This window comes from Stenotrophomonas sp. NPDC077421 (assembly GCF_049545505.1).
Classification (GTDB): Bacteria; Pseudomonadota; Gammaproteobacteria; order Xanthomonadales; family Xanthomonadaceae; genus Stenotrophomonas; species Stenotrophomonas nematodicola.
Window position 1 is genome coordinate 1 of record NZ_JBMWDP010000014.1, and the last position, 56,989, is coordinate 56,989.

At 68.4% G+C, this 56,989-nt stretch carries 48 protein-coding genes and 1 pseudogene; 29 read left to right on the plus strand and 20 right to left on the minus strand.

Going from position 1 to position 56,989, the window contains the following annotated elements:
- Positions 1–182 precede the first annotated feature (182 nt).
- Positions 183–656 (plus strand): hypothetical protein, encoded by a 474-nt coding sequence (locus ACPEH1_RS09465; RefSeq protein ID WP_229296449.1) that lies wholly within the window; start codon positions 183–185, stop codon positions 654–656.
- Between the two features lie 4 nt (positions 657–660).
- Here the strand turns inward: ACPEH1_RS09465 and ACPEH1_RS09470 are convergent, their stop codons facing one another.
- Positions 661–1,455: a cytochrome C assembly family protein gene (locus ACPEH1_RS09470; RefSeq protein WP_017355334.1), complete on the minus strand. Its 795-nt coding sequence runs from the start codon at positions 1,453–1,455 to the stop codon at positions 661–663.
- A 131-nt stretch (positions 1,456–1,586) separates the two neighbouring features.
- Here ACPEH1_RS09470 and ffh point away from each other — a divergent pair, with 131 nt between their 5' ends.
- The 8 genes from ffh (at position 1,587) to rplS (ending at position 7,757) form a co-directional block, all read left to right on the plus strand.
- A complete protein-coding gene (ffh, locus tag ACPEH1_RS09475) occupies positions 1,587–2,966 on the plus strand; it encodes a signal recognition particle protein (protein ID WP_017355335.1) in 1,380 nt (459 codons plus the stop codon).
- Between the two features lie 151 nt (positions 2,967–3,117).
- Positions 3,118–3,552, plus strand: coding sequence for a hypothetical protein (locus ACPEH1_RS09480; protein ID WP_037590943.1), 435 nt, complete (start codon positions 3,118–3,120; stop codon positions 3,550–3,552).
- 75 nt (positions 3,553–3,627) lie between these two features.
- Complete coding sequence (locus tag ACPEH1_RS09485; protein WP_166472756.1) at positions 3,628–4,704, plus strand: NAD(P)H-dependent flavin oxidoreductase; 1,077 nt, start codon at positions 3,628–3,630, stop codon at positions 4,702–4,704.
- Positions 4,701–5,489, plus strand: coding sequence for an aminotransferase class IV family protein (locus ACPEH1_RS09490; protein WP_017356069.1), 789 nt, complete (start codon positions 4,701–4,703; stop codon positions 5,487–5,489). The genes ACPEH1_RS09485 and ACPEH1_RS09490 overlap by 4 nt, the downstream gene beginning before the upstream one ends.
- A gap of 124 nt (positions 5,490–5,613) precedes the next feature.
- The gene (gene rpsP / locus ACPEH1_RS09495; RefSeq protein WP_017356068.1) at positions 5,614–5,874 is read left to right on the plus strand and encodes a 30S ribosomal protein S16; all 261 of its coding nucleotides are present in this window, start codon (positions 5,614–5,616) and stop codon (positions 5,872–5,874) included.
- A gap of 42 nt (positions 5,875–5,916) precedes the next feature.
- Entirely contained in the window at positions 5,917–6,429 is a 513-nt protein-coding gene (gene rimM / locus ACPEH1_RS09500; RefSeq protein WP_017356067.1) for a ribosome maturation factor RimM, read from the plus strand.
- 5 nt (positions 6,430–6,434) lie between these two features.
- Entirely contained in the window at positions 6,435–7,193 is a 759-nt protein-coding gene (gene trmD, locus ACPEH1_RS09505) for a tRNA (guanosine(37)-N1)-methyltransferase TrmD (protein ID WP_017356066.1), read from the plus strand.
- Between the two features lie 156 nt (positions 7,194–7,349).
- Positions 7,350–7,757 carry a 50S ribosomal protein L19 gene (gene rplS / locus ACPEH1_RS09510; protein ID WP_017356065.1) on the plus strand — a complete coding sequence of 136 codons (408 nt, stop codon included), beginning with the start codon at positions 7,350–7,352 and terminating at the stop codon, positions 7,755–7,757.
- 85 nt (positions 7,758–7,842) lie between these two features.
- On the opposite strand, the gene ACPEH1_RS09515 is transcribed toward rplS, so the two are convergent.
- Positions 7,843–9,303, minus strand: a complete 1,461-nt coding sequence (locus tag ACPEH1_RS09515) for an MATE family efflux transporter (protein WP_262071871.1) — start codon at positions 9,301–9,303, stop codon at positions 7,843–7,845.
- Positions 9,304–9,442: 139 nt separating this feature from the next.
- On the opposite strand from ACPEH1_RS09515, the gene ACPEH1_RS09520 reads away from it, so the two are divergent.
- A complete protein-coding gene (locus tag ACPEH1_RS09520) occupies positions 9,443–9,670 on the plus strand; it encodes a hypothetical protein (protein ID WP_229296448.1) in 228 nt (75 codons plus the stop codon).
- Complete coding sequence (locus tag ACPEH1_RS09525) at positions 9,663–10,067, plus strand: RNA-binding S4 domain-containing protein (protein WP_017356062.1); 405 nt, start codon at positions 9,663–9,665, stop codon at positions 10,065–10,067. The genes ACPEH1_RS09520 and ACPEH1_RS09525 overlap by 8 nt, the downstream gene beginning before the upstream one ends.
- A 34-nt stretch (positions 10,068–10,101) precedes the next feature.
- Here ACPEH1_RS09525 and katG read toward each other — a convergent pair whose 3' ends face one another.
- The 3 genes from katG to mutS form a co-directional block, all read right to left on the minus strand.
- Positions 10,102–12,330, minus strand: a complete 2,229-nt coding sequence (gene katG / locus ACPEH1_RS09530) for a catalase/peroxidase HPI (protein ID WP_017356061.1) — start codon at positions 12,328–12,330, stop codon at positions 10,102–10,104.
- Positions 12,331–12,551: 221 nt separating this feature from the next.
- A complete protein-coding gene (locus tag ACPEH1_RS09535) occupies positions 12,552–13,160 on the minus strand; it encodes a DUF937 domain-containing protein (RefSeq protein WP_313241666.1) in 609 nt (202 codons plus the stop codon).
- A gap of 139 nt (positions 13,161–13,299) precedes the next feature.
- Positions 13,300–15,855, minus strand: coding sequence for a DNA mismatch repair protein MutS (mutS, locus tag ACPEH1_RS09540; RefSeq protein WP_037591212.1), 2,556 nt, complete (start codon positions 15,853–15,855; stop codon positions 13,300–13,302).
- Between the two features lie 400 nt (positions 15,856–16,255).
- On the opposite strand from mutS, the pseudogene ACPEH1_RS09545 reads away from it, so the two are divergent.
- A pseudogene (locus ACPEH1_RS09545) lies at positions 16,256–16,904 on the plus strand (transposase); the annotation flags it as partial.
- A gap of 89 nt (positions 16,905–16,993) precedes the next feature.
- A complete protein-coding gene (locus ACPEH1_RS09550) occupies positions 16,994–17,512 on the plus strand; it encodes a hypothetical protein (protein WP_017356057.1) in 519 nt (172 codons plus the stop codon).
- Between the two features lie 214 nt (positions 17,513–17,726).
- Here the strand turns inward: ACPEH1_RS09550 and ACPEH1_RS09555 are convergent, their stop codons facing one another.
- Genes ACPEH1_RS09555 through ACPEH1_RS09570 form a run of 4 tightly spaced genes read right to left on the minus strand, consistent with a single transcriptional unit; the run spans position 17,727 to position 22,393 of the window.
- Entirely contained in the window at positions 17,727–18,845 is a 1,119-nt protein-coding gene (locus ACPEH1_RS09555) for an ABC transporter permease (protein WP_312710514.1), read from the minus strand.
- A complete protein-coding gene (locus ACPEH1_RS09560; RefSeq protein ID WP_017356055.1) occupies positions 18,842–20,023 on the minus strand; it encodes an ABC transporter permease in 1,182 nt (393 codons plus the stop codon). The genes ACPEH1_RS09555 and ACPEH1_RS09560 overlap by 4 nt, the downstream gene beginning before the upstream one ends.
- Positions 20,020–21,036 (minus strand): HlyD family secretion protein, encoded by a 1,017-nt coding sequence (locus ACPEH1_RS09565; RefSeq protein ID WP_017356054.1) that lies wholly within the window; start codon positions 21,034–21,036, stop codon positions 20,020–20,022. Before ACPEH1_RS09565 ends, ACPEH1_RS09560 begins: the two co-directional genes overlap by 4 nt.
- Entirely contained in the window at positions 21,029–22,393 is a 1,365-nt protein-coding gene (locus tag ACPEH1_RS09570) for a TolC family protein (RefSeq protein WP_136004427.1), read from the minus strand. Before ACPEH1_RS09570 ends, ACPEH1_RS09565 begins: the two co-directional genes overlap by 8 nt.
- Before the next feature lie 195 nt (positions 22,394–22,588).
- Here ACPEH1_RS09570 and ACPEH1_RS09575 point away from each other — a divergent pair, with 195 nt between their 5' ends.
- From ACPEH1_RS09575 to ACPEH1_RS09585, 3 genes are all read left to right on the plus strand, one after another.
- Positions 22,589–24,574: an oleate hydratase gene (locus ACPEH1_RS09575; protein WP_423715698.1), complete on the plus strand. Its 1,986-nt coding sequence runs from the start codon at positions 22,589–22,591 to the stop codon at positions 24,572–24,574.
- Positions 24,575–24,730: 156 nt separating this feature from the next.
- Positions 24,731–25,096 (plus strand): glycine zipper 2TM domain-containing protein, encoded by a 366-nt coding sequence (locus ACPEH1_RS09580; RefSeq protein WP_423715699.1) that lies wholly within the window; start codon positions 24,731–24,733, stop codon positions 25,094–25,096.
- Positions 25,097–25,213: 117 nt separating this feature from the next.
- Positions 25,214–26,602, plus strand: coding sequence for a hypothetical protein (locus tag ACPEH1_RS09585; RefSeq protein ID WP_313241669.1), 1,389 nt, complete (start codon positions 25,214–25,216; stop codon positions 26,600–26,602).
- A 13-nt stretch (positions 26,603–26,615) separates the two neighbouring features.
- Here the strand turns inward: ACPEH1_RS09585 and fabR are convergent, their stop codons facing one another.
- Positions 26,616–27,278: an HTH-type transcriptional repressor FabR gene (gene fabR, locus ACPEH1_RS09590; protein WP_017356049.1), complete on the minus strand. Its 663-nt coding sequence runs from the start codon at positions 27,276–27,278 to the stop codon at positions 26,616–26,618.
- 92 nt (positions 27,279–27,370) lie between these two features.
- On the opposite strand from fabR, the gene ACPEH1_RS09595 reads away from it, so the two are divergent.
- Entirely contained in the window at positions 27,371–28,447 is a 1,077-nt protein-coding gene (locus tag ACPEH1_RS09595; protein ID WP_423715700.1) for a ferredoxin reductase, read from the plus strand.
- 2 nt (positions 28,448–28,449) lie between these two features.
- Complete coding sequence (locus tag ACPEH1_RS09600) at positions 28,450–29,583, plus strand: fatty acid desaturase family protein (RefSeq protein ID WP_136004368.1); 1,134 nt, start codon at positions 28,450–28,452, stop codon at positions 29,581–29,583.
- Positions 29,584–29,596: 13 nt separating this feature from the next.
- Here ACPEH1_RS09600 and ACPEH1_RS09605 read toward each other — a convergent pair whose 3' ends face one another.
- From ACPEH1_RS09605 to ACPEH1_RS09620, 4 genes are all read right to left on the minus strand, one after another.
- Positions 29,597–31,762 (minus strand): TonB-dependent receptor plug domain-containing protein, encoded by a 2,166-nt coding sequence (locus ACPEH1_RS09605; protein WP_423715701.1) that lies wholly within the window; start codon positions 31,760–31,762, stop codon positions 29,597–29,599.
- Positions 31,763–31,882: 120 nt separating this feature from the next.
- Complete coding sequence (locus tag ACPEH1_RS09610; protein ID WP_423715702.1) at positions 31,883–33,364, minus strand: M56 family metallopeptidase; 1,482 nt, start codon at positions 33,362–33,364, stop codon at positions 31,883–31,885.
- Complete coding sequence (locus ACPEH1_RS09615) at positions 33,361–33,747, minus strand: BlaI/MecI/CopY family transcriptional regulator (RefSeq protein WP_017356044.1); 387 nt, start codon at positions 33,745–33,747, stop codon at positions 33,361–33,363. The genes ACPEH1_RS09610 and ACPEH1_RS09615 overlap by 4 nt, the downstream gene beginning before the upstream one ends.
- A 77-nt stretch (positions 33,748–33,824) precedes the next feature.
- The gene (locus ACPEH1_RS09620) at positions 33,825–34,958 is read right to left on the minus strand and encodes a metallophosphoesterase (protein ID WP_423715703.1); all 1,134 of its coding nucleotides are present in this window, start codon (positions 34,956–34,958) and stop codon (positions 33,825–33,827) included.
- Positions 34,959–35,222: 264 nt separating this feature from the next.
- Here ACPEH1_RS09620 and ACPEH1_RS09625 point away from each other — a divergent pair, with 264 nt between their 5' ends.
- The 4 genes from ACPEH1_RS09625 to ACPEH1_RS09640 all read left to right on the plus strand — a co-directional run bounded on the left by ACPEH1_RS09625 (position 35,223) and on the right by ACPEH1_RS09640 (position 40,680).
- Positions 35,223–36,290 carry a helix-turn-helix transcriptional regulator gene (locus tag ACPEH1_RS09625; protein WP_082316387.1) on the plus strand — a complete coding sequence of 356 codons (1,068 nt, stop codon included), beginning with the start codon at positions 35,223–35,225 and terminating at the stop codon, positions 36,288–36,290.
- A 78-nt stretch (positions 36,291–36,368) separates the two neighbouring features.
- Entirely contained in the window at positions 36,369–38,567 is a 2,199-nt protein-coding gene (locus ACPEH1_RS09630; protein ID WP_423715704.1) for a hypothetical protein, read from the plus strand.
- Positions 38,567–40,276, plus strand: a complete 1,710-nt coding sequence (locus tag ACPEH1_RS09635; RefSeq protein WP_423715705.1) for a LeoA/HP0731 family dynamin-like GTPase — start codon at positions 38,567–38,569, stop codon at positions 40,274–40,276. Before ACPEH1_RS09630 ends, ACPEH1_RS09635 begins: the two co-directional genes overlap by 1 nt.
- Before the next feature lie 209 nt (positions 40,277–40,485).
- On the plus strand, positions 40,486–40,680 hold the full coding sequence (locus ACPEH1_RS09640; RefSeq protein WP_423715706.1) for a hypothetical protein: 195 nt from the start codon (positions 40,486–40,488) through the stop codon (positions 40,678–40,680).
- Positions 40,681–40,687: 7 nt separating this feature from the next.
- Here ACPEH1_RS09640 and ACPEH1_RS09645 read toward each other — a convergent pair whose 3' ends face one another.
- Positions 40,688–42,112: a GGDEF domain-containing protein gene (locus tag ACPEH1_RS09645; RefSeq protein WP_313241675.1), complete on the minus strand. Its 1,425-nt coding sequence runs from the start codon at positions 42,110–42,112 to the stop codon at positions 40,688–40,690.
- A 148-nt stretch (positions 42,113–42,260) separates the two neighbouring features.
- Here ACPEH1_RS09645 and ACPEH1_RS09650 point away from each other — a divergent pair, with 148 nt between their 5' ends.
- The 3 genes from ACPEH1_RS09650 (at position 42,261) to ACPEH1_RS09660 (ending at position 46,479) form a co-directional block, all read left to right on the plus strand.
- Positions 42,261–43,304, plus strand: a complete 1,044-nt coding sequence (locus tag ACPEH1_RS09650) for a cation diffusion facilitator family transporter (protein ID WP_423715707.1) — start codon at positions 42,261–42,263, stop codon at positions 43,302–43,304.
- Between the two features lie 78 nt (positions 43,305–43,382).
- Complete coding sequence (gpmA, locus tag ACPEH1_RS09655; protein ID WP_017356036.1) at positions 43,383–44,132, plus strand: 2,3-diphosphoglycerate-dependent phosphoglycerate mutase; 750 nt, start codon at positions 43,383–43,385, stop codon at positions 44,130–44,132.
- A gap of 241 nt (positions 44,133–44,373) precedes the next feature.
- On the plus strand, positions 44,374–46,479 hold the full coding sequence (locus tag ACPEH1_RS09660; protein ID WP_423715708.1) for a M13 family metallopeptidase: 2,106 nt from the start codon (positions 44,374–44,376) through the stop codon (positions 46,477–46,479).
- Positions 46,480–46,547: 68 nt separating this feature from the next.
- Here the strand turns inward: ACPEH1_RS09660 and ACPEH1_RS09665 are convergent, their stop codons facing one another.
- The 5 genes from ACPEH1_RS09665 to ACPEH1_RS09685 form a co-directional block, all read right to left on the minus strand.
- Positions 46,548–47,153 carry an HD-GYP domain-containing protein gene (locus tag ACPEH1_RS09665; RefSeq protein ID WP_037591213.1) on the minus strand — a complete coding sequence of 202 codons (606 nt, stop codon included), beginning with the start codon at positions 47,151–47,153 and terminating at the stop codon, positions 46,548–46,550.
- Between the two features lie 50 nt (positions 47,154–47,203).
- Positions 47,204–47,716: a hypothetical protein gene (locus tag ACPEH1_RS09670; RefSeq protein ID WP_017356033.1), complete on the minus strand. Its 513-nt coding sequence runs from the start codon at positions 47,714–47,716 to the stop codon at positions 47,204–47,206.
- 77 nt (positions 47,717–47,793) lie between these two features.
- Positions 47,794–51,261 carry a transcription-repair coupling factor gene (mfd, locus tag ACPEH1_RS09675; protein ID WP_166472770.1) on the minus strand — a complete coding sequence of 1,156 codons (3,468 nt, stop codon included), beginning with the start codon at positions 51,259–51,261 and terminating at the stop codon, positions 47,794–47,796.
- Positions 51,262–51,334: 73 nt separating this feature from the next.
- On the minus strand, positions 51,335–51,880 hold the full coding sequence (locus tag ACPEH1_RS09680; RefSeq protein ID WP_017356031.1) for a GNAT family N-acetyltransferase: 546 nt from the start codon (positions 51,878–51,880) through the stop codon (positions 51,335–51,337).
- Between the two features lie 95 nt (positions 51,881–51,975).
- Entirely contained in the window at positions 51,976–52,833 is an 858-nt protein-coding gene (locus ACPEH1_RS09685; protein WP_136004345.1) for a 23S rRNA (adenine(2030)-N(6))-methyltransferase RlmJ, read from the minus strand.
- Positions 52,834–52,878: 45 nt separating this feature from the next.
- Here ACPEH1_RS09685 and creB point away from each other — a divergent pair, with 45 nt between their 5' ends.
- From creB to ACPEH1_RS09705, 4 genes are all read left to right on the plus strand, one after another.
- Positions 52,879–53,574 (plus strand): two-component system response regulator CreB, encoded by a 696-nt coding sequence (creB, locus tag ACPEH1_RS09690; RefSeq protein ID WP_153164452.1) that lies wholly within the window; start codon positions 52,879–52,881, stop codon positions 53,572–53,574.
- A 2-nt stretch (positions 53,575–53,576) separates the two neighbouring features.
- The gene (gene creC, locus ACPEH1_RS09695) at positions 53,577–55,037 is read left to right on the plus strand and encodes a two-component system sensor histidine kinase CreC (RefSeq protein ID WP_136004341.1); all 1,461 of its coding nucleotides are present in this window, start codon (positions 53,577–53,579) and stop codon (positions 55,035–55,037) included.
- Between the two features lie 92 nt (positions 55,038–55,129).
- Positions 55,130–56,449: a cell envelope integrity protein CreD gene (creD, locus tag ACPEH1_RS09700; RefSeq protein WP_313241679.1), complete on the plus strand. Its 1,320-nt coding sequence runs from the start codon at positions 55,130–55,132 to the stop codon at positions 56,447–56,449.
- Between the two features lie 14 nt (positions 56,450–56,463).
- Complete coding sequence (locus ACPEH1_RS09705; protein ID WP_312711267.1) at positions 56,464–56,901, plus strand: hypothetical protein; 438 nt, start codon at positions 56,464–56,466, stop codon at positions 56,899–56,901.
- The last annotated feature ends 88 nt before the right edge of the window (positions 56,902–56,989 follow it).

Sequence of the window (56,989 nt, forward strand, 5' to 3'; positions counted from 1 at the left end):
GGGGGGGGGGGGGGGGTTAGTGGGGGGGGGGGGGGCCGGCGCCGGGGGGGGGGGGGCCGGGGGGGGGGGGGGGCGGGCCCCCCCCCCCCCCCGGGGGGGGGGGGGGGGGGGGTGGGGGGGGGGGGGGGGGGGGGGCCCCCCCCCCGCCCCCCCCGGCCCATCGACAGGGAAGGAGACGAGGTATGCGGATGCCACAGTGGACGCGGGTGTGTGGTGGCCTGGCAGTGGCGCTGCTCTGCGCGCCGACAGCGCAGGCCGGGCAGGCGTGCGACGACCCGGTGGTGGTGGCGCGCCGGTTCCAGCAGGCCAGCATGGACGGCCTGCTGGCGACGCCGGCGGAGGTGCTGACGCCCGCGCTGGGCAGGTTGTTCGCCGAGGAGCGCGACTGCCAGGAGCGCGAGCAGGGCATCTGCCATCTGGACAGCGATCCGTGGCTGGACGGCCAGGATGGCGAGATCGACGCGCCGTTCGCGTTCGCGCGCGTGGCGGGCAGCGCCGCCGACGTCGCCACGGTGGAGGTGCGTTATGCGGTATGGGGTGAGCCGTACCGCGTCCTGCTGTCGCTACGCCAGCGCGGCGATGGGTGCTGGGGCGTGGACGACATGACCACCCAGCGCGGCAGCCGCCTGCGCGATCAACTGACCGAACCGCTGTAGGCGACTAGCGCGCGTGGCCGAACACCAGTTCGATCACGAACTGGCTGCCGAAGAACGCCAGCAGCAGCAGGCCCATCGCGGTCAGGGTCCAGTGCACGGCCTTGGCGCCGCGCCAGCCATAGCGGCGGCGGCCGATCAGCAGCGTGCCGAACACGATCCACGACAGGATGCTGAGCACGGTCTTGTGCACCAGCTTCTGCGCCAGCAGATCGTCGACGAACAGCACGCCGGTGACCAGGGTCAGGGTGAGCAGGGCGAATCCGACGGTGATCACCCGGAACAGCAGCGCTTCCAGGTCGGCCAGCGGCGGCAGCGCACGCAGCCAGGGCCGGAAGTCGCGCCGGCGCAGGGCGCGTTCCTGCAGCCACAGCATGATCGCCAGCAGCGCGGCCACGCTCAGCGTGGCGTAGGCCAGCAGCGCCATCCAGGCATGGGTGGCGAGCTGCCAGCCCAGCGGGCGGCTCGGCTCATGGCCGTAGCCGTGGTAGATGCACAGCACCGCCGCGGCCATCGGGAACACCAGCACGCCCAGTGCGGCCATCCGGCCCCGGGCGGCCACCAGCGAGGTCAGCCAGGCCATGCCCAGCCCGACCAGCGACAGCGCCGCGAAGAAGTGCATGTCCGGTCCGCCGCTGGTGCGCATGGCCACCAGAACGTGGTAACTGCCATGCAGCAGCATCGCCGGCAGGGCCGGCCACAACCAGGCCGGCGAGCGCGGGCCGTCATCGCGGCTCACCGCGCGCACCAGCAGGCCGGTCGCGGTCAGGTAGAGCAGGGTGGCGATGAGAACGATTGTCATCGTGTCAGTTTCGCATACCCCCGGGATGCTGGCGATGCCTGCGGCGACAGGCCGCAGCGGCGATCCGGCGGCCGCAGCGGACCCGCTATACTGTCGGTCTCTTTGTCTTTCGTTCTGAACAGGTTGCCTCCATGTTCGAGTCCCTGACCCAGCGCCTCTCCGGCACCATCGAGCGGCTGCGCGGCCGCGGTCGCCTCACCGAGGAAAACATCCGCGAGGCCACCCGCGAAGTCCGCATCGCCCTGCTCGAGGCCGACGTCGCGCTGCCGGTCGTACAGGCCCTGATCGAGCGCATCAAGGTGCGCGCGGTCGGCCAGGAAGTGCTCAAGTCGCTGACCCCGGGCCAGGCCCTGATCAAGGTGGTGCGCGACGAGCTCACCACGGTGATGGGTTCGGCCGCCTCCGACCTCAACCTCAACGTGCCGGCCCCGGCGATCATCCTGATGGCCGGCCTGCAGGGCGCGGGCAAGACCACCACGGTGGGCAAGCTTGCCAAGCATCTGAAGGAAAAGCGCAAGAAGAAGGTGATGGTGGTGTCGGCCGACGTCTACCGTCCGGCCGCGATCGAGCAGCTCAAGACCCTGGCCGACCAGGTCGGCGTGCTGTTCTTCCCGTCCACCGCCGACCAGAAGCCGGAGGCCATCGTCCGTGCCGCCATCGACGATGCGCGCAAGTCCTTCGTGGACGTGCTGCTGGTCGATACCGCCGGCCGCCTGGCCATCGACGACGCGATGATGGCCGAGATCAAGGCCCTGCACGCAGCGGTCAACCCGGCTGAAACGCTGTTCGTGGTCGATGCCATGACCGGCCAAGACGCGGCCAACACCGCCAAGGCCTTCGGCGAAGCGCTGCCGCTGACCGGCGTGGTGCTGACCAAAACCGATGGCGATGCCCGCGGCGGTGCCGCGCTGAGCGTGCGCTACATCACCGGCAAGCCGATCAAGTTCGTCGGCGTCAGCGAAAAGCCCGACGGCCTGGACGTGTTCCACCCCGATCGTCTGGCCAGCCGCATCCTGGACATGGGCGATGTGCTGTCGCTGGTGGAACAGGTCGAGCAGCAGGTCGACAAGGACAAGGCGGCCAAGCTGGCCGAGAAGGTCGCCAAGGGCAAGAAGTTCGACCTCAACGACATGCGCGACCAGCTCGAGCAGATGCAGAACATGGGCGGCATCGGCGGGCTGATGGACAAGCTGCCGGGCCTGGGCCAGATCCCCGAGCACCTCAAGCAGCAGGTCAGCCAGGGCAAGGAAGTGCCGCGCATGATCGCCATCATCAACTCGATGACCAAGAAGGAACGGCGCAATCCGGGCCTGCTCAACGGCTCGCGCCGCGCCCGCATCGCCCGCGGTTCCGGCCTGACCCCGGCCGACGTCAACAAGCTCATGAAGCAGTTCCAGCAGATGGAAAAGATGATGAGCAAGATGGCCGGCGGCGGCATGAAGGGCATGATGCGCAGCATGAAGGGGATGATGGGCGCGATGGGCGGCCGCGGCGGCCTGCCGTTCCGCTGAGTGCCCTGTGCGCGGCCGGCCTTCGGGCCCCGCGCCGCCTCTGTTTCTACGAAATGGCCGCACGCGTCACCCGCGTGCGCTTTTGCCTCTTGCCAGCGTCTGGGCCGGGGTGCTTGACTAGCCCGCTGTTGGATCACTCAAAGGAATGCCCGTGAACAAGTCGATCGTGGTGGTGGCGCTGGTCCTGGCGCTGACCGCCTGCAAGGACGACACGTCGATGTCGCAGAAGGCAGGCAGTGCGATCAGCGGCACCGCCGCCGATTTCGTCGCCGGCCTGGGGGAGGGCGTGGACAAGCGCATGAGCGTGACGCTGCAGACCGACCCGGGTCTGGCCGCACGCGGCCTGACCGTGACCCAGGGCAAGAGCCGTGGCATGGGCTCCAAGGACGCAGCGGTGTACGTGGTGGCCGACAAGCCGTTCAAGGGCAGGCTGGTGGCGCGCGCGCTGGATGCCGATGGCACCGAGATCGGCCGGGCCGTGGTCGACGAAGAATTCGCCGCCGACGACGCGCGCTATGTCACCTTCACGTTCAACGAAGAAATGGACAGTCAGCTGGTCCGCACCTACGCGGTGTCGGCGCGCTGACTCCTGCCGGCGTGCATGCCGGGCAGGGCGGTGCGGCGTATGCTGACCGGGTCTGACCCTACAGGTGCGCCGCGCGTGAGTCTTTCGCCGATCCTCGAACGCGCCGACAGTTTCTGTCGGCGTTTTGCCTTGCAGGCGCCGATCCTGCTCGCCCCGATGGCCGGCGCCTGCCCGGTGCCGTTGTCGGCGGCGCTGGCCACGGCCGGCAGCATGGGCGCGATGGGCGCGGTGCTGTCCCAGCCGCAGGACATCGTGGCGTGGATGGACGACTTCCGCGCTCGGTCCAGCGGGCCTGCGCAGGTCAACGTCTGGATTCCCGATCCGCTGCCGGCGCGCGATGCGGACGGCGAGGCGGCGACCCGGGCGTTTCTGTCGCAATGGGGCCCGGAGGTGCCGGCCAGTGCCGGTGACGCCAGCCCGGCCGATATCGATGCCCAGTTCGACGCGCTGATCCAGGCGCGGCCGGCGGTTGCCTCCACCATCATGGGGGTGTTCTCCGCCGCCCAGGTGCAGCGGCTGAAGGACGTGGGCATTGCCTGGTTCGCCTGTGCGACGACGCTGGCCGAGGCGCTGGCGGCGCAGGCCGCCGGTGCCGATGCGGTGGTCGCGCAGGGATGTGAAGCCGGTGGCCATCGCGGTGCGTTCGATCCCGCTGCGGCCGAACGCCAGCAGGTGGGACTGTTCGCGCTGCTGCCGCGGCTGGTTGACCACCTGCAGGTGCCGGTGATCGCGGCCGGCGGCATCGCCGATGGCCGGGGCGTTGCCGCCGCGCTGATGCTGGGCGCCAGCGCGGTCCAGGTAGGCACCGCCTTCCTGCGCACGCCCGAATGCGCGCTCGACCCGGCCTGGTCGCAGGCGCTGGCCGCCGCCGAACCGGAAGACACCTGGCCGACGCGCGCCTTCAGCGGCCGCCTCGGCCGGGGTCTGGCCACTGCCTATGTTCGCGCGGCGGCGGCCCCCGGCGCGCCCCCGCCGCGGCCATATCCGGTGCAGCGCGGCCTCACCGCGCCGATGCGCGCGCAGGCCAGCCGGGAGCACCGCCTCGACGCGATGCAGGCCTGGGCCGGGCAGTCGGCGTGGATGGCGCCGGCCCGCCCCGCAGCCGAGGTGCTCACGCAGATGTGGGCGCAGGCCCGGGCGCTGCTGGCATGAAGCTGTACTGCAACGGCCTGTCTGCCAGTGCCGACGACCTGGCCGGCGCACTGACCAATTACGGCCATTTCACCTCGCTGCAGGTACGCGACGGGGCCGTACAGGGGCTGGACCTGCACCTGCAGCGGCTGCAGCAGGGGACGCAGGAACTGTTCGCCAGCACGCTCGATACCGCCCAGGTCCAGGCCTGGATGTGGCACGCGCTGCACGCTGCGGGCGTGCGCGATGCATCGCTGCGGGTGACGGTGTATTCGCACTGCTTCGATTTCCGCCAGCCGCTGCAGGCGGTACCGGTGGACGTGCTGATCGCGGTTGCCGCGCCGGTGACGCTGCCGGCGGCCTCGCGCTGTCTGCGCACGGTGCGCTACCAGCGCGACCTGCCGCACCTCAAGCACGTGGGCACGTTTCCACTGTTCGAGCATCGCCGTGCGGCCCTGCAGGCCGGAGCCGACGATGCACTGTTCGTCGGCGACGGGGGTGTCATCAGCGAGGGCACCACCTGGAACATCGGCCTGTCCGCCGGCGACACCCTGGTGTGGCCGCAGGCGCCGGCGTTGCGCGGCACCCATGAGCGCCTGCTGCAGGCGGGATGGAACGGGGACCAGCAGCGCCGGCCGGTCGAGCTGGCGGCGCTGCCCGGGTTCAGCGGCGCGTTCGCCTGCAACTCGGTCGGGGTCTGGCCGATTTCACGGATCGATGGGCGGGTGCTGCCGGACTCCGAGGCGCTGTGCGCGCGGGCGCGGGCCGTCCTGGCGGCGGTGCCGTGGCAGCCGTTGGGCGGGTAACCGCCGGGTAAAGGGGCTGTTCAGCTTTTCCGGCCGGGGCAGGCTTGGAATGGCCCGGGTGCGCCGCTATAATCGCCGGCTTACCGCGCCATCCTGGCGACTGGGCAATTGAGGAAGCAACATCATGGTCAAGATTCGACTGACCCGCGGCGGCGCCAAGAAGCGTCCGTTCTACCACATCATCGTGACCGACTCGCGCAGCGCCCGTGACGGCCGCAACATCGAGCGCGTCGGCTACTACAACCCGGTGGCCCAGGGTGCGGAATCCCGCATCGTGCTGGACCTGCCGCTGGTCGACAAGTGGGTCGCCAACGGCGCCCAGATGACCGACAAGGTCCGCAACCTGTACAAGGAAGCGACCAAGGCCCAGGCCTCCGCGGCCTGATCCTGAAGGGCCGCGCCTGCCGCGGCCCATCGGTCTATTCAGATGAAAGATACCGAGCGCCGCATCCTGCTGGGCAGGATTGTCGGCGCTTTTGGTGTGCGAGGCGAGATCAAGCTCGAGTCCTGGACCGAGCCGCGTACCGCCATCTTCAACTATCAACCCTGGATCCTGCGGTCGCCCGCCGGCCAGGAACGCACCCTGACCGGGGCGCGCGGACGTCAGTCCGGCAAGCATCTGGTCGCGGTGTTCCCCGATGTCACCGATCGCGATGTGGTCGAGTCGATGTACGGGACCGAAGTCTATGTGCCGCGCAGCGCGCTGCCGCCCCCGAAGGCCGACGAGTATTACTGGGTCGATCTGGAAGGGCTGCAGGTGCGCACCGTCGAGGGCGTCGAGCTGGGCCGGGTCTCGCACCTGTTCTCGACCGGCTCCAACGATGTGGTGGTGGTGCAGGGCGACCGTGAGCGGATGATTCCGTTCGTGCAGCCGGACTTCGTGGTGTCGGTGGATTTCGAGGCCAATCTGGTCATCGTCGACTGGGATCCGGAGTTCTGACGCCGGTGCGTATCGACGTCATCACGTTGTTCCCCGAGTTCATGGCGCAGTCGGCCGCGCTGGGCGTGGTCGGCCGTGCCGCCGAACGCGGCCTGCTCGACCTGCATGGCTGGAATCCGCGCGATTACGCCGAGGGCAACTACCGCCGGGTGGACGACCGTCCGTTCGGCGGCGGCCCCGGCATGGTCATGCTGATCGAGCCGCTGCGCGCCTGCCTGGCGGCCGCCAAGGCGGCCGACCCGGCGCCGGCGCCGGTGATCTATCTGAGCCCGCAGGGCCAGCCGCTGACCCAGGCCAAGGTGCGGGAACTGGCGGCACTGCCGCGCATGATCCTGCTGTGCGGGCGCTATGAAGGCGTGGACGAGCGTTTCCTGGCGGCCGAGGTCACCGAGGAAATCTCGATCGGCGACTACGTGCTGTCCGGCGGCGAGCTGGGCGCGGCGGTGATCGTCGATGCCGTCACCCGGTTGCAGGAGGGTGCCCTCGGCGATGCCGAATCGGCGGCCCAGGACAGTTTCGAAGGCCCGCAGGGGCTGCTGGACTGCCCGCACTACAGTCATCCGGCACAGCATGAATGGGGCACGGTCCCCGATGTGCTGCGCTCGGGCAACCATGCCGCCATCGCCCGCTGGCGCCGCCAGCAGTCGCTGCTGCGGACCTGGTTGCGTCGCCCGGACCTGCTGGACGAAAGCCGGTTGTCCAAGGCCGACCGGCTCCTGCTCGAGCAGGCCCGGCAGGCCCACAGCGGAGATGCCGCCCCCTAGCGTGGCGGCGTTTCCTGGATTAGAATGCGGGATTGCCATCGCCCCTCTTGGGGGCTGGTTGGCGGAATCCCTACAAAAAACGTGCAGCACAGTCCGGTGACTGCATGAGCCCACGTTGTCGAACGACACGACCACCCGAACACTATCGGTGCACCCATGAGCAAGCTGAACAAGACCATTCTTTCGGATTTCGAATCCGCCCAGATTACCCGTGAACTGCCGAAGTTCAGCCAGGGTGACACCGTCGTCGTCAACGTGAAGGTGAAGGAAGGCAACCGTGAGCGCGTGCAGGCTTACGAAGGCGTCGTGATCGGCACCAAGAACGCCGGCCTGAACTCGGCCTTCACCGTCCGCAAGATCTCGCACGGCTACGGCGTCGAGCGCGTCTTCCAGACCCACAGCGCCATCATCGACTCGGTCGAAGTGAAGCGTCGCGGCAAGGTCCGCGCCGGCAAGCTGTACTACCTGCGTGGCCTGGAAGGCAAGGCTGCCCGCATCAAGGAAGATCTGGCTGCCGCTGCGCAGGCCAAGGCTGCCCGCCTGGCTGCGAAGGCCGCCCAGTAATTCCGGCGTGGTGTACCGGCCTCCGGGTCGGTACCTGCCCAACAGACGGCCACCTTCGGGTGGCCGTCTGCGTTTCGCGATCCAGTTACGGGCGGGTGGGGGCGGCCGGGTCCGGATCGGCCACCGGCGACGGCGGCATCGAGGGGACTTCCGACGGGGCGGCCAGCTCCCCGCGATGGGCGGGCAGCATGCGCGCCTTGCGCCAGCCGCCCCAGCGGTAGTAGGCCAGCGACAGCAGCATCGCGAAGAACGAACTGACCGGGAAGCTCCACCACACCGCGTCAGCGCCCAGGTACGGCTGCATGCCCTCGGCGAACGGCACGCGGATGCCCCACAGCGACACCGCCAGGATCAGCAGCGGCGGAATCACCGCACCGGTGGAGCGCACCACGCCGGAGATCACGAAGTTCACGCCGAAGAACAGGAACGACCACACCGCGATGTGGTTGAGGTGGCGGGCCACGTCGAGCGCTTCGCTGCCGCTGGGCAGGAACAGCGCCAGGGTGTAGCGGTCGAGCAGGATCAGCGGCAGGATCAGCGCGCCGGTCAGCAGGAAGTTGTAGAGCACGCCACTGCGCGCGGTGCCGCGCACGCGGCTCCAGTTGCCGGCGCCCACGTTCTGCGCGGCCATCGACGAACAGGCCGCGCCGATCGCCATTGCCGGCATCTGCACGTACGTCCACAACTGCAGCGACGCGCCGTAGGCAGCGGCGGTATCGGTGCCGTAGCCGTTGACGATGCTCACGGTGACGATCATCGACAGGGAGATGAGCACCATCTGCAGGCCCATCGGGATGCCCTTGACCACCAGTGCGCGCAGGATCTCCGGGTCGATCCTGAACAGCGCCATGTCCTTGCGGCCCAACCACAGCACGTGGCGCTTGTTGCGCATGTACAGCAGCAGGCCAAGCAGCGACACGGTCTGGGCGATCAGCGTGGCCCACGCGGCACCGGCGATGCCCAGTGCCGGGAATGGGCCGATGCCGAAGATCAGCAGCGGGTTGAAGCCGATGTCCAGCACCACCGACAGCAGCAGGAAACGGAAGGGCGTGCGCGAGTCGCCGACGCCGCGCAGCGCCGAGCTGAGGAAAGCGAACGCGTACAGCGTGGGCATGGCCAGGAAAATGATGCGCAGATAGGCCTCGGCCAGCGGGAGCGACGTGGCGGGCGTGCCCATCGCGGCCAGCAGGGGGTGCGACAGCCACCAGCCGGCGATGGCGATGACCACCGAGAGCCCGATGAAGAACGTGGCACTGGTGCCCATCACCCGGCGCGCCTGCGGCAGGTCGCGCGCGCCCATCGCCTGGCCGATCAGGATGGTGGCGGCCATGCCGATGCCGAACACCGAGCCGATCAGGAAGAACATGATGCTGTTGGCGTTCGCGGTGGCGGTCAGCGCCGCCTCGCCAAGGAAGCGCCCGACCCAGATCGCGTTCACCGAGCCGTTCAGCGACTGGGCGATGTTGCCGGCCAGGATCGGCAGGGCGAACAGGAACAGGTTGCGCCCGATCGGGCCGGTGGTCAGGTCAAGCGGCGCTTTGGCCATGTGCTCTGGAGATCAGGCTCTGGGAGCGGCACACTAGCACCACGCCCGTCAGCGGGATATCGCCATGCCACACCCGTTTCATCCGCGCCTTCGGACCCTTCCCACCGTGCCTGTATGGGCGCGCTCCTGCACTGCGCTCTTGATTGCCGGTGCACTGGCCGCATGTTCGAGTACGGACCGCCTGGGGGATGCCCAGGTACGGCCGATGGACCGACCCGAGTGCCAGGTTGGCAGCCAGCGCCGCGATCTGGACGCCGGGGTACCGGTACTGATCGGTGGCACCGGTTGCCGTGGCAACCCGGACGCACCGCAACCGCTGAATCGACGACCGGCCAACGCCGTGGAGCTGGGCAAGCAGAATGACTGACGCAACACCCGTGGCCGCCGTGCGGCTGGATGTCTGGTTGTGGGCCGCGCGCTTCTACAGGACCCGCAGCCTGGCCAAGCAGGCGGTGGAGACCGGCAAGGTCGACGTCGCCGGACAACGCCCCAAGTCCTCGCGCGCGGTGCGCGTGGGCGAGCAGCTGCAGATCAGCCGAGGCGATGAAACCTATGAGGTGCAGGTCCGCGGCCTGAGCGACCTGCGTGGGCCGGCGCCGGTGGCGCAGCAGCTGTACGAGGAAAGCGACGCCTCGCGCGCGCGTCGGGCGGAACTGCGTGCGCAGCGTGCCGCCGCAAAGAATGGCTACCAGCCGCCGGAGCACAAGCCGGACAAGCGTGCGCGCCGGTTGATCCGGGCGTTGGGGGATATTGACGCGATCTGAGTGCCGACCCACGGTCGGCACCCAGCGCGTCGCATCAGCTGTGCAGGTCGTAGCGGTCCAGTTCCATCACCCGCACCCAGGCGGCGACGAAGTCCTGCACGAACTTTTTCTCGCCATCGGCGCTGGCATAGACCTCGGCGAGGGCTCGCAGCACCGAGTTGGACCCGAACACCAGATCGGCGCGACTGCCGGTCCAGCGCGCGGCACCGCTGCTTTCGTAGCCGTTGCCGTTGGCCTTCCACTGCGTGCGCATGTCCAGCAGGTTGACGAAGAAGTCGTTGCTCAACGTGCCGGGGCGGTCGGTCAGCACGCCCTGCGTATTGCCGTCCGTGTTGGCGCCCAGCACGCGCAGGCCGCCGACCAGCACGGTCAACTCCGGAGCCGTCAGGGTGAGCAGCTGCGCCTTGTCGATCAGCAGTACCTCGGCCGGCACGCTGTAGCGGCCCTTGAGGTAATTGCGGAAGCCGTCGGCGTACGGCTCGAGCACCGCGAACGATTCAACGTCGGTCTGTTCCTGGCTGGCATCGGTGCGGCCGGGGGTGAATGGCACCTGGATGTCATGGCCGCCGGCCTTGGCCGCCTGTTCGATGCCCACACCGCCGGCCAGCACGATCAGGTCGGCCAGCGATACCTGCCTGCCGCCGCCGTTGCCATTGAAGCCGGTCTGGATCTTCTCCAGCGCGGCCAGCACCTTGGCCAGCTGCTGCGGCTGGTTGACCGCCCAGTCCTTCTGCGGCGCCAGGCGGATGCGCGCACCGTTGGCACCGCCGCGCTTGTCCGAGCCGCGGAAGGTGGAGGCCGACGCCCACGCGGTGGCGACCAGCTCGGACACGCTCAAGCCGCTGGCGGCAATCTGCTGTTTCAGCGTGGCGATGTCGGCCGCGTCGATGCCCGGCTGCGTCGCTGCCGGCACCGGGTCCTGCCAGAGGAATTCCTCGGCCGGCACTTCCGGGCCCAGATAGCGCGAGCGGGGGCCCATGTCGCGATGGGTGAGCTTGAACCACGCACGCGCGAAGGCATCGGCGAAGGCCTGCGGGTCGGCGAGGAAGCGGCGCGAGATCTTTTCGTAGGCCGGATCGACGCGCAGCGACAGGTCGGTGGTGAGCATGCTCGGGCGATGCTTCTTTGACGGATCGTGCGCGTCGGGAATGACCGCCTCGCTGTCCTTGGCCACCCATTGGTGCGCGCCGGCCGGGCTCTTGGTCAGCTCCCACTCGTGCTTGAAGAGCAGCTCGAAGAAGTCGTGGCTCCACTGCGCCGGGGTACGCGTCCAGGTCACTTCCAGCCCGCTGGTGATGGTGTCGCCGCCCTTGCCGCTGCGGAACCTGTTCGCCCAGCCCAGGCCCTGGTGTTCCAGGCCGGCGGCTTCCGGTTCCACGTCCACGTTGTCGGCCGGGCCGGCGCCGTGGGTCTTGCCGAAGCTGTGGCCACCGGCGATCAGCGCCACGGTCTCTTCATCGTTCATCGCCATGCGGCCGAAGGTGTCGCGGATGTCGTAGGCGGCCTTGAGCGGGTCGGGGTTGCCATCCGGGCCCTCCGGATTGACGTAGATCAGGCCCATCTGCACCGCGGCCAGCGGGTTCTCCAGCGTGCGCGAGTGGATGTCGCCATCGGCGTCGTCATCGGACACCAGCACGCCGTGGTCTTCCACCACGCCTTCGGACCCGTGCGCATAGCGGACGTCACCGCCGAGCCAGGTGGTCTCGCGACCCCAGTACACATCCTGGTCCGGTTCCCAGGTATCCGGGCGCCCGCCGGCGAAGCCCAGGGTCTTGAAGCCCATCGATTCCAGCGCGACGTTGCCGGTTAGGATCAGCAGGTCGGCCCAGGAGATCGCCTGGCCGTACTTCTGCTTGATCGGCCACAGCAGGCGCCGCGCCTTGTCCAGGCTGACGTTGTCCGGCCAGCTGTTGAGCGGGGCGAACCGCTGCTGCCCGCGGCCGCCGCCACCGCGCCCGTCGCCGATGCGGTACGTGCCGGCGCTGTGCCAGGCCATGCGGACGAACAGGCCGCCGTAGTGGCCGAAGTCGGCCGGCCACCAGTCCTGCGAATCGGTCATCAGCGCGGCAAGGTCGGCCTTGAGCGCCGCGTAGTCGAGCTGCGCGAACGCCTTGGCGTACTCGAAGCCCTCATCCAGCGGATGGGAGCGGTTGGAATGCTGGTTGAGCAGGTCCACGCGCAGCTGCTTGGGCCACCAGTCGCGGTTGGTGGTGGCGTCGCCGACGAGGGCGTGGTTGAAGGGGCACTTTGCTTCGCTTTTCATGGGCATCTACCTGTGTACCAGCGAATGGGACGCCTCCGCGCCGGGGCGTGGAGGGCGATGTCGGTGGGCGCGCGTTCCCGCAGGAGCCGCGTCGCCGCCAGGCCCTGGCGGCTGCCGGGGCGTGCCGTGACGGCATGCAGACACGGTAAGCACGCACGTTCATTCGGTAAATTCGAATAAATCAACCAAAGCGATAGCTACAGCCTATTTCTATCCCGCACTCAGCGTTTGCCCCCCAGCAGGCCGCCACCCAGCTTGAGCAGGTCGCCGATGCCCAGCTGCCCGTCGCCGTCCTGGTCCAGCACCGAGGTCAGCAGCCCGCCGCTGCTGGCGGCCTGGGCTTCCTGCCCGAGCGCCTGGCCGAGCTGGGCCGGGTTGCCGCCGTTGGCGAAGCGCTGGGCCAGGTAGGCCATCACGATCGGCGCGAGGATGGCCAGCAGCTGGCTGGTCTTGCTGCTGTCCAGGCCGGTAGCCTGGCTCAGGCCCTGGGCGGCCCGGTCGCTGTTGCCGCCGAACACGTGGCCGAGGATGGCTGCGCCATCGGTGGCGCTGCCGCCGCCACCGCCGAGCACGTTGCCGAGCAGACCACCCAGATCGAAACCACCGCTCCCGCCGCCGGCGTGGTCGCGCTGCAGCGCCCCCAGCAGGGCTTCGGCACCCTGCGGTTGCTGGGCATTGCGGCCCATTGCGCCCATCAGCAGCGGCAGTGCCGCACCGATGGCGCTGCTGGCCTGGTCGGAGTCGATGCCCAGTTGCCGGGAGACCTGCTGCAGGCCTTGGCCCTGCTGCAGTTGCTGGAAGAGGGAAGCGGCGAGCGATGCGTTGTTCACGGCGGACTCCGGAGCAGGGATGGGAACCGGCCGAGCATAACGCCGCCTCCACGACGGGAATGCGAAGGCGTCACGCCGAGTGCGCCGGGTGTGGGGGGGCGGACAGCGCCGGCTCCCCGGCCGGCACTGCGGGATGGCCTCAGATCAACGTCTTCAGGCGGTACAGCGCTTCCAGTGCCTGTCTGGGGGTCAGCTCGTCCGGGTCGATGGCCGCCAGCGCATCCTGTGCGGCGGTGTTGGGCGCGTTGAACAGCCCGAACTGCTGCGGTGCATCCAGAGCCTGGGGCGCCACCGTGGCGGCCTGGCTCTCGCCGCCGCGCTGCTCCAGCTCGGCCAGTCGGCGCCGCGCCTGCGCGACGGTCGACTTCGGCAGGCCGGCCAGCGCGGCCACCTGCAGGCCGAAGCTGCGGTTGGCCGGGCCGTCCTTCACCGCGTGCATGAACACCAGTGCATCGCCGTGTTCGACCGCGTCCAGGTGCACGTTGGCGATGCCACTGGCACCACCTTCATGCTGCTCGTCGGCCAGCGCGGTCAGTTCGAAGTAGTGGGTGGCAAACAGTGTGTAACAGCGGTTCTGGTAGGCCAGGTGGCGCGCCACGGCATCGGCCAGCGCCAGGCCGTCGTAGGTCGAGGTGCCACGGCCGATCTCATCCATCAGGACCAGCGAGTGCGCGCTGGCGTGATGCAGGATGTAGCTGGTTTCGGCCATTTCGACCATGAAGGTCGACTGGCCGCGGGCGAGATCGTCGCCCGCGCCGATGCGGGTCAGGATGCGGTCGATCGGGCCGATCACGGCGCGGCTGGCCGGCACGAAGCTGCCGATGTGGGCCAGCAGCACGATCAGCGCGTTCTGGCGCATATAGGTGGATTTACCGCCCATGTTGGGGCCGGTGATCACCAGCATGCGGCGGTCCGGGTGCAGGTCCAGGTCGTTGGGTTCGAAGGGCTGCTCGCGCACCGCCTCGACCACCGGGTGGCGGCCGCGCTCGATGCGCAGGCACGGCGCGGTGTCCAGCTCGGGCCGCGACCAGTCCAGCGCTTGCGCGCGCTCGGCGAAGCCGGCCAGCACGTCCAGCTCGCTCAATGCGGCGGCACACTGCTTGAGCGGTTCCAGCTGGCCGCCCAGCGTATCGAGCAGCTGTTCGTACAGCAGCTTCTCGCGCGACAGCGACCGCTCGCGTGCGGACAGCACCTTGTCCTCGAAGGACTTCAGTTCTTCGGTGATGTAGCGCTCGGCATTGGTCAGGGTCTGGCGGCGGGTGTAGTGCACCGGCGCCTTGTCGCTCTGTCCCTTGCTGATTTCGATGTAGTAGCCATGCACGCGGTTGTAGCCGACCTTGAGCGTGGCGATGCCGCTGCTGGCGCGTTCGCGCTGTTCAAGGTCGATCAGGAACTGGTCGGCGTGGGTGGACAGGCGGCGCAGCTCGTCCAGCTCCGCATCGAACCCTTCGGCGATGACGCCGCCATCGCTGAGCTTGAGCGGCGGCGTCGGTGCGATCGCCGAGGCCAGCAGGTGTGCGCATTCGTCGTGCGAGCCCAGTGCGTCGCGCAGCGCGACCAGACGCGGCGAATCCAGCGGCGCCAGCACCGCGCGCACCTCGGGCAGCAGGCCCAGGCCATCGCGCAGGGTGGAGAAGTCGCGCGGACGCGCCGAGCGCAGCGCCACGCGCGTGAGGATGCGTTCGAGATCGCCCAGCGCCCGGAACGCGTCACGGACATCGCCGTCGGCACCGCGATCGATCAGGGTGGCCACCGCATCGTGGCGCTGTACCAGCACCTCGCGCAGTCGCAGCGGGCGGTGCAGCCAGCGGCGCAGCAGGCGCCCGCCCATCGGCGTGACCGTGGTGTCGAGCACGCCCAGCAGCGTATGGCGGGTGTCGCCATCGACGCGCGTGTCCAGTTCCAGGTGGCGGCGCGTGGCCGCGTTCATCGCGATGGCCTCGCTCGCCGTTTCGGTGGCGATCGCGGTCAGGTGCGGCAGGCGCTGCTTCTGGGTTTCTTCGACATAGCCCAGCAGTGCGCCGGCTGCGGCGGTGGCGCGCGGCTTGTCGTCGATGCCGAAGCCGCTCAGATCATGCAGCTTGAAGAAGGCCAGCAGCTGGCGGCGGCCGCTGTCGGCATCGAACAGCCACGGCGCGCGGCGGCGGATGCCGGTACGGTGGCGCAGGAAGTCGGGCCAGTTTTCTTCGTCGGGCACCAGCAGCTCGGCCGGTTCCAGCCGGGCCAGCTCGGCTTCCAGGGCGTCGTCGGAATCGACCTCGTTGACCAGGAAGCGGCCGCCGGCCAGGTCGGCCCAGGCCAGACCGTAGCCCTGCTTGCCGCGCGACAGCGCCATCAGCAGGGTGTCGCGGCGCTCGTCCAGCAGCGCCTCGTCGGTGACGGTGCCGGGAGTGACGATGCGCACCACCTTGCGCTCGACCAGGCCTTTGGCCAACGCCGGATCGCCGATCTGCTCGCAGATCGCCACCGATTCGCCCAGCGCCACCAGACGCGCCAGATACCCCTCGTACGCGTGCACCGGCACGCCCGCCATCGGGATCGGCGCGCCGCCTGAGCTGCCGCGCTGGGTCAGGGTGATGTCCAGCAGCCGCGCCGCTTTGCGCGCGTCGTCGTAGAACAGCTCGTAGAAGTCGCCCATGCGGAAGAACAGCAGCAGGTCCGGATAGTCGGACTTGGCGGCGAAGAACTGCTTCATGAGCGGGGTGTGCTCTGAAGAGGCCTTGAGGCTGCTGCCCTTTTGTTTTGAATCAATGGCTTGCAATGGAGTCCGTCTCGATGAGTGAGGGCGGGTTGCCGTCAGAAACGGCAAGTAAAGGGGTTTTTCTGTTGTGATGGTGTTGCGACGCCAATCAGGACACCGACGATCATGCCGAAAGTCGTTGCGACGGGCCGCGCGACACGGCGCGAGATCGCCAAGTTTAGTCTGACCTACCTGCAAATGATGGAGCTTTCCGTGTGCCGCAGCCCTGCTTCAGGGGGCAGTGTGCCAAGCTCGTCGAGCGGCTGGCGGATCAGACCGTCGATGGTCCGGCGTTCCCCGAGATTGAGCAGCAAAGCGCTTTGGAGTCCAATTCTCAGCCACAAGGCGATTGGACGTGAAGAAGCGTTCTTCCGAAGCGCAGATCATCGGCTTTCTGCGCGAGGCCCAGGCGGGCATGCCGATCAGGGACGCATGCCGCCAACATGGCTTTCAGTGAGGCCGCCTACTGCCTGTGGCGCAGCAGGGTCGGTGGCATGACCATGCCTGACGCCAAGCGGCTCAAGGACCTGGAGGCGGAGAACACGCGCCTGAAGACGCTGCTGGCCGGGCAGGTTCTCGAGAACGACGTCATCGAGGGGGCGTTGCGGAAAACGGGGTTACGGCCTAGGTATGATCCATCTGAAACTCGGGCAGCAGGAGCTGGTAGTGAACTACAAGCCGGTGGAGCGCCTGTATCAGGAAGCGGGCTTGCAGGTGCGTCGCAGGAAGCGCAGGAAGGTCCCCGTTGGTGCGCGGCAACCTTTGCTGCGTCCCTCGGCCGCCAATCAGGTGTGGTCGATGGATGTTGTGTTCGACCGCACCGCGGAAGGCCGGGCAATCAAGTGACTGACCATCGTAGACGACGCCATCCACGGGGCTGTGGCCATCCAGGTGGAACGGGCCATCCCCGGCCAAGGCGTTGCCAGAGGCTGGACAGACTGGCCGTTCAGCGCGGTTTGCCGCAGGTGATCAGGACAGACAACGGCAAGCCGTTTTACGGCAGGGAAGAGCGCGCCGGACGCCGCTTGGATTGGCTTGACAATGCTAGGATCGGTGCTTTGGTGGTGAGTGACCCATACAAAAAGGAGGGCCTATGGACTTGGTGAAGATTGCGGGGCAAGTCAGTCGCGACGCGGACCAGAGTACAAGCGATTTGTTGAAGAAGAACGTTCAGTTCGCGGAAGGGCAGGCCGAGCTTCGCAAGATTGAGTTGGATCAGCAGGATGAAAAACGCGAACGCAGGAGCCTGCGTAGCGAACTTGAAGCCATTCAGTACGGTCAGGAAAAATCCCGCGAAGTGGATGCGCTGAAAAGTGAGTTGCGCATGCTGAAACATAGCAATGAGGTTTTGCGCGACATTGCGGCGGATGTCATTCTGGACCGTTCCAGCATCCGGAAAGCAATCGAGGCGCTCAAGAGCAAGTGGGTCGAACCCTCGCGCTTTGATGAATTCAACGCCGACTACGTGCGCATGCGCGCAGACGAAAAGCAGAAGATCGAAGGCGACGACGAGCAGCAGGCCAGCGCTTACAGGCTGGTGGATGATGTGCTCAGTGGATGGTCACATCCATCATCAACCCGCCGTCGTCGTCCACCGGGATCAACGCCGTAACGTGCTGACTGTGTTGTTCAGAACAGCCCCCGATTGGGGGCTTTTTTGTTCCTGTCATTGCTTGATTGCCTGCGAGGGGCGGTGTGTACGTTCAACGATGGGAATATGAATCAGCCTGCGGGAACGACCCGTCGCCGCCAGGAGGTCCCGTTCAAGCGCTGTCGGGTGCCGCCAGGCTGTCGAATGGGGCGGGGCGGGGGCGTTCCGGGGGCCGCTACGGGCGCGGTGCGCGCTGTGGGCCGAGCCGCCAGATCGCCAGCCCGCCATACAGCACGGCCAGCCCGACCAGCGTCCACAGCTCGCGGGCGACGTCGGCCACGCTGGCCTCCATCTGGTTCATGCGGACCACCACGTTGATCCCCGATGTGGTGGGCAGCAACTGCGACAGGGCGACCAGTGCGCGTGGCGATGCGATCGCCGGCCACGACAGGTTGGCCAGGAAGAACAATGGGATGGAACACGCGATGACGTATTGGAACGCGCGCTCGCGGGTACGGAAGAAGCTGCCGATGAACATCCCGAAGGCGACGGTCGCGGCGATGAACAGCGCACCGCCCACGAGTACACCGACGGGATTGCCGCCGCGCGGATAGTCCTGCACCCAGGCGGTGAAGCCGACGTAGTAGAGCAGGCCGAGCATGCCGATCAACCAGAACCCCACGGCCATGCCGGACAACGTCGGCAGATCGAAGCGCAGGCGACGGCCCAGGGCCAGGCGGCGGGTACCCAGCAGCACGCCGATGCCCATCAGCAGGGTCTGGTGGACGATCAGTTCGGCCACCCCGGCGACGATGGCGCTGCCGTAGCCCTCGTGGGTGTTGTACAGCGGGCGCTGCACCAGGCGGATCGGCGGCGGCTGCGGTGGGCCCATGAACGCGGCCTGCGCGACGGCAGCGTCGCGCCCGAACGCACCCAGTGCCTCGGCCACGCCGGCCATTACCCAGCTGGCACGGCCCAGGTAGGCACCGTTGCCGATCAGCACCAGATCGCCGCTGCCCCCGCGCAGGATGTCGCGCTCCAACCGGTCCGGGATGAGCAGGATGCCTTCGGCATGGCCAGCCTCCAGCACGCGGCGCGCCTGGTCCAGGCTGGCCGGCTGGCCCACGATGCGCACCGCATTGAGCGCGTCCACGCGGCGCAGCAGTTCGCGGCTGGTGGCGCTCTGGTCCAGGTCGACCACCACGATCGGCAGGTTGCCGGCGACCTGGTGCCGGTACGCGGCCGGATAGAAGAACGAATACAGCACCACCGCACCGATCATCACCACCAGTGCGTAGCGGTCGGTAAGCACCGCGCGCAGGGTCTGGCGCAGGCTGTCCCAGACCCGGCTCATGGCGACGCTCCCTGCGCCGACGCTGCGGGTCGCAGGGCGCGCGCGGTGGCGATCAGCCGCCAGCCGCCGATGCCGCCGGCGACCAGGATCATCAGCGCCAGCGTGGCCAGCGGCCACAGCGATACCGCTCCTGCAGCGCCGACGAACTGCTGTTGGGTCTGCAGCTTCACATAGGCGGTCAGCGGCAGCAGCAGGTTCCAGATGCGGGTGAACAGCGGCGCGTCGATCACCGGGAAGGTGGCGCCGGAGAACGCCAGCGCGGTGCCCAGCGACAGACCCACCACCGACAATGCCGTGCCCATGTCGCGGGTGACGCCGACGAACAGCACCGCATAGGCCGCACAGGCCAGGTAGAACAGCGGCTGTGCCAGCAGCAGGAGCAGCAGGCTGCCGGCCACGCCATCGCCGCGCAGATAGGCCAGGTACAGCACGCCGGCGGCGCCATACACGGCGAACAGCAGGACATACGGCAGCAGCTTGCCGGCCAGCGCTGCCCACGGTGCGTCGCCCAGCCAGGCGGCCAGCGTGCCGTCGCGCACTTCGCGGCCTACGCTGCTGGCCGCCGCCAGCGCGAGCACCAGCGACAGGATCGCCGGGAAAACAAGCGGCAGCAGAAACAGCTCATAGCTGCGGGCCGGGTTGTAGAGGATCTCCGACTGCACCCGGATCGGCGCGGCGCGCAGCTTGCCCGGGCCCACCTGCAGCCCGATCCGCTCCGTCAGCAGGCGCGCGTTCCAGGCCCCGACGGCGTCGGTGATATCGCGGGCGGCCGATTGCCCAGTGGTCAGGTAGCTGGCGTTGTAATACGCCAGGACCGTGCCTTCGCCGCCGCGCAGCGCCTGACGGGTGGCATCGCGCGGCACCAGCACGACGGCGAACACCTCCAGGCGGCGCAGTTGGGTCTGCGCCTGCGCCAACGTGGGCGGCTGGCTGGCCACCGCCACGCCGGGGCTGGCATCGAGCATGCGCGTGAGCAGGCGGCTTTCGGCGCTGTGGTCCAGGTCGACCACGGCAATCGGCACCGCGCGCATCACCGACGCGGAGAACAGCCAGGCCATTGCCAGCAGCATCAGCAGCGGCAGCACGGTGACCAGCGCCAGGTCGGCGCGATCGGCGCGCAGGTGCCGCAGTTCGCGTTGCAGCGAGGCGGAGAATCCCGCCCGCAGCGGCGGCTTCATCCCTGTGGCCACGCGAACAGCACGCTCATGCCCGGGCGGAAACCCTCGATGCGGTCCACCGCGCGCACCCGGATCTCGAAGCTGCGCACGTCGTAGCCGGAAGACTGGCGCGTGCTGCGCCAGGTGGCGTAGTCACCGGCCGGATTGATGAAGTAGACCTCGAAGTCGGCATCGCGGCCGAGCGCGGGAATGCTGCCACGCAGAGGGCTGCCGATCTTCAGTCCCTGCATCTGCGATTCGCGCAGGTTGATCGACACCCACATGCGGTCGATGTCCACCAGCGTGAACACCGGATACCCGGCGGGGACCAGTTCGCCGATGTCGGCCATGCGTTTATTGATCTCGCCGGCCACTGGTGCACGGCCGTTGACCTCATCGCGCGCGGCATCGACTTCGGCCACCGCGCCCCGGGCCTGGCGCACCTGGCCCTGCGCGGCGCGCTTGTCCTGTTCGCGTGCGCCGGCCAGCGCCTGGTCGTACTGGGCGCGTGCGGCATTGGCCAGTTCGCGCGAGCTGCGCGACTGGGCCAGCGCCTCATCCCGTTTCTGACGGCTCATCACGCCTTCGTTGAACAGGTTCTGCACGCGCCGGTAGGTCGCATCGGCCAGGGTGGCGCCGGCCTCGGCGCGTTTCCAGTTGGCCTGGGCAGCGCGGATGTCCTCGCTGCGCGCACCGGCATCGGCTTTGTCGGCGACGGCCCGGGCGGCGTCCAGTGCGCCGTGCGCCTGTTCCTCCTTGGCCGACACTTCGGGACTGTCGAGCACGAACAGGACCTGGCCCGCCGCGACCCGATCCCCCTCGCGGACGTTCAGCTCGGCCAGCCGTGCAGTGATCTTGGCGGCCACGTTCAGCGTATCGGCGTCGGCCATGCCCTGCAGCTGGTCGGCCGGTGTGCGCCATGCCAGCCACAGGCCCAGCAGTACCACCAGCGCAAGCGCCACCAGTATCACCACGCCGGCACGGCGCTTGTTCGGGGGCGGGGCGTCGGCCGGCGCCTGCAATGTGTCATTCATGGTCGATCACCTCGTCCGCACGGCGTCGGAATTCGTCATAGCGGTCCATCTGTCCACTGATCTCCAGCAGCTGCGCCAGCGCCACGTCGTACTGATAGGCGGCCTGCGCGCGTTCCACGCGGGCGCCACCCAGACCGAGCCGGGCGTCGATGACATCCAGCGAGGTGGCCTGGCCTTCGCGATAGGCCAGTTCCTGCAGGCGCAGGTTCTCGCGCGACTGTTCGATGCTGCTGTCGAGCAGCGCGTACTGGTGGCGCGCGGTCTCCAGCTCGTTCCAGGCCTTGCGTACCCCCAGCGCCACCTGGTTTTCGGCCTCGCGCAGGCCGGCCTCGGCCTGCTCCTGCTGTGCGCGTGCAGCGCGGATCTGCGCCGGGCGCGAGCTGGGCGACAGGAAGGTGTACTTCAGGCCGATGCCGAACGCCCAATCGGGGTCGGTGATCATTTCATCGCGGCGGCGGAAGTCGTACTGGCCGAACAGATACACGGTCGGCTTGAGCTTGGCCTGCTGCACACGTACGCCCTGTTCGGCCTGCGCCACCACGGCGCGCAGACGCGCGATCTGCGGCTGCCGCGCCTGCGCCACGCGCTCGAAGCTGGCCACGTCGCCAAGTGGCGCGCGGTGCACGAACAACGGCGAGATGGGCCGCACCTCGCCGCCGCTGCGCAGCAGCGTGGACAACGCGGCCTTGAGTGTCTGCAGGTCGTTCAACGCCTTCTGGTACTCGCGCTCGGCCTTGTCGCGGGCGACGTTGGCCTGCAGCCGCTGGGCGCGGGTGGCAAAGCCCTCGCGCTCCAGCTTGAGCGCATCGTCGAGGTGGCGCTGCATGCCATCGCGCACGTCGCGGCGGACGTTCACCGCCTGCTCGGCCAGCTGCTGCCCGAAGTAGGCCTGGGCCAGCTGCACGCTCAACGACTGGCGTTGCGCGTCGCGCTCGGCGTTGGCCTGCTCGGTGGCACCGGCCGCGGCCTGCTGGGCTGCCGGAATGAGGCCGCCGGTATACAGCGGCAGCACCGCGGTCACCACCGGCCGGGTACGCCAGTCGCGCTCGGTGAACTGCAACGGGGAGTCGATGCCGAACGCTTCGGCCACCGGGGTCAACGAGCCCAGCGGCAGGGTCAGGGTCTTCTGGAACTGCAGCCGGCGCACTTCGCCGGTGATCTCCGGCAGCCGCAGCAGCCGGGTGGCGTCCTGCAGGTCTTCCTTGTTGCGCACCGATGCATCGGCGGCGGCGAGCGCGTCGGAGACCTGCTCAAGCCGCTGCTGCGATTGCACCCAGTCCAGCGCAGGACTGTCCTGGGCGACGGCGGTGAGCGGCAGGGCGGCGGCCAGCAGTGCCGCGCCAATCCCCCAGGCGATCCTGCGTCGCGCGTTCGTAGCGCGCGCCTGCGTTGCATGCCGGCTCACGTGCTGGCGGCTCCCTGCGTAAAAAGTCTGGCAAAAGATAGTGCGCGCCGCGTGAAGCCGGGGTCTTTGATGCGGATCAAGGCGTGGCCGACGCCGCTGCGTAACATGGACGGTGCACGCTATTTCCATCCCTACAGGAGCAGTGCCATGAGCCAGCCCACCGCACCGGGACGCAACGCAGGGGCCACGCCGGCCTTCGAGCACGAGCCGGACAGCACCGGCGGCTACTGGTCCAACCGGCCGGAGAACACACTGCCACCGCCGGACATGATGGGGGCCTACATGCGCAACCGGCCGCTGCCGCCGGAGGACGTGGCGCAGCGCAAGGCCTACATCATCGGCACCGGCATCGCCGGGTTGGCGGCGGCGTTCTACCTGATCCGCGACGGCGGCATGCCGCCGGCCAACATCACGCTGCTGGACAGCCTGGAGATCGAAGGCGGTTCGCTGGATGGCGGGGGGGATGCCGAGCAGGGCTACCTGATCCGCGGCGGCCGCGAGATGAACTGGAACTACGACAATTTCTGGGACCTGTTCCAGGATGTGCCGGCACTCGAACTGCCGGCCGGCTTCAGCGTGCTCGACGAGTACCGCGCCGTCAACGACAACGATCCGAACTGGTCCAAGGCGCGGCTGCTGCACCAGCAGGGCAAGGTCAAGGATTTCGCCACGTTCGGGTTGAGCCGCGGCCAGCAATGGGAGCTGGTCAAGCTGCTGCTCAAGCGCAAGGAAGACCTGGACGACGTCACCATCGAGGACTACTTCAGCGAAGGCTTCCTGCAGAGCAACTTCTGGTTCTTCTGGCGCTCGATGTTCGCCTTCGAGAACTGGCAGAGCCTGCTCGAGATGAAGCTGTACATGCATCGGTTCCTGGATGCCATCGACGGTCTGAACGACATGTCCGCGCTGGTGTTCCCCAAGTACAACCAATACGAGAGTTTTGTGGTGCCGCTGTCGCGGATGCTGCGCGCGCAGGGCGTCAACGTGCAGTTCGATACCCGCGTCCACGACCTGGAGATGGCGGTGGACGGGCAGTCACGCACCGTCACCGCGCTGCGCTGCCGGGTGGCCGGCAACGAGACCACGCTGCCGGTTGCGGCGGGCGACCTGGTGTTCGCGCTCACCGGTTCGATGACCGAAGGCACGGCGTACGGCGACATGGACACCGTGCCGCCGCTGGCGCGCGACCGCCGGGACCCGGGCGAGGACAGTGACTGGGCGCTGTGGCGCAATCTCGCGCGGCAGTCGCCGATCTTCGGCAAGCCGGAGAAGTTCTACGGCGACGTGGACCGCTCGATGTGGGAGTCGGCCACGTTGACCTGCCGCCCCTCGCCGCTGGTGGACAAGATCCGCACGTTGTCGGTCAACGATCCGTACTCCGGGCGCACCGTGACCGGTGGGGTCATCACCATCACCGATTCCAACTGGGTGCTCAGCTTCACCGTCAACCGCCAGCCGCATTTCGTGGACCAGCCCAAGGACGTGCTGGTGGTATGGGTCTATGCCCTGTTGATGGATCAGGACGGCAACCACATCAAAAAGCCGATGCCGGCGTGTACCGGACGCGAGGTGCTGGCCGAACTGTGCCACCACCTGGGCATCGGCGACCAGATCGATGCGGTGGCCGCCGCGACCAGGGTGCGGCTGGCGTTGATGCCGTACATCACCGCGCAGTTCATGCCGCGTGCCGCTGGCGACCGTCCGCACGTGGTACCGGCCGGCTGCACCAACCTGGGCCTGCTCGGCCAGTTCGTGGAAACGCGCAACGATGTGATCTTCACGATGGAAAGCTCGATCCGCACGGCGCGTGTGGCGGTGTACACCCTGCTGGGGCTGCGCAAGCAGGTACCGGACCTGAGCCCGACCCAGTACGACATCCGCAATCTGATCAAAGCGGCACGGGCGTTGAACAACAACGCGCCGTTCCCCGGCGAACGGCTGCTGCACCGTCTGCTCGGCAACAGTTATTACGCCCACATCCTGCCGCCGCTGCCACAGCCTGAAAAGGGCCGGGAGGCCTTCCTTGAAGAGGAGCTGTCGTGGTTGTCAGGCAAGGGCAGCGTGGTGCTGAAGGACCTGTCTGCACGGCTGGATCGGCTTGGCGAAACGCTGGGCAGGCGGCGCGCGCCCTGAGCACGGGGCGGCGTGCGGCAGGGCGGCGCGGCGTCGCCGCCGCCCCGCTGCAGGCTGAACCAACGGCAGCGCCTTGACGCGGCATCCACACCATTTCACAGCCTGCAGCCGTACCGACGCGGACACTGGCGCCACGAGCTGACACAAGGAGCCGACATGAAACCGACCCTCTCCCGTCTGTTGTGCGTAGGCGCGCTGCTGGCATCGTCCTTTGCCGCCACGGCTCAGACCTACGGACCGAAGGACGAAGGACGCCGTTTCAATGACGGCAGCAAGGTGGTGTGCAAGAACGTGGAAGTCCAGCGCAACGCGAAGGACCCCAACCGGATCACCGGTACCGCCACCGGCGCCATTGTCGGCGGCCTGCTGGGCAACCAGGTCGGCGGCGGCAATGGCAAGAAGGTGGCGACGGTGGCAGGCGCGGTGGCTGGCGGTGCGGTTGGCCGCAACGTGCAGGGCCGTCATCAGCAGGAGTCCGGCAACCGCGTGGTCGAACGTCGCTGCGAGCGCGTCTACCGCTGATCCCCGCAGCCTCCGTATCGTTCACGAGCAGCAATGCGACGCCGGCCCCGGGCCGGCGTCGTCGTGTCCGGACCTTGCCGAATGTGGCGGCAGCCCCCGTATACTCCGCCAAACCGCATGGACGATCCGCCTGTGAGCGACGCGCTCGACCCTGGCAGTACCCCCGACGTACCCGGTGCAGACGCCGATTCCCACGGTCGTTTTGCCCGCCTGCGCGAGCGGACCGACGAACTGGAAATGTTCATCTCCGGCCTGCTCGCCTTCGCACTGCTGGCGGTGCCGGGGCGCATTTTCGATGCCTGGGCGGTCAGCGAGGTGCACACCGACGGCATCTACTGGCAGGCGCTCTGGTTCGGCTTCAGCACCAGCGTTGGCCTGTGCTACGTGCTGGCGATAGCCCTGATCGCGCACCTGGCCATCCGTGGTTACTGGGTCGGCCTGATCGGGCTGAAAAGCAATTTCCCCGACGGCATCCGTTGGGATCACATTCCCTTTCTGGGTCGTACCGCGCGCGGGTTCTACCAGGCACGGGTAGTCGGCCTGGACCAGGCCATCACCAATGCCGACCGCGCCGCGTCGACGCTGTTCTCGACCACGCTCCTGTTCGCCCTGACGATGGCCGTCATCGGGCTGATGTCGATACTGGCGATCACGGTCTCGGCGGGTATCGGTGCGCTGTTCCCCCATTCGGATGAGGTGGCATTGGCGATCCTCGCTGTGCTCACGGGCGTACCGGTGATGCTGGGCCTCGGCGCAGGAATAATGGACAAAGCGGTCGCCAGGCGGCACGCGCGCGGCGAAGCGAGCCCGCGACTGGAGCGGGCAACACACCGTGTATTGGCCCTCAATCAGTGGTTTGTGCCGATGCGGATGCTGCTGCCGGTACAGTTGATGCTGCAGAGCAACCAGCGCGCCCGGCACTTCATGTGGCTGTATATGGGCGCGGTGATGGTCGCGATGGTGATCGGCGGGGTGCAGGCCGTGGGGGCGATGCGCTTTTCGCTGCTGGACCGCTATTCGCTGGTCACCGACGCGGCGGTCGAGCAGGGCATGCTCAGTGCCCACTACGAATCGCTGCGTACCGAGCACGATCGCCTGCTGCGCTATCCGATGATCCCGGCCGACGTGATCCAGGGCAGCCGGCTGCGGCTGTTCATTCCGCACCAGCCCAAACGCGAGAACGCACTGGCGCAGCGCCTGTGTGCGCTGCCCGATGGCGGCAATACGGCTGCCGGCCCGGAGGCGGCGAGCCGTGCCGTGGCCTGCCTGGCGAAGGTCTGGCAGGTGAGCCTGGACGGCACGCCGGTGCCGCTCGACGGCTTCCTGCCCATCGAGCGGCGTGATCTGGAGATGCGCGGCCTGGCCGGCTACCTGCCGCTGGAGGGGCTGTCGCCGGGTCGCCACGACCTGCTGCTGGTCTGGAATGCGGACGGCGGGAAGCGTGGCCGCGAACGTCGCCGCGAGTACCGCATTCCGTTCTGGTATGCGCCCGACGACAAGCGCTGACGGCTGGCGGTACTCAGCGCGTCGGCGGATTGCCGGCGATGGTGCGGGCACCGGTGATGATCATCCGCACCATCTGCGCCAGTTGTTCGATCAGCTCGGGGTCCTTCTCCGGAGGCTGGTCCACCGCCGTGGCCCCCATCGCGAACACCAGGCGGGTAATCGCCTTGGACGCCAGCGCCGGCTCATGCAGCACCGCGCCGTCGGCGGCGGCCAGCCGGATCAGGTCGACCCGGAGTTCGTCTTCAAAATAGTTCAGCTCGCGGTCCACCGCCTGCTTGAACGCATCCGAGCCGGCGCTGCCTTCGCGCAGCAGCACATGCAGCAGCTTGTCGTCGGCGCGCAGCTGTTCGATGAAGGTCTCCACCGACAGCCGGATCACGCTGCGTTCGGATGAGGCCGCGCGCTGGCGCGCCTCGCCGATGATGGTGCGCAGTGATCGCCCGGCCAGGTCGATCAGGGCGACGGTCAGTTCGTCCATGTCGCGGAACTGGCGGTAGAACGAATTCGGTGCGATCCCGGCTTCGCGCGCCACTTCGCGCAGGCTCAACGTGGAGACGCTGCGATGCGGGCCGATCAGGGCCAGGGCGGCGGCCAGCAGGTCGTCGCGGGTGATCGAGGATTTGCGCCCGTGGTGGGCATCGTCGACCACGGTCGGGGGCAGGTCTGGGGAGGTCATCGGGGGCAGGGTGGTCACGTCGCTGAATCATAGCCGGTCCCACGGATATACAAGTGTATACACATGCGTATGCTCGGCCGTATAGTGCCTGTATGAGCGCACGCCTTCGTCCTGATTCCCGCCGCCGCACCCCGCTGTCGCCCCGCCACTGGGTGCCCGAGGCGTTGTTTGACTTCTGGGCCGGTGGCCTGCATCCGCTGTGGACGCTGCGCCGCCCGCGCGCCCGGCTGGTCGCGCGTGAGGCGGCCAGTGCCGACGCGGTCACCCTGATCCTGAAGCCGAACCGCCATTTCCGCGGGATGGCCGCCGGCCAGCACGTCAATCTGGGCGTGGACGTCGACGGCCGCCGCCTGACCCGCAGCTACAGCCCCACGCCGCTGGCCGATGGCACGCTGGCGATCACCGTAAAGGCGATCGACGGTGGCCGTGTCAGCCAGCACCTGGCGAGCGGCGCGCCCCTGGGCGAGGTGTTCGAGCTGGGCCAGGCGTTCGGCGGGATGACCCTGGCTCCGCAGGCCGATCAACGCCTGCTGCTGCTGGCCGCCGGCAGCGGCATCACACCGATGCGCGCGCTGCTGCGCCAGCTCGATGCGGCCGGCATGCCTGCGCAGGTGGACCTGCTGTACTGGGCACGCCAGCGCGAGGCGCTGTGCTTCGTCGACGAACTGGACGCGATGGCCGCGCGCCATCCCCGCCTGCGCGTGCACTACCTGCCCACCCGCGATGCGCAGGCCCCGGCCCCGCGCGTGGATGCCTACGCGTTCGATGCGCTGGGCGATCTGGCCAGCGCCCGCGTGCTGGTGTGCGGACCCGGTGGCTTCGTCGACACCGCGCGTGCACGCCTGCAATCGCAGGTCGCCGCGCTGCAGGTGGAAGCGTTCAGTCCGCCGGTCCTGCCCGATGCCGAAACCGGTCTGGTACAGGTCGAACTGCGACGCAGCGGACGCACCCTGGCGCTGCCGCGCGGCACGTCGCTGCTGCAGGCGCTGGAAGCGGAGGGGCTGCGCCCGGCCAGCGGCTGCCGCATGGGCATCTGCAATACCTGCGTATGCGGCAAGGCGTCCGGCGTGACCCGGCACACCCTCACCGGCGAGTACGCGGCCGAACCGGCCACGCAAGTGAAGCTGTGCGTGAACAGCGCCAGCACCGACCTGATCCTGGAGCTGTAAGCATGTCATCCGTCAACAACCGCGTACTCTCCGCCGCCGAACTGCAGTCTTTCGGCGCTGAACTCGACGCGCTGCGCGCGCGCCAGCTGGCGACGCTGGGCGCTGCCGATGCGCGCTACATCCGCCGCGTGGTGGCCGGGGTGCGCTGGACCGGCGTGGCCGGCCGCGCCCTGCTGTTCCTGGGCGCTTTCGTGCACAGCGTGCTGATTCCGGCGTGGATCGCCGGCGTGGTGCTGCTGGCACTGTCCAAGATCCTGGAGAACATGGAGCTGGCGCACAACGTCATCCACGGCCAGTACGACTGGATGGGTGATCCGCAGCTGCAGGGCAGCACCTACGAATGGGACATCGTCGGCACCGCCGACAACTGGCGCAAGACCCACAACTTCCGCCACCACACCTATACCAACGTGCGCGGGCTTGACGACGACATCGGCTACGGCCTGCTGCGCATCTTCCCCGAGCAGCGCTGGCGCCCGTTCTTCCTGCTCCAGCCGGTGGTGGCGGTGGTGTTCGCGCTGCTGTTCGAATGGGGCATCGCCATCCAGGACCTGCGACTGGGCCGCTGGTTCGCCGGCAAGATGACCTTCAAGCAGCTGCGTGCACAGTTCCGTCCGGTCGGCCGCAAGATGGGCCGGCAGATGTTCAAGGACTACCTGCTGTTCCCGGCACTGGCTGGCCCGTTCTTCCTGCCGGTGCTGCTCGGCAATGTGGCGGCCAACCTGATCCGCAACGTGTGGACGTACGTGATCATCTTCTGCGGCCACTTCACCGCCGATGCCGAAACCTTCCCGAAGGAATGCGTGCGCGATGAGACGCGCGGCCACTGGTACCTGCGCCAGCTCCGCGGCTCGTCCAACCTGACCGGCGGCAAGCTGATGAACCTGATGTCGGGCAATCTCAGCCACCAGATCGAGCACCACTTCTACCCGGATATCCCGGCCAACCGTTATGCCGCCATTGCCGTGGACGTGAAGCGGATCTGCGCGCGCTACGGCCAGCACTACAACACCGGCTCGCTGCCCCGGCAGTTCGGCCAGGTGATGTGGCGGATCGTGCGCCACGCCTTCCCGAGCCGACCGTCGCGCGCGCCGGCACTGGCGCCGGTCGGGCAGGGCAGCACGCAGCCCGGCTGAGCGGCGCGGCCGGTCAGAGCTGCCGTTCCCACTGCACCCGCCACAGCGGGACACCGCTGCGCCGCCGTTCCAGCGTTTGCCGGCCCAGCGCGTCCCGCAGCTCCTGCCCGGACACCAGGTCGCGCTGCAGCAGATTGTTGGCGCTCAGACGCAGCTTGCTGCGCGTCGACAGCGTCCACAGCACGTACAGGTCCAGTTCGCGTCCATCAGCGGTCGTGTCGATCTGCCCGGCGGTGATCCGCGTGGGGCCGCCATTGCGCCAGGTGTAGGTGATCCCGGTGGTCCAGCGCGTGTTGAGCCGGTAGTCGGCGCCCACCGTGCCGGTGAAGCGCAGTTGTTTGTCCAGCCGGTTGTCCGGCGCTGGCACGTCCTGCACCTGCGACCAGTTGCGGGTGGCATTCGCGCGCAGCGTGACCTCCGGTGCGGCGTCGATCCAGCGTGCCAGTGCGAGCTGCGCATCCATCTCCAGGCCCGTGCTGGTGGCATCGCCGCCATTGCGGGGCGATGCGACCCAGCGTCCATCGATCAACGTCGTCTCGGTGCGCACCACGTTGCGGATGCGGCGCGCATAGGCGCCCAGGCTGAGCTGGGTGCCCTCCCTGCCCTGGATCTCGTAGGCGATGTCCACCCCGGTGGCCAGCTCCGGACGCAGGGCGGGGTTGCCCTGCTCGTCCGGATTCAACGGGCGGTTGTTGGTCGAGGTGTACGGGCGTGGAATCAATGAGGCGAGCGTCGGCGACTTGTAGGTGCGGCTCACTGCCACCCGCAGCTGGTCGTCCCGGCCCGGCACCTTCCACAGGGACTGCAGCACGGGCGACAGCACGTGGTCGCGTTGCTGGACCGCGGCAAAGCCACTGCCGACGCTGCGCGTGTCGATATGCTCCCAGCGCAGGCCGAGGTACAGCGACCAGCGGGGGCTGAGCTGCATCTCGTCCTGGCCGTAGAGTGCAAGCCGGCGTACCCGGGCATCGAAGGAAAGGTCACTGGCGCTGCCGGGGGTGCCACCGATCGGCAGCAGCCGCTGCAGGCGCGTTTCATCACGTCCGTCCACGCTGGCTTCCCACCCGAGTTCCACAGTGTGCCGTCCGTGGGCGGGCAGCGCGTACTTGCCGGTGCTGTTGATGTTGTGCACGCGCAGACGGGCGTCGGTGTGGTCGTCCAGGTTCTGTGTACCCACCGTGTCGTAGCCCTTCTCGCGATAGCGGTAGCGCTCGCGATTGCCGCCCACGGCCAGTTTGCCGACGAAGCTGCCGCCAGCAGCCAGGCCGTGCGTCCAGGTGGCGCTGCCGCCGAGCTGGGCAACGTCGATCTCCGTCCGCTGCCGGTAATGGTCGTGCTGCAGGGGAGGGCCCAACAGGGTGTTCCAGTCGATGTCGACCGCGCGGTGGAAGCGGCTGGCGTCGGCCAGTGCCTGCAGCGTCAGCGAATCCCCGTTGCCCAGCCGCAGGTCCAGGCTCGGTGCCAGCGACACGGCTTCGCGTGCGCCACGGGCCTGCAACCGGCTGTCGCGCAGCATCGTGGTGCCACCGGCATTGTCGTGACCGGTTTCGGTGGTGCGTTCGTCAACCTGGAACGCCCGGCGCGATGCGGTGGCGGTCACCGTGCTGCTGCGATCACGGCCATTGCGGCTGCGCTGCCAGGTCAACGAGGGCGTGTTGCGGCCGTTGGACACGCCCCACGCGGCGGTCAGCGATGCGGCGTCCTTGCGTGCGCCGGCCACCAGCACAATGTTGAGCGTGCCGGCGATCGCTTCGCCGCGCAGGTCGGCAGTGGGAGCGCGGAGGATCTCGATGCGTTCGACCATCGCCGGAGTGAGTGCGTCCAGATCGAATCCCAATGGAGCGCGCTGGCCGTTGATCAGGATCTGGGTGTAGCCGTTGCCCAGTCCACGCAGGGAAACCGTGCCCGCACGCCCCGGTGCGCCCGGCACGACGCTGATGCCCGGCAGGCGCTTGAGCGCATCGATCAGCGCAGGGTCGCCGTACTGCCGCAGCTCCTGCGCACCGATCACGATGCGCGTGGCGGTATCGTCGCGGCGTGCGTCGTAGGACGCGGCCTGCACCTGCACGGTGTCCAGCGTGGTGGGTGGGGAGGTGGACGGCGCGGGCTGTGCAGCGGCGGGAACGACGGCGTACAGCGGCAGCATCAGGGCGAGCGGGTACAGGGCGGAACGGGGCATGCGCGAGGTCCGTGCAGTGGGCTGGCGCAGGCATGCGATGGGCAATACCCACCCCTCCTGCGGCCAGGAAGGCGAAAACGAACGGCAACGGTGGATCGAACGGCGAGGTGTGGCGGGCGGTCAGTTCAAGTGGTGCTGGGGGTCGACGCGTTCGCCGTGACGCAGCATCTCCATATGCAGGTGCGGCCCGGTGACCCGTCCGCTGCTGCCGCTGCGGGCAATCTGCTGGCCTCCGCGCACCCGTTGGCCAGCCTGCACGTCAGTGGCATCGAGGTGGGCGAACAGCGTCTGCCAACCGTTGCCGTGATCGAGTACCACGACCGTGCCGTACTGCGGTCCCTCGGGATACGCATCGGTGGCGATGAGCACGGTGCTGTCAGCGGGCGCCAGCACGGGCGTTCCGACGCGGGCGCTGAAGTCGGTGCCGCGATGCGCGCGCTGGCGGATACCGCCGGTATCGCCGAACTGGCCGGTGATCCTGGCCTGGGCCAATGGCGCGGCAAACCGCAGCGGCGGTGGAATGCGCAGTGCGCCGCCTGTTGCCGTGGTGGTGCGAATCCCGGCCACGGCGACGATCTGTGCCGGTGTGGTGGCTGCAACGGCCTGGGCCAGGGTGAGCATGGCACCCGCCGCGAGCGCGCCGGCACCGAGCAGGGCGCATGCAGCGCGCGGCAACCGGCGCGCACCATCGCCCTGCAGCATGTGCAGGATGCGCAGGCGGTGGCCGGCCACCTCACGGTGGGTCAGCGCGTTGAGCGCAGTGGGCGCGCCGCCATGCCCGGCCATGCGCAGTGCCTGGAGGTAGGCGCTGGCGAAATCGCGTCGGGCGTCGTCGTCGCCCTGCAGCGCCTCGGCATCGCAGTGCAGTTCGACGGCCATCTGCACGCGCGCGGCGATCAGCCGCACGAAGGGGTTGAACCACAACAGCACGCCGGTCACCGCCATGACAGCGGCCCGCTGCGGGTCGCGACGCGACAGGTGCGCGGCCTCGTGGCGCAGGACCAGGCGCAGCTGGCGGTCGTTGAAGCGCAGCAGCGCATCGGCGGGCATCACCACGGTGGGATGCGGCCAGCGCACGGCGAAGGGGGTCATGGCCTGACCGGTGACCCGCAGTGCAATCCCCTTGTCGGCCAACTGACGTGCCGTGTCGCCACTGAGCCTGCCGGGCCATGCACTGTCTGCGACTGGCGTGGCAAGGCGCACGATCCGTGCGGCGCTGCGCATGCCGCCGAGCAGGCGCAGCAGCAGCACGGTGGCCACGCCAAGATAGGCGGCCAAGGCCACGTGGGTCAGCGACGGCCATCCGAGCCCGGCCATCGGCGCCGGGATGGTGGTGCCGCCAGCGGCTCCTTCGTCCAGCGCAATCGGCAGGGACAGCGGCGCGGGCAGGGCGGCGAGCTGCATGGGGGCGGCAGTGGCCAGCGCGACGGCCAGCAACGGTGGCACCACCGCAAGCAGCCAGATCCCGAGCCAATAGCGCGGCGTGGCAGTGGAGAGCCGCAGCAGGCGGTGCAGCGCGATGCCCAGCGCCCAGGCCAGACCGGCTCCGAGCAGGCTGCCGGACAGGTGCAGAACCCACGGCGACAGCGCAGACAGACTCATGGCTGCAGATCCTGGTCGGGATCGCGCAGCAGTGCCTCCAACTGGGTCAGTTCGGCGTCGCTGAGCAGGCGGCTGTCGGCGAACGCCTGCACCGGGAGTGCGCCGTCGATCTCAAGCACACGTCGGGCGAAGTCGGCGCTGAGCGCCGCCAGGGTGGCGACCTTGCTGGCCCTGGCCCGATAGACGTTCAGGCCATGCTCGGCGACTTCGGCGACCAGGCCCTTGTCGACCATGCGCTCCAGCGTTTTGCGCGTGGACGAGTAGGACCACGCCAAGGTGGCGGAGACGCCGTTGTGCAGTTCACGGGCACTGCAGGCGCCACTGCGCCACAGGCACTTGAGCAGTTCCAGCTCGGCATTGGACGGCGTTGGCAGTCGGGACATGTCGGTCACGGCATCCGGGAGTGATGTCGCAAGTGTGCGACAACTGTCGCACGCCATGCAAGGCCCGCTGCTGACGCTCAGTCGTCCACGGCAAGGGGGCCTTCAGCCAACGGCACCCGGCGGCCGTCGAGCAGGCCCCGGCTGAGCACCCCTTTCTCGATGAACAGCAGTTCGCCGTTCTCGCCGTCCTTGATGCTGCTGTCGATGGCGATGATGCGGTCGCCGTGGAAGCTGCTCACGTGCGGCATCGATGTGTGGCCCACCACGATGCGCGCCAGGTCCAGCTGCGTGAGCAGCGCCTGGACCTGATCGGTATCCAGGCGGCCATCGAAGTAGCCGCGGTACCAGATCGGACTGGTCTTGCCATCAAACAGGCGCGCGCTGTCCGGCGCGGCGTTGACCTGGTCGCGGGGCAGGCCGAGCGACGCCTGGTAGGTGGCATTGGTGGTGGCCATGTCGCGCACCAGGTCCAGATTCTCCGGTGCGATGCCACCGTGCAGGAACAGCGTGTCGCCGATCTGCAGCAGCGCCGGGCGGGTGCGCAGCCACTGGCCGAGCGTGCTGTCGGCCCCGTACAGCGCGGGATAGGATCGACCAAGCAGCGCGGCGCTGCGCAGGTATTTCGGGTTGACGTAGCGCAGGTCGTCGTAGAGCACCATCGTCTCGTGGTTGCCGAGCACGAAATGCACGGCACCGCCGGCCTCGCGTGCCTGCTCCTGCAGGCTGTAGAGCAGCCAGAAGGCTTCCGTCACCTGCGGCCCGCGATCGAAGACGTCGCCGGCGACCACCAGCGTGGCATCGCCGAGCGACCAGCGGTCTGCCGCATCGATCACACGATGGGCGTGCAGCAGCCTGACCAGCAGGTCGTACTGGCCGTGGATGTCCGACAGCGCGACGATGCGCGGCGTGGCCGGCAGCCGCGCCGCAGCGGCGGTCTGCGCGGGTACCACGGTGAGGGGATGGGCGTAACCGCATTCCGGTGCGATCACGGTACCCGCGCGGCGGGCGGGCAGGGTGCGGCGCACCACGTGGTCGTTGCACACCCACTGCGCCTCCAGGCCCGTTGCGGTGGTGAACACGTACGGGCCATCGGCGTCCACGTGGTCGGCGGGCGGCGGTACCTCGCGCGCGGTCGCAGCGAGCGGCACCAGCAGCAGCATGACGCGCAGTCCGCGCAGGACGCCGCAGGACAGGACGGAACGGGTGGACATCGGGGACTCCTTGCAGGTGCGGGCAGACGCGCCGCGACCGGCGATGCTACGCCGCCCCGCCGCCGCGGACCACGCATCATGCGGCGGCATGCCTTGCCGCACGCCACGATCGGCTGGCTTGCCTGCCGCACGCAGCGCAGGCTAAATATCGGTCGGCTGCTGCCGATAGCCATGCGGTGACCTGCGCACGGCAGTGGGCGGTGGTCAGGGCGAGATGGCAGCTGTGGTCGATGGGCCACGGATCTTCAGGATGAAGCGGAGCAGATGTTGAGAAAGGACGCGAAGGGAACGTTGGCCCGCCAGTGGGCCCTGCTGAACATGCTGCCGCCCGCCCCCCAGCGGATTACCGCCGGCGAACTCGCCGACCGCCTGGCGTCGGACTACCCGATCACCAAACGGTCGGTCGAACGTGACCTGCAGGCACTGTCGGCGGTGTTCCCGCTGGAATGCGACGAGCGCGAGCGGCCCTTCGGCTGGAGCTGGCAGCGCGATGCAAAGGCGTTCTCGCTGCCGGGCATGTCGGCCATCCAGGCGGTGGTGCTGCTCACTGCCCGCGGCCACCTGCGTGATCTGTTGCCGCTGCACCAGTGGCGCGAGCTGGAGCCACTGTTCCAGCAGGCCGAGCGCACCCTCGCCAAGGGACTCGGCCGCAGCGCGACCGCACGCTGGGATGCCCGTGTGGCGCGCGTGGATGCCAACCAGCCGTTGATTCCGCCGCGCATCGACGATCAGGTCCTGCTCGCGGTTCACCAGGCGCTGTACGGCGGGCAACAGCTGCAGGTGGACTACCTCGCGCGTGGCCGCGCCCAGGCCCGCACGCATGTACTGCATCCGCTGGGCATCGTGCTGCGCGGCCCGATCACGTACCTGGTCGCGCGCATCGACGGCAGATCCACGCGCAGCATGCTGGCGCTGCATCGCATCGCTGCCGCCGTGCGGCTGGACGCCGATGCCGACAGTGGCGACGCTGCCGCCCTGGCGTCCGCGCTGCCGCAGGTGGCGGCGGGCTTCGAACGGCACGGGCGGATCGCGTTGTCGCTGTGGGTCGATGCCGCGCTCGGCCAGCACCTCGGCGAGGCAGCCCTGGCGATCGACCAGGAACTGACCCATGACGCCGCCACCGGCGGATTCCACCTGCATGCCGACGTTGAAGACACCTCGCAGCTGCGCTGGTGGTTGATGGGCCTGGGGCCTTCCGTGCGCGTGCTGGCCCCGACCGCGCTCGCCGATGCGCTGCGCCTGCAGCACCTGCGCAGCGCCTTGCAGGGGCTGTCGCCCGACGCTGCGGCGCAGCTTGTCGCAGCCGCGTGTTCGGATGGCGTCCCCGGCTGATCCGGCGGTTGCCGCGCATGTCCGCGCCCTGCCACTTCTTTCCCGATTCTTCAGCAACGCATGAAAATGGACAGTCACGTGACCACCGACCTGGACTCGCCGACGGATATCTACCGGCATGTTGCGCGCGACGTCGAAGACATTCTCACCCGCTTCGATGTCCCGTCCGCCCACCCGCAGCTTGAGGCGCATACGCGCGCCGCCGTGGCGCTGCTGGCCGATTTCCGCCAGCGCATCGATGAGCAGGTGCAGGCGCTGGACCGCAATGCGGAATGGGATGCCTTCACCATCGCCTTCTACGGCGAGACCAACGCCGGCAAGTCCACGCTCATCGAAGCGCTGCGCATCGCGCTCGGCGAAACCAGCAAACGCGATGCACAGCAGGCGTTCGAGCAGCTCCAGCGCGAGCACGGGCTGGGTGAGGCGGACATCGCCGCACTGGAGGGACGCATCGACGAGGCGCGCCATGCACTCGCGGCGCTGCAGGCCGGGCAGGAGACGGCCATGATCCAGTACGATTCGCGCCAGACCGCGATGCTGGATGACATCGCCACCTTGCAGGCCGAAGCGGCCTCGGCGCCTGCGTCGTCGTGGTGGACACGCCTGCTGGCGGTCCTTCGTCGGACCCCGAAGGACACCCGGCTGCACGACGCCCAGCGTCGGCTGGCAGATGTGAACGCCGAGCGCGAGGCGGCGCGCCAGTCGCAGCAGGCGCGGGTGGCCCAGGTGCGGCAGCAGCTGCTGGAAGACGAGCAGCGGCAGATGCGCCAGCGCGAAGCGCTGCAGCAACTGACCGATTACGCGGACGGCGGCATCATCGGCGATGGGCGCTCGGACTTCACCGTCGCCACCGGGCGCTTCGCCTTCGAAGCCCACGGCCACTCGTTCGTGCTGCTGGACGTGCCAGGCATCGAAGGCGACGAGGCCAAGGTGCACGACCACATCGACAGTGCGGTACAGACCGCCCATGCCGTGTTCTACGTCACCGGCAAGCCGACCGCACCGCAGAAGGGCGAGGCCGGGCGGCCGGGTACGCTGGAGAAGATCGCACGCCATCTGGGGCCGCAGACCGAAGTCTGGACGCTGTACAACAAGCGCGTGACCAACCCGATGCAGCTGCAGGCCGCCCGGCTCACCAGCGAGGACGAGGCGGCCAGCCTGGCCGACCTCGACGGGCGCGTGGCCAGCGTGCTGGTTGACCAGTACCGCGGCAGCCGCACGGTCAGCGCGCATCCTGCCTTCCTGGCAAACGCACGGCACCTGGTGCCCGGCTCGGACATCGCACGCACCCAACGCAAGTTCCTGGACCGGATGACGGCCGATGAACTGCTGCTGCGCAGCGGTTTCACCGCGTTCCAGACCTTCCTGACCACCGAGCTGGTGGACGACTGCAAGGCCAAGATCCAGCGTTCCAATTTCAACAAAGCGCGCGAGGTGGTGGACACGGTTGCGGCGAGCATCGCCACGCTGCAGCAGGAGCGGTTCCAGCCGCTGTCCACCAGTCTGGCCGAGGACGCCGACGGCGCCGTGCGCCAGATCGGCCTTGCGGTGAAGTCGATGCGGGCGCGGCTGCGCGACAAGGGGCGGTCCTGCATTGCCCGCTACACCGTGCGCGTACGCGAGCATATGTACGCCTACATCGAGGGCGACCACGGCAATGAGGCGTTCACCCGTACGCTGGAGGACTGCATGGCGCGCGAAGCCCAGCAGCTCGTGGAGGATGTCGGCGTTGCGATGGCCGCACAGCGCGACCGCCTCGAACAGGAGATCGCCTCGATCATCGAGACGTTCCGGCAGCAGGCGGAGGAACTGCTTGACGCGTGCCGCGGCATGGCCGTGGGCGGCCTGGACAGCCGCATCAACCTGAAGATCAACATCGATCATGGGATCCAGATCGGCAGCCTCATCGCCACGCTGATCGGCGGTGCTGTGCTGCTCTGGACCCCGGCGGGCTGGCTGCTGATGATCCCGTCCGCGCTGACGCTGGCGTTCTCGGCCTACAAGGCGATCCGTGGGTTCCTGAGCAGCGAGTTCCGCCAGACGCAGCAGCGCAAGACGGTCGACGAGAACATCGCCAGCGCGGCCGATCAGCTCAAACGTCGTCTTGAGGACGGGCTGAACGAGGCCTTCGCCGAGCTGGATACCGTGGTTGCCGGTATCCAGGCATCCCTGCGCGCGCCGGTCGAGCAGGTCGATCATCTCAACCAGGTGCTGATCACATCCACCCGCAACCTGCAGCAGCTCTCCTCCCGGATCCACGCACAAGGAACCCTTTGATGGAAACCACATTGAGCGCCTTCAAGGCGCAGCAGTCCCAGGCCAGTGATGTGCTGGGCAAGTTGATCCAGTTCCTCGAGCGCGGCAGCGCGCTGGGCATCACGCTGGAGCCGTCGTTGATCGACAAGCTCGTGGCCGTGCGCGACGGCATCGCGGGCGAGAAGCTCAAGGTCGCCCTGATCGGTGGGTTCTCCGAAGGCAAGACCTCCATCGCGGCGGCGTGGCTGGAGCGGCTCGACGAGGCGAGCATGAAGATCAGCCACCAGGAGTCCTCCAACGAGGTGAAGGTCTATGACGTGGGCGACGACTTCACGCTGATCGACACGCCGGGGCTGTTCGGCTTCAAGGACCGGATCAGTGCCGACACCCACGAGGTCGAGAAGTACAAGGACATCACCCGGCGCTACGTCAGCCAGGCGCATCTGGTGCTGTACGTGATGAACTCGGTCAATCCGGTCAAGGAAAGCCACCGCGACGAGCTGATCTGGCTGTTCCGCACCCTCGACCTGTTGCCGCGCACGGTGTTCGTGCTGAGTCGCTTCGATGACGTGGCCGACGTGGAGGACGAGCAGAGCTACCAGGCGGCATTGGCGATCAAACGCGACAACGTCGCCGGACGCCTGACCGACCTGCTCGCACTGGACGCGGCCGAGCGAGCCGACCTGTCGATTGTGGCAGTGGCGGCCAACCCCTTCGACATGGGATTGCCCCATTGGCTGTCACAGCTGGACACCTACCATCGGCTGTCGCGCATCGGGGTGCTGCAGCAGGAAACCCGGCAGCGCATCGCACGCAGTGGCGGGGCGGTGGCGCTGGTGGAAGAGGCCCGCCGCAGCGTGATCCGCGATGTGCTGGACAAGCAGCTTCCGGTTGCCCGGCAGAACGATGCGCGCATCGCCGAGAAGCTGCAGCGCGCCGAAGCGCTGTCCGAGCGCATGAACCAGCAGCTTGTCCAGGCCAGGGGCGATGTCACCGAGACGCTGGTCGAGCTGCGGGGTTTCGTTGCCGACTTTTTCGCCGGGCTGATCCTGCAGGCCAAGGGCGTGGACCGCCAGACCTTCACCGACTTCTACGAGCGCGAGATCGGCGCCGACGGCATCATGCTGTCCACCCGCCTGCAGAACGAGTTCGAGCAGCGCGTGAAGGGTGTCAACCTGCAGATGGCCAAGGTCCAGCTCGACGTGGATACCGAGGTCAACCACATCAATGCGGTGATGCGCGACATGGGCAAGCAGGGCCTGCAGTACGTCCTGAAGGGCAATCTGATCAACAACGGCTCGGTACTGGCCGCCCGAGATGGCATCGTGGGGGCAGCCAAAGCGCTGGGCATGGACGGCGTGGGCAAGGCGCTCAAGTTCAAGCCCTGGGGAGCGGTCAAGTTCGCCAAGGCGGCCAACGGCGCGCTGGTGTTCGTGGGCGCCGCGATGGAAATCTGGGACAGCTGGAACGAAGCCCAGCGCGAGAAAGCCTTCCAGACGCTCATCGCAACGATGGTGACCTCGTTCGAGGACCAGCGCGCGGACCTGCTGACGATGCTGCAGGGCGAGCAGGCCGTGCCCAGTCTGTTCCCGGACTACCAGGCGCTGGAGGCCCGCGCACAGGCCATGCAGGCCGAAACGGCCGTGGTGAAGGAGCGTCGCCAGCAGTTCCAGGCCTGGAACGAGGAAGCGCTCGCGCTCGACGCCGAGCTCAAGCGGCTGCCCCACTGAGGCATCAAGCGGGCCGGTGGCGCTGCGACGCAGATCGTCGCGCCACCGGGCCACGATACAGGCTCCTCCAACGCTGTAAAGGAAGTGCCATGCTGAAGAATGCCCTTGCCCTGGTCGGTTTGTGGGTGGTGATCGCAAAGACCCAGGCGTTGATCGAGCGGGTGCGCGATGAAGCGGCGGCCGACTGACCGCCCCACAGCGGCACTCACATGATCCGTCCTCCCGCCCGCATGTACCTCTGCCCCGCGTGCCGCTGGTTCCGCTGGGTCAGCCCGCGCAGTGACTGCCTGCTGGGAGGCGTGGACGTTGTCCGCCGCTGTCCCCGCTGCGCGTCGGCCGTCATTTCCTTCGGCGGCGACTGGCGCAGCCTGCTGTCGCGCTGGCTGCGCCGTCGAGCGCAGTGATGCCCCCTCAGCCGCGCTGCAGACCGCGTCTGCCGGGCGGCTCGGGCAGGTCGTCGTTGGCCAGCACGACCTGGTTGCGGCCGCGCTTCTTGGCCTGGTACATGGCGGCGTCGGCGCGGGCCATCAACCGTTCGTAGTCCGGGTGACCCTCATGCGCGGCCACGCCGATGCTGGCCGTAAGTGCCAGCGGCTGCCCGTTGGCGAGCTGCGCCGGGGTCTGTGCGATGTGCTTGCGCAGGTTTTCTGCGATCACCTCGGCCTGTGCCGCCGTGGCAGCCACCAGCACCACCACGAACTCCTCGCCGCCGTAGCGGAACAGGTAGTCGCTGCCGCGGGTGAGCTGGCCGAGCAGGGCGGCGACGTGCTGCAGGGCGCGGTCGCCGCCGTCATGGCCGTGCGCGTCGTTGATCGCCTTGAAATGGTCCAGATCCAGCAGCAGTACCGAGAACGGCGTGTGGGTGCTGTTGGCCAGCTCGATTTCCCGGCGCAGCACGGTCGGCAGGAAGCGCCGGTTGAGCAGGTTGGTCAACGCATCGCTGCCCGCATCCAGCTCGCCGATGCGTTCGAAGAGCATGCTCATCAGCGTCCGTATGCGCGCCAGCTGCTCGCGGATGCCCTGCAGGGCGGCGAAGCGCGCGCCCACGTCGGCATGCGCCTGGGCGGCACGCAACTGCGCATCCACCGTGGCGATCAGGGCACCGACCTGCGCGGTCTCGCTGCTTTCGCCGAAGCTGGGAATGCCCTTGTGGGTGAACCACAGGCCGAACTCGGAGTGCGCCAGGTCGACGGTGTCGGCGTCGCTGGCCTGGCTGGCAATCGCGTAGAGCAGCGCGTTTTCCCAGTCGAGCAGCAGCGCACGCTGGCGCTCGCGTTCGGTGCTGACGTTCTGTACCAGTGAGAACAGGCGGTAGGCTGCATCGGTGCGCGAGGAGCGCTCGCGCGCATGCGTGTACGCCAGCGTCATGCCTTCCAGCGCGATGTCGACCGAGGCGCTCAGACAGGCGATTGCCTCGAACGCCACCGCACTGCTGGGTGCCTGCGCCACGATGCGCTCGAACAGGCGCTGTTTGAGCACCCGCGCGCCGCGCGTGACCAGATCCACCGGAATGCCCACGCGCGCGTGCACATCGCCGATCACGCGCTGCGCCGCCACCAGCGCCGGGATACTGGCCGGGGTCGCGGTGAGCAGCTGGCACAGCCAGCGCTGCATGGCCGGTTTCAGGCGCAGGCGGACCTGGTCGTGCGACAGGAAGCGGCTGGCGCGCGGGTCCTCCAGCAGTACGTCGTAGAAGTGGTGGGCCAGCTCCGGCGGCGAATCGGCGGCCAGGGCGCACAGCAGCGACGCGGCCGCCGCGCCGGTGGACTGCAGGGTATGTTGCCAGGCATCGGCCAGCGGTCGGCTGGCCTCGTCCAGGTTTGGAACGTTATCCACGATGATTGCTCTTCCCGCCACACAGGCCGTCGAACGTTAGCGGCCGTGCGCGGCTGTAATGAAGTTACAGAATGAACGCCGGCACAAGTGTAATAGTCTCCGCCGCACGCCCTGCTTAACCTGCGCTCCTTGTTCCGGAGGTACTGTCATGGCCCACGATCACGATCACCTGCCCAGCGAGATCCGCCACGAGAAGCCGTTGTGGTGGGCGCTCGGGTTGACCACCACCTTCCTGCTGGTCGAGGTGGCGGGCGCCTTCTGGACCAACAGCCTGGCACTGCTGTCCGATGCGGCGCACATGGCCACCGATACCCTGGCGCTGATGATCGCGCTGGTGGCCGTGCGGCTCAGCCGGCGCCCGCCCGATGCCAAGCGCACCTATGGCTATGCGCGGCTGGAAGCGCTGGGCGCGATGATCAACGGCGGCATGCTGTTCGTGGTGGCCGGCTACATCCTGTACGAGGCGATCGAGCGGTTCCGCGCGCCACAGGAGATCGCCTCCACCGGCATGCTGGTGATCGCCGCGTTCGGCCTGGTCATCAACCTGATCTCGATGCGCCTGCTGCGAGCCGGCAGCGGCGAGAGTCTCAATGTGAAGGGAGCCTACCTGGAAGTCTGGGCCGATATGCTCGGCTCGGTGGCGGTGATCCTGGGGGCGCTGCTGATCCAGTGGACCGGCTGGAGGCCGATCGATCCGATCCTGGCGGTACTGATCGGGCTGTGGGTGCTGCCACGCACCTGGGTGCTGATGCGCGAGGCGATCAACGTGCTGCTGGAAGGCGTGCCCAAGGGCATGGACGTGGCAGCGGTGCGCACCGCGCTGTGCAGCCACGACGGTGTGGTGGATGTGCACGACCTGCATGTGTGGGCGCTGGCCTCGAGCACGCCGGCGCTGACCGCGCATGTGGTGATGGGCGCCGGCGTGGACCCGGACCGGCTGCGGCGCGACCTGGGCGCGACGCTGCACGAACGCTTCGGCATCGACCATGTGACGCTGCAGATCGAAGCCGACCACTGCGGCGATGCCTGCAGTGTGGGCGCGCCGCGGCCGGCCCATGCAGACGATCATGTCGGCCACGATCACGATCACGACCACGACCACGACCACGGTACGCATGTTCACGGCGGCACGGGCGAGCGCCGCCGCAGCGGCCCGGACGCGCAGGGCCATCACGGCCACCCGCACCCCTGACCGTGGCGTACGCAGGCGGGCCGGGCGGGCTTGCCGCTACAATGCCCGCCTGCCTTGCCATCTGTCGGAGATACTGCAGTGACCCGGAAACTCGTACTGTTGCGCCACGGCCAGAGCCAGTGGAACCTGGACAACCGCTTCACCGGCTGGGTGGACGTGGAGCTGACCGAGCAGGGGCGCCGTGAGGCCGCCGCCGCCGGTCGTCTGATGCGCGAGGAAGGCCTGCAGTTCGATGTGGCGCACACCTCGGTGCTCAAGCGCGCCATCCACACCCTGCAGGGGGCACTGGCCGAGCTGGACCAGGACTGGCTGCCGGTCAGCAAGAGCTGGCGCCTGAACGAGCGTCACTACGGCGGCCTGCAGGGCCTGGACAAGGCCGAGACCGCCGCGAAGCATGGCGAGGACCAGGTCAAGATCTGGCGCCGTTCCTACGACATCCCCCCGCCGGCAATGGACCGCGAAGACCCGGGCCACCCGATCCACGACCGCCGTTACGCCGGTCTGGACCGCAATGCGCTGCCGGGCACTGAATCGCTGGCGACCACGCTGGACCGCGTGCTGCCGTACTGGTTCGATTCGATCGCTCCACAGCTCAAGGACGGCAAGACCGTGCTGGTCACCGCGCATGGCAACTCGCTGCGCGCGCTGTACAAGTACCTCAACAATGTGTCGCAGGAAGCCATCCTGGAACTCAACATCCCGACCGGTATCCCGCTGCTGTTCGAGCTCAACGACGACCTCACCGTGCAGTCGTTCCGCTACCTGGGCGACCCGGAAGCGGCACGCAGGGCCGCCGAGGCCGTGGCCAATCAGGGCAAGGCGAAGTAGCGCCCCTCCACCCGCGGCAGGTCGCGCCAGGCAAAGCCGGGCGCTGCCCGGCTGCCGTTGGCGCCCCATGTGGGCAGACCCGTGCGGACCGACGCCCCGCACCCACCGCCAGGGGGAGGCTGCCCCGCACCCCCCGTGGCAGGGGGGTGACCTTTGGCCGGTCCCGAGCTTCCCCTCCCGCGCTACGCTCCGTGATTGCCCGCCATCCGGGCGTTGCATCCATCCGTAGCCGGAGAGTCGAATGAAGTTGTCCAAACTGGTCCCGCTGGGCCTGACCCTCGCCATCGCCGCGTCGCTGGCGTCGTGCGGCAAGACTGAACCCACCCCTGCGGCCACGGCCGATGCCGATGCCGCTGCCAGGCCGGCCTTCGACCAGTCGCAGATCAAGACCGCGCTGATCTCCCTCAACAGCGCCGACCTGGACCCGACCATCGCGGCCTGCACGGACCTCAACGGGTTCGTCAACAGCAAGTGGCTCAAGGCCAACCCGGTGCCCAACGACCAGACCACCTGGGGCAGCTTCGAAATCCTGCGCGAGCGCTCGCTGGAAGTGCAGCACGCGCTGGTCCAGCAGGCGGCCGCCAGCCAGGCCAAGGCCGGTTCGGTGGAAGCCAAGATCGGCGACATCTGGAAGACCGGTTCGGACGAGGCGAAGATCGAAGCTGCCGGCATCGCGCCGCTGCAGCCGCAGCTGGACAAGATCGCGGCGCTGAAGGACACCGCCACCATCGCCCAGTACCTGCGCGACAGCCAGGCGCAGGGCCAGGGCGTGCTGTTCTCGCTGTTCGGCAATGCGGACTACAAGGATTCGGCCAACGTCATCGCCTACGTCGGCCAGGGCGGCCTGGGGCTGCCGGAAAAGGGCTATTACGTTGACGATGCGCAGGCCAAGATCCGCGACGCCTACGTGGCCTACATCGCCCAGGTGCTGACGCTGTCCGGCGTCGATGCCGAGCAGGCCAAGACCCAGGCCAAGGCCGTGCTGGACTTCGAAACCCGTCTGGCCAAGGCCTCGCTGTCGCGCATCGAGCTGCGTGACCCGTCCAAGCGCTACAACCCGATGAGCGCCGCCGAGGCCGACAAGCTGACCCCGAACTTCAGCTGGACCGCACTGTTCGACACCCTGAAGGTGCCGGCCGCGCAGAAGTTCTCGCTGGCCCAGCCGGCCTTCTTCGGCGAAGTGGACAAGATGCTGGCCGACGTGCCGGCCGCCACCTGGCAGGCCTACCTGCGCTTCCACACCATCGATGACGCTGCGCCGTACCTGAGCAGCGCCTTCGAGAAGGCCAACTTCGACTTCTACGGCACCACCCTGCGTGGCCAGAAGGAAATGCAGCCGCGCTGGAAGCGCGTGCTGGAATCGGTCAATGGCGCCATCGGCGAAGGCCTGGGCCAGCTGTACGTCGATGCCGTGTTCCCGGCCGAATCCAAGGTGGCGATGCAGCACCTGGTGGAGAACCTCTCGGTCGCGCTGAAGGCGCGTCTGGAGAAGCTGGAGTGGATGAGCGAAGACACCCGCAAGAAGGCGCTGGAGAAGTGGGCCAGCTTCACGCCGAAGATCGGCTACCCGGACAAGTGGCGTGACTGGTCGGGCCTGGAGACCAACGGCGACAGCTACCTGGCCAACATGCAGGCCGCGCGTGCGTTCAACTACCGCTTCATGCTGGCCAAGATCGGCAAGCCGGTCGACAAGACCGAGTGGGGCATGACGCCGCAGACGGTCAACGCCTACTACAACCCGACCAAGAACGAGATCGTGTTCCCCGCAGCGATCCTGCAGGCGCCGTTCTTCGACGCCAAGGCCGATCCGGCGCTGAACTACGGCGGCATCGGTGCGGTGATCGGCCACGAGATGATGCACGGTTACGACGATTCGGGCAGCCAGTTCGCCGCCAACGGCAACTTCGACAACTGGTGGACCGACACCGACCGCAGTGCTTTCACCCAGCGGACCGACCAGCTGGTTGCGCAGTTCGACGGCTATGAATCGCTGCCGGGCGTGAATGTGAAGGGCAAGCTGACCCTGGGCGAGAACATCGGTGACCTGGGTGGCCTGACCGTGGCCTACGACGCGCTGCAGATGGCGTTGCAGGAAGACCCGAAGGTGAACGTGCCGGTCGACGGCTATACCCAGGACCAGCGCTTCTTCATGAACTGGGCTACCGTGTGGCGCCGCAACTTCACCGAAGGCGAGCTGCGCGTGCGCCTGAACACCGATCCGCACGCGCCGGCAAACTTCCGTGCCAACGGCGCGCCGTCGAACATGCCCGCCTATGCGCAGGCATTCGCGTGCAAGGCCGGCGACGGCATGGTGCGTGCCGACGACAAGCGTGTCGTGATCTGGTGATCGCGCGCGGTTGATGCCCACAGAAAACCCGGCAATTGCCGGGTTTTTTGTGGGCCGACCGCAGGGACTCAGCCCAGGCCCGGTTCGCGGCGCAGCAGGTGCTGGAACGCACCCAGGACCTGTGGATCGATCATGCCGCCGGAAGCGTCTTCCAGCAGGAACATGACGCGGCTGCGCTCCATCGCATCGCGGTAGGGCCGCTCACTGGTCATGGCGTCCCAGGCGTCGACGACGGTGAGGACGCGGGCGGCCAGCGGAATGTCGCTGCCACGCAGGCCATCGGGGTAGCCGCTGCCATCGTAGGCCTCATGGTGGCCGCGGATCAGGCGTGCCACCGCCTGGGCATCGGCGCGGCCGGTAGCGGCGAAGATGCGTTCGCCGCGCTCGGGGTGCGTGCGCATGATCGCGCGCTGATCGTCATCCAGGCGTGCCGGATGCAGCAGGACATTGTCGGGAATGCCGATCTTGCCGATGTCGTGGAAGCGCGCGGCAAGGGCCAGGTGCGACAGGTCGGTTGCATCGAGGTCGCAGTAGCGTCCCAGCTGCTCGCACATCGTGCCGACGCGGTCGCAGTGGAAACGGGTATAGGGGTCGCGCATCTGCAGCGACATCGACAGCGCGTCGATAGAGCAGGCGAGGGGGGGATCGGTGGGACGGGGGAGGGGATCGGTCACGGTCACAACTTCAAGGGTCCCGGCCACCTGCGTGGCCGGGACCGGGTGGATCAATGCTTCTGCAGGTTGATGCGGTGCTGCTTGGCGTAGGCATCCTGGGCATCGCTCAGGGACTGCATTTCCACGTCCATGCGCTCACCGATGGCGGTCAGCTTCTCGGCCATCGGCGCGATCTGCTCCTGGCTGTAGCCATCCGGCAGCGCGGCGATCTGCAGCAGCACGCCGAACAGTTCCTCGGCGGTCTGCACATAGGTGCGCAGCTTCTGGTGCAGGTCCTTGGCGTCGTCGGCCGGGGGCATCTGGTCGATGCTGACCAGGCGGTCCTTCATCTCCTTCTGCGCATTGCCCAGCGCGAACGTGAAGGTGCCCAGGCCCTTGCCTTCCTGCAGTGCACGCTGCAGCTGTTCGCTCTGCGGCCCGACGGTCCATTGCTGCACGGTGCTGGTGGTGCCGTTCCAATATGCGACGTTCTCGGTGAGGTAGTCGCGGGCGCTCATGCCGCCACCACAGGCGGTCAGCAGGGCCAGCACGGCGGCCAGCAGCAGGTAATGGAATCGTTTCAAAGCAACTCTCCTTGTCGCGGGCAAAAGAACAGGGTGAGCCCCTCCGGCCCGCTGAGCGAAGGGGGTCGGGGGAGCGGTCAGCCCGGCGCGAGCGTCAGCAGCAGCGCCTTGGCGGCGCTGAAGCGGTCTTCGGGCAGGGGCAGGGGGTGGCGGATGCGCAGCTTGTCCGGGCCGTCCATGCTGTACAGCTTGGGCTGCTTCTGGATCAGCTGGATGACCGCCATCGGGTCGATGTCCGGCTTGGCATCGAACACGATGCGGCCGCCGTTCTCGCCCAGCTCAAGCTTGCGGATGCCGCGCGCGTTGGCCTGCAGCTTCAGCTCGGCCACGGCGAACAGGTGTCTGGCCGGATCGGGCAGCAGCCCGAAGCGGTCGATCATCTCCACCTGCAGTTCGCGCAGGTCGTCCGGATCGCGCGCGCTGCTGATGCGCTTGTACAGGGTCAGGCGGGTGTGCACATCGGGCAGGTAGTCGTCCGGAATCAACGCCGGCACATGCAGTTCCACTTCCGCGCCGCGCGCTTCCTCGCCGGCGTCCAGATCGGGCAGCTTGCCCAGCCGGATGCTGCGCACGGCGCGTTCGAGCAGTTCGGTGTACAGGCTGAAGCCAACCTCGGCCATCTGCCCGCTCTGGTCCTCGCCGAGCAGTTCGCCGGCACCGCGGATCTCCAGGTCGTGCGTGGCCAGAGTGAAACCCGCACCCAGTTCGTCCATCGAGGCGATCGCCTCCAGGCGCTTCTCGGCGTCGGGAGTCATCGACCGCTTGTCCGGCACCACCAGGTAGGCGTAGGCCCGGTGATGCGAACGGCCGACGCGGCCGCGCAACTGGTGCAGCTGGGCCAGGCCGAAGCGGTCGGCGCGGTTGATGATGATCGTATTGGCGTTGGGGATGTCGATGCCCGACTCGATGATCGTGGTCGACAGCAGCACGTTGAAGCGCTGCTTCTGGAAATCGAGCATCACCCGCTCCAGTTCGCGCTCGGGCATCTGCCCGTGGGCGATGCCGATGCGCGCTTCGGGCACCAGCTCGGCCAGGTCGCGCTGCATGCGGCCGATGCTTTCCACGTCGTTGTGCAGGAAATACAGCTGGCCACCACGCGCCAGCTCGCGCTGGAACGCTTCGCGCAGCAGCGCGTTGTCCCAGGCGGTGATGAAGGTCTGCACCGCCAGCCGGTTCGGCGGCGGCGTGGCGATGATCGAAAGATCGCGCAGCCCGGCCATCGCCATGTTCAACGTCCGCGGGATCGGCGTGGCGGTCAGCGTCAGCAGGTGCACGTTGGCGCGCATGGCCTTCAGCGCTTCCTTCTGGCGCACGCCGAAGCGCTGCTCCTCATCGACCACCACCAGGCCCAGATCCTTGAATTTCACGTCCGGCTGCAGCAGGCGGTGGGTGCCGATGATCACGTCGATCGTGCCGGCGGCGACTTTTTCCAGCTCGGCCTTGATTTCCTTGCTGGTCTTGAACCGCGACAGCACCTCCACCCGCAGCGGCCAGTCGGCAAAGCGGTCGCGGAAGTTGCGGTAGTGCTGCTCGGCCAGCAGCGTGGTCGGCACCAGCACGGCCACCTGCTTGCCGGCGCTGGCGGCGGCAAAGGCGGCGCGCACGGCCACTTCGGTCTTGCCGAAGCCCACGTCGCCGCACACCACCCGGTCCATCGGCTGGCTGCTGGCCAGGTCGCGCAGGGTCGCATCGATGGCAGCGAGCTGGTCGGGGGTTTCCTCGAACGGGAAACCGGCCGCGAACGGTTCGTACATCGAGCGGTCCACGTGCAGCGCCAGACCGGCACGGGCGCGCCGACGGGCCTGGATCTCCAGCAGCTCGGCGGCCACGTCGCGGACCTTCTCGGCGGCCTTGCGCTTGGCCTTGGTCCACTGCTCGCCTCCGAGCGAATGCAGCGGGGCGGTCTCGGCCGAGGCGCCGGAGTAGCGGCTGATCAGGTGCAGCTGGGCGACCGGTACGTACAGGCGGTCGCCCTTGGCATATTCGATTTCGAGGAACTCGCCCGGCATGCCGCCGGCGTCGAGCACGATCAGGCCGCGGTAACGGCCGACGCCGTGATCCTCGTGGACGATCGGCGCGCCTTCGGTGAGCTCGCCGAGGTCGCGGATGATCGCTTCGGGCTCGCGCCCGACGCGGCGGCTGCGGCGGGTCTGGCCGGCGCGCTCGGGGAACAGCTGGCGTTCGGTCAGTACCGCCAGCGCCGGATCGTCCAGCGCGAAGCCGTCTTCCAGCGGCGCCACGGTGATGGCCAGACGCAGGTCCGGCTGGGCCAGGAACGTCGGCAGGTCGGCGACCACCGGCGGTTTGAGCTCGGCGGCCTGCAGCACTTCCAGCAGCGCCTCGCGGCGACCTGGCGAATCAGCGGCGATCAGCACGCGGCCGGGATAATGGCCAATGAACGATTTCAACGCCTCGCCGGCCGGGGCATCGCGCGCGGCCACCGGCAGGGGCGGCAGCGGCTGGTCGCCCAGCGCGTGCGCCTCGGCGATGCGCGGGTGGTCGGCGGCCCACACGTCCACGCGCGGCAGGGTGTTGAGGCGGCTGTTGAAGGCCTCGGGACTGAGGTACAGCTCCTGCGGGGCCAGCAGCGGCCGTTCCACATCGTGGCGGCGCTGCTCGTAGCGGTTCTGGGTCTGCGCCCAGAATGCGGCCGCGGCGTCGCCGACGCCCGGTACCACCAGCGGCAGCACGTTGGGCTGCAGGTAATCGAACAGCGTGGCGGTCTGGTCGAAGAACAGCGGCAGGTAGTACTCCACACCGGCCGGCGCCAGACCTGACTTCAGGTCCTGGTAGAGCGCACTGCGCCGCGTGTCCACGTCGAAGCGTTCGCGCAGGATGGCGAGCACCCGCGCGATGCTGGCATCGTCCAGCGGAACTTCGCGGCCCGGCAGCATCCGTACCGCATCGACCTTGTCCAGCGAACGCTGCGACTCGGGGTCGAAGGCGCGGATCGAATCGATGTCCTCGTCCAGCAGTTCCACCCGCAGCGGCGCGTCGGCGCCCATCGGGTAGACGTCGAGCAGCCCACCGCGCACGGCGAAATCGCCCGGGTCCATCACCTGCGGGACATTGCGGTAGCCGGCCGATTCCAGGCGACGCTTCTCGGCGTCCAGGTCCAGGCGTTGTCCCACCGTCAGGTCGAAACTGCCGCCGACGATGTACTTCAGCGGCGCCACGTGCTGCAGCAGGGTCTGTACCGGCACCACGACGATGCCGCGCTTCAGCGTGGGCAGGCGGTGCAGTGCGGCCAGGCGCTGGGAAATGATGTCCGGGTGCGGGCTGAACGCATCGTAGGGCAGGGTTTCCCAATCCGGGAACGCCACCACCGGCAGGTCAGTGTCGTTCCCCAGCAGGGTACGCAGGTCCGACTCGATCTGGTTGGCGCCGTGGTTGTCGCGCGCGATGACCAGCAGCGGCCCGTCGTGGGCCTGCGCGGCACGCGCGACATACCACGCCAGCGCGGTGGCCGATGCGGGGGCGCGCCACCAGGCGCGGAGCTGTCCGGAACGAGGCAGCGGCGGTGCGGGAGGGGAGGTGCGTGACATGAACCGGCGATTTTAGCAGACCCCGCGCCAACGACCGTGGACACCGACGTGCCGGCCAGGGGCCGGCATGAGGTCAGCTGTCGAGCTCGAGCACCATGCGCACCAGGCCGGGCGTGCCCTGCGGGTGCGGGACCGGCTGGAACCCCAGCGAGGCAGCCAGCTGCTTCATCGGCTCGTTCTCTTCGGCGACATCGCCGTAGAGACGGTCCAGGTATTTGCCGCGGGCCCACTTGACCAGCTTGCGCATCAACTGGCGGCCCAGGCCCTGGCCGACCAGGAAACGGCTGACCAGGATCGCGTATTCCGCCTCCCGGGTGCCCTGGATGATCGAGGCGCGTGCGACCGCGCCGACCACGGCCTCACCGGCCGGCAACGACTCCGCCGCGACCAGGGTGATCTCGGTCTTGGGGTTGGGGTGGGTCAGCCGCTGCGTGGTTTCCGGGGACAGTTCGGTCACCGACTGCAGGAAACGGTCGCGGATCTCTTCCGGGCCGAACAGGCTGAAGGCGGCGTGCAGGGGCGCACCGTCTTCCGGGCGGATCGGGCGGATCAACAGCTCATGCCCGCTGGGGGCTTTGAAGGTCTCGTGCCAGGGCGGCATGCGGTTACGGGTAGCCATACCGGTGGTTCCTTGGTGGTCTTCGGATTCTCGCATCCCCGGGGCAGGCTTCCGTGAACGGAACGCTCACAGACCGCCGCCCCGGTGACGGGGGCTCATTCGGCCTGCTTGAGCCACTGCAGGCGGGTCGAGGCGCCGGCCTCGCCCAGGTGCTGCTTCAGTGCCGGCATGGCCGGGGCCAGGATCTGGTCGAACTGCCACGGCGGGTTCAGCAGCAGCATGCCGCTGCCATTGAGCCGCAGCGGGGAGTCGTCGGGCCGGATCAGCAGCTCGGCGGTCAGCACCGAGCGGACCGGCAGCGCCACGGCCTTGCGCAGGAAATGCAGGATGCTGCGGCGCTGTTTGATCGGGAACCAGATCGCGAAGGTGGCCTGCGGCCAGCGACCCAGGATCTCGGTCACCGACGCCAGGATGCGCTGGTACTCGGCGTCCTGCGCCTCGTAGGGCGGGTCGATCAGGACCAGTCCGCGGCCGATCTTGACCCCGTTGGCCTTGGGCGGCAGCAGGGCCTTGTTCTGGGCGTAGCCGTCGGCGTGGTAAACGCCGACCCGGGCGTCGTGGGCGAACAGGGCCTTGAGCGAGGCCACTTCGTCGTCCTGCACTTCGCAGACCGCCATGCGGTCCTGCGCACGCAGGGTCTGGGCGGTGAGCAGCGGCGAGCCGGGGTAGCTGATCATGGCCCCGACCGGATTGTCGGCCTGGACGGCCTTGAGGTAGCGCTCGATCACGGCCGGCTGCTGCGGCTGGGCCATCAGGCGCATGACCCCGTCCTCGGCCTCCAGGGTCTTGCGGCTCTCCTCGCTGGCCAGCAGGTAGCGGCCAGCGCCGCCGTGGGTATCGAGCACGAAGAACGGGCTGTCCTTGCGCTTGAAGGTGTCGAGCAGGGCAAGCTGGACGACGTGCTTGAGCACGTCGGCATGGTTGCCGGCATGGAAGGCGTGGCGGTAGTTCATCGGGGCAGTGTACGGGGCGGGGGCGCCAGCGGCTATGCTGGGCGGATGAGCCACCCCCTGCACAACGTCCTGGTGGTCGAGGACGAAACGGCCATCGCCGAGACCGTTCTGTATGCGCTGCGCAGCGAGGGCTACGCCGCCCGCCACTGCCTGCTCGGCAACGACGCCCTGGCCCGGTTGCGCCAGCAGGCCTACGATCTGGTGGTCTTGGATGTGGGCCTGCCGGACATGAGCGGGTTCGAGGTCTGCCGCAGCCTGCGCACGTTCAGCGAAGTGCCGGTGATCTTCCTGACCGCCCGCAACGACGAATTCGACCGGGTGCTCGGCCTGGAGCTGGGGGCGGACGACTACATGGCCAAGCCGTTCTCGCCCCGCGAGCTGGTGGCGCGGGTGCGGGCGCGGCTGCGGCGGGCCGGCAGCAGTGCCGCGCCCGAGAGCGCGGGCTGGCAGCAGCTCGGGCGTTTCGCGATCGACCGCGAGGGCCGCCGGATCCGTTTCGGCGAGCAGCTGCTGGACCTGACCCGTTACGAATACGCCCTGATGGCCGCGCTGCTTCAGCGCCCGGGGGCGATTCTCAGCCGGGCCCAGCTGATGGACCGCGGCTGGGACAGCGATGCCGACAGCGCCGACCGCACGGTCGACACCCACGTGAAGACCCTGCGCGCCAAGCTGCGCGCCGCAGGTGCCGATCCCGACCCGATCCGCACCCATCGCGGGCTGGGCTACGCGCTGGAGGCGTAACGGTGCGCCTGGGTCTCAAACTGTTCCTGGGCTTCTTCCTGATCGTGGGCATCGCCGCGTTCTTTGTGATGCGCATCTTCGTCAATGAAGTGAAGCCGGGCGTACGCCAGGCGATGGAGTCGACCCTGGTCGATGCGGCCAACGTGCTGGCGGAAATGGCGGCGGCCGATCTCAAGGCGGGCACCCTGCGCAACGGCACCTTCGTGGCCAATCTGGCGCGCGCACAACAGCGCGATCCCAAGGCGATGGTGTGGCGCTTTCCCAAACGCACGCTGGACTACCAGGTGACCATCACCGACGCCAAGGGCATCGTGGTCTACGACTCCCGGGGCCGTGACGTCGGCCGCGACAACTCGCGCTGGAACGATGTCTACCGCACGCTGCGCGGCGAGTACGGCGCACGCTCCAGCCCGGAGACACCGGGCGATGACACCCATTCGGTGATGCATGTGGCCGCGCCGATCCTGGACCCGGCCGATGGGCGCACGCTCATCGGGGTGCTCAGTCTGGCCCAGCCCAACCGCAGCATCGACCCGTTCATCGCCGCCAGTCAGCGCGCGATCGTCAAGCGCGGGGCGTGGCTGATCGGGTTGTCCGCACTGATCGGCCTGCTGATGACGGCCTGGCTGATGCACGGCGTCAACCGCCTCAACCGCTACGCCAAAGCGGTGAGCGCAGGCGAGCCGGTGCCGCCGCCGAAGCCACGCCGCGACGAGATCGGCGACCTCGGTCAGGCGCTGGAGACCATGCGCCGCAAGCTGGAAGGCAAGGCCTACGTGGAGCAGTACGTGCAATCGCTGACCCACGAAATGAAGAGCCCGCTGGCGGCCATCCGCGGTGCGGCCGAGCTGTTGCAGGAGCCGTTGCCCGACCCCGACCGCGAGCACTTCGCACGCAGCATCCAGGGCCAGGCGCAGCGCCTCACCGAAACCATCGACAAGCTGCTGGCGCTGGCCGAGGTGGAGCAGTACGGCTGGCTGCAGAAGCAGGAGCGCATCGCCCTGGCGCCGCTGCTGCGGGCCGCCGCCGATGCGGTGGCCGTCAGCGCGCAGGCGGCGGGGGTGACGATCGACGTGGACGCCCCAGGCGGACCGGACCTGCAGGGCGATCGCTACCTGCTGCGGCAGGCAGTGAACAACCTGCTGGAAAACGCCGTGGCCTTCGCGCCGCCCGGCAGCCGTATCGTGCTGCGCGCAAGCCCGGCTGACGGCGGCGTCGCGCTGCAGGTGGACGACGCCGGCAGTGGCGTGCCCGAGTACGCCCTCGAGCGCGTGTTCGAACGCTTCTATTCGTTGGCGCGGCCGGCGACCGGCCAGCGCAGTTCCGGGCTCGGCCTGTCGTTCGTGCAGGAGGTGGCGCGCCTGCATGGCGGCCGCGCGCGGCTGCGCAACCGTGCCGAGGGCGGCGCGCGGGCCGAGTTGTGGTTGCCGTTGCGGCCACCGTCAGCTCCCGCCCGGCGCTGAGCGCGCCGGGACTTCACACAGACTTCAAATTCAGCACAAACCCCGCACATCGGCGTGCGCGACGCTGGCGTCCTCCCAACCGAGGACGGGCGATGAAATCCCTGAAGATGCTGTTGCGGTTCGCCATTGTCGGCGGGCTGATCCTGGTGCTGCTGATCCCCCTGGCGCTGATCAAAGGCGTGATCAACGAACGCGAGGCGTATCGCAACGAGGCCTACCAGCGTGTCGCGCAGAGCCGGGCCGGCGCGCAGACGTTGACCGGTCCGATCCGCGTGGTGCCGTGGACCGAAACCCGCGAGGTCGAAGTGGTGGACGCGGCGGGTACCAAGAAGAAGGAAAAGCAGGTCGAGCAGGGCGAGTGGCTGCAGATGCCGTCCAAGCTGCAGGTGGACGGGCGGATGCAGCCGGACGAGCGCCGTGTGGGCCTGTTCCGGGTGCCGGTGTACAGCTGGAACGCCACCATCACCGCTGAATTCGCCGACGACGACTATCCCGCCAGGGACGGTCGCGTATATGGCACGCCGTACCTGACCGTGGGCATCGCCGACGTGCGCGGGCTGGTCGGCTCGCCGCAGCTGCACGTGGATGGACGGGCGCTGGACCTGTTGCCCGATCCGGGTCCGGTGCGCAACATCTCCACCGGCCTGCACGTGGATCTGGCTCCGTTCGACGACAACCGCGGTGGCGTGCTGAAGGCCAGTACGGTGGAACTGTCGCTGGTGCTGGACGGCAGCCGCTCGCTGGCGGTGGTGCCGGTGGGCGACGACAGCCGCATCGCGCTGCGCTCGCCGTGGCCGCACCCGCTGTTCGGCGGCAGTTTCCTGCCCAACCAGCGCAAAGTGGATGCACAGGGCTTCGACGCGCAGTGGGCGGTGTCCTCGCTGGCGTCGCGGGCGCAGCAGCAGCTGCGCAGCGCTGGCGATGCCGAGATTGAGTCGGTGAGCGTGGAGCTGGTCAACCCGGTGGACGTGTACACGCAGGCCGATCGTGCCAGCAAGTACGGCATCCTGTTCATTGTGCTGACCTTCGTGGGCTTCATCCTGTTCGAACTGATCAAGCATCTGCGCATCCACCCGCTGCAATATCTGATGGTGGGGCTGGGCCTGGCGGTGTTCTTCCTGCTCCTGCTGAGCCTGTCCGAACACATTCCGTTCTGGATGGCGTACGCGGTCTCGGCAGTGGCCTGTATCGGCGTACAGGCGGTGTATCTGTCCGGGGTGCTGCACAGCTGGAAGCGCGGGCTGGGATTTGCCGCCATGCTCAGTGTGCTGTACGGCGCGCTGTACGGCCTGCTGATCTCGGAGAACAACGCGCTGCTGATGGGGTCGCTGCTGCTGTTTGCAGTGCTCGCCTCGGCGATGTGGATCACCCGCCGCGTGGACTGGTACGAACTGGGCGCCAGCCTCAAGTAAGCACGGAGACGACAATGATCACTTCCCGCCGTCTGCAGGAGCGCGCCAGCCGCGCCCTGCCGGCCCGACTGGGACGGTGTGCCGTACTGGCCGGGGAGGGCGCCGGCGACGGTTGGCCCTCCCCGCTGCAGGCCTTGCCGGGCGCGCGGGTCGCGCCCGGCCTGATGCGCTTTTCGATCGCGGCCGAGACCCGCGCCGCGGTGCTCGCCCGGGGGCTGGCGTTCCTGCGCGATGCGCGCCAGGCGCGCGGCAGCGTGCCGCAGCGGGCACGGTGCGCCGCGTACCGGCCGTGGCAGGAGGGCGCGGCCGCGCTGGCGGAGGCGGGTATCGACGGGCTCCCGGCCGACTGGCCGCAGTACACGCCGGTATACGGCACCGCCACGCTCGACCGCAGTCGCTGGCTGCTCCTGATGCCGGTCCAGGGGGTGCTCTGGTATGGCTGGCGCGCGTGAGCGTCGCGATGCCGACCATGACTCATGGCCCGCGGGCAGCGGGCATGCCGCCCGCTAGACTCGCCTGTCGCGGCGGGTGCCGTGCAAC

What these genes read in the sequence shown, in the direction of transcription:
- ffh (WP_017355335.1), top strand. Translation starts at nt 1,587, where the DNA reads ATGTTCGAGTCCCTGACCCAGCGCCTCTCCGGCACCATCGAGCGGCTG.
- rpsP (WP_017356068.1), top strand. Translation starts at nt 5,614, where the DNA reads ATGGTCAAGATTCGACTGACCCGCGGCGGCGCCAAGAAGCGTCCGTTC.
- rimM (WP_017356067.1), top strand. Translation starts at nt 5,917, where the DNA reads ATGAAAGATACCGAGCGCCGCATCCTGCTGGGCAGGATTGTCGGCGCT.
- katG (WP_017356061.1), bottom strand. Translation starts at nt 12,330, where the DNA reads ATGAAAAGCGAAGCAAAGTGCCCCTTCAACCACGCCCTCGTCGGCGAC.
- ACPEH1_RS09525 (WP_017356062.1), top strand. Translation starts at nt 9,663, where the DNA reads ATGACTGACGCAACACCCGTGGCCGCCGTGCGGCTGGATGTCTGGTTG.
- ACPEH1_RS09585 (WP_313241669.1), top strand. Translation starts at nt 25,214, where the DNA reads ATGGACGATCCGCCTGTGAGCGACGCGCTCGACCCTGGCAGTACCCCC.
- ACPEH1_RS09470 (WP_017355334.1), bottom strand. Translation starts at nt 1,455, where the DNA reads ATGACAATCGTTCTCATCGCCACCCTGCTCTACCTGACCGCGACCGGC.
- mutS (WP_037591212.1), bottom strand. Translation starts at nt 15,855, where the DNA reads ATGAAGCAGTTCTTCGCCGCCAAGTCCGACTATCCGGACCTGCTGCTG.
- ACPEH1_RS09640 (WP_423715706.1), top strand. Translation starts at nt 40,486, where the DNA reads ATGATCCGTCCTCCCGCCCGCATGTACCTCTGCCCCGCGTGCCGCTGG.
- ACPEH1_RS09595 (WP_423715700.1), top strand. Translation starts at nt 27,371, where the DNA reads ATGAGCGCACGCCTTCGTCCTGATTCCCGCCGCCGCACCCCGCTGTCG.
- rplS (WP_017356065.1), top strand. Translation starts at nt 7,350, where the DNA reads ATGAGCAAGCTGAACAAGACCATTCTTTCGGATTTCGAATCCGCCCAG.
- ACPEH1_RS09680 (WP_017356031.1), bottom strand. Translation starts at nt 51,880, where the DNA reads ATGGCTACCCGTAACCGCATGCCGCCCTGGCACGAGACCTTCAAAGCC.
- ACPEH1_RS09705 (WP_312711267.1), top strand. Translation starts at nt 56,464, where the DNA reads ATGATCACTTCCCGCCGTCTGCAGGAGCGCGCCAGCCGCGCCCTGCCG.
- ACPEH1_RS09660 (WP_423715708.1), top strand. Translation starts at nt 44,374, where the DNA reads ATGAAGTTGTCCAAACTGGTCCCGCTGGGCCTGACCCTCGCCATCGCC.
- ACPEH1_RS09685 (WP_136004345.1), bottom strand. Translation starts at nt 52,833, where the DNA reads ATGAACTACCGCCACGCCTTCCATGCCGGCAACCATGCCGACGTGCTC.
- mfd (WP_166472770.1), bottom strand. Translation starts at nt 51,261, where the DNA reads ATGTCACGCACCTCCCCTCCCGCACCGCCGCTGCCTCGTTCCGGACAG.
- ACPEH1_RS09515 (WP_262071871.1), bottom strand. Translation starts at nt 9,303, where the DNA reads ATGGCCAAAGCGCCGCTTGACCTGACCACCGGCCCGATCGGGCGCAAC.
- ACPEH1_RS09575 (WP_423715698.1), top strand. Translation starts at nt 22,589, where the DNA reads ATGAGCCAGCCCACCGCACCGGGACGCAACGCAGGGGCCACGCCGGCC.
- ACPEH1_RS09560 (WP_017356055.1), bottom strand. Translation starts at nt 20,023, where the DNA reads ATGAAGCCGCCGCTGCGGGCGGGATTCTCCGCCTCGCTGCAACGCGAA.
- ACPEH1_RS09600 (WP_136004368.1), top strand. Translation starts at nt 28,450, where the DNA reads ATGTCATCCGTCAACAACCGCGTACTCTCCGCCGCCGAACTGCAGTCT.
- ACPEH1_RS09605 (WP_423715701.1), bottom strand. Translation starts at nt 31,762, where the DNA reads ATGCCCCGTTCCGCCCTGTACCCGCTCGCCCTGATGCTGCCGCTGTAC.
- ACPEH1_RS09490 (WP_017356069.1), top strand. Translation starts at nt 4,701, where the DNA reads ATGAAGCTGTACTGCAACGGCCTGTCTGCCAGTGCCGACGACCTGGCC.
- ACPEH1_RS09610 (WP_423715702.1), bottom strand. Translation starts at nt 33,364, where the DNA reads ATGAGTCTGTCTGCGCTGTCGCCGTGGGTTCTGCACCTGTCCGGCAGC.
- ACPEH1_RS09635 (WP_423715705.1), top strand. Translation starts at nt 38,567, where the DNA reads ATGGAAACCACATTGAGCGCCTTCAAGGCGCAGCAGTCCCAGGCCAGT.
- ACPEH1_RS09580 (WP_423715699.1), top strand. Translation starts at nt 24,731, where the DNA reads ATGAAACCGACCCTCTCCCGTCTGTTGTGCGTAGGCGCGCTGCTGGCA.
- creD (WP_313241679.1), top strand. Translation starts at nt 55,130, where the DNA reads ATGAAATCCCTGAAGATGCTGTTGCGGTTCGCCATTGTCGGCGGGCTG.
- ACPEH1_RS09620 (WP_423715703.1), bottom strand. Translation starts at nt 34,958, where the DNA reads ATGTCCACCCGTTCCGTCCTGTCCTGCGGCGTCCTGCGCGGACTGCGC.
- ACPEH1_RS09555 (WP_312710514.1), bottom strand. Translation starts at nt 18,845, where the DNA reads ATGAGCCGGGTCTGGGACAGCCTGCGCCAGACCCTGCGCGCGGTGCTT.
- ACPEH1_RS09650 (WP_423715707.1), top strand. Translation starts at nt 42,261, where the DNA reads ATGGCCCACGATCACGATCACCTGCCCAGCGAGATCCGCCACGAGAAG.
- ACPEH1_RS09465 (WP_229296449.1), top strand. Translation starts at nt 183, where the DNA reads ATGCGGATGCCACAGTGGACGCGGGTGTGTGGTGGCCTGGCAGTGGCG.
- ACPEH1_RS09550 (WP_017356057.1), top strand. Translation starts at nt 16,994, where the DNA reads ATGGACTTGGTGAAGATTGCGGGGCAAGTCAGTCGCGACGCGGACCAG.
- creB (WP_153164452.1), top strand. Translation starts at nt 52,879, where the DNA reads ATGAGCCACCCCCTGCACAACGTCCTGGTGGTCGAGGACGAAACGGCC.
- fabR (WP_017356049.1), bottom strand. Translation starts at nt 27,278, where the DNA reads ATGACCTCCCCAGACCTGCCCCCGACCGTGGTCGACGATGCCCACCAC.
- ACPEH1_RS09565 (WP_017356054.1), bottom strand. Translation starts at nt 21,036, where the DNA reads ATGAATGACACATTGCAGGCGCCGGCCGACGCCCCGCCCCCGAACAAG.
- ACPEH1_RS09615 (WP_017356044.1), bottom strand. Translation starts at nt 33,747, where the DNA reads ATGTCCCGACTGCCAACGCCGTCCAATGCCGAGCTGGAACTGCTCAAG.
- ACPEH1_RS09625 (WP_082316387.1), top strand. Translation starts at nt 35,223, where the DNA reads ATGTTGAGAAAGGACGCGAAGGGAACGTTGGCCCGCCAGTGGGCCCTG.